Consider the following 53,954-nt stretch of genomic DNA (forward strand, 5'->3'; position numbering starts at 1 on the left):
TTTGCTCTGGTTTTTTACTGTTAAATATCGTGCTATTTACAGCGTTATTTCTGCTGCTAATTGGTGTGTGATTTAAGGTTTTCCCTCCCTCAACGGAATCCGTTAGTAATTTTACTGCAGGTTCTTCTGAACGGGTATTTCGTTTATGGTAAAATAAGGATAGTGGATGGTTGTCGATTTTCGGGTGAAGGTGCATGATGCTTTGTCTGGAAGAAGGGGGTTAAAGCGTTTGGGATATCAACATTATAAAGAAATTTTGAGAACGACTGTTGGACAAGAATGTTCCCTTATTTACTGCAATACCCTTAGTTATAATATTTCTACTGGAATTTTTGAATTATACGAACCTGCAATCTTACGGATAGGAAGGAAGTATATTCGTTTCGAGTTTATTTTAGAGAATGCAGGCGCAGACGAAAAAGAACAACACATTTTGGACATTCAAGTGCAAGACAGACCTTTTCCTTTGCCGCACACTCAATCAGAGTTTGGTTCAATAATGTTTAAGGAGCCGATATCCTCTATTGGAGTTTGGGCTGTGATATCTGAAGTGATCATTCACTCGGACAGTATTCTTGAATCTGTTACTGGAGTGGAGATGATTCTGGGCAATTCAGGTTCGATAATGTTTACACCCAATAACTCATATAGCGGGTGCAGTATATTATTTAAAGACTCTGTTAGTTAATATTGTTGGAGATGAATTCCAATTAATGGCCTGAAGATCCTGGCTAATCAATCTTCGTGCCTTTTAACTACAGTATAAATCTCTCCAAATTATCGTGAGAAAAGTAGTTTCGTCTAGTTTGCAATGGATACTCATTTGCTTAGTCTATGTTGACTGGAGCGGAAGGTGTGAGATCTCCTGCGGGACTAGCGGGACAGGTGAGACCCCGGAAGCGAAGCTGAGGAGGCTCAACGCCCGCCCCGCGGAGTCCCACGCCTGGAGTGGAAGTCAACGTCCCTTTTTAAAACAACAATACTCTTTAAAAGAGCCTATTTGAAAAATATAATTTATGTAGGAACTATCAATTGGTGCACTTCAATTTCGCCAGCAGGCGATAGTTTCATAGAAAATCTCCAAGAGATACGGACTTTCTGGAATACTAGCCATTCAAACCGGAACATTAAGTACAGATTAATCTTCAGTCTCGTCAGTCTTTATTAATGATTGATTTTTAACAACCTGAAACCTTAACGAACTTTTTTCGTATATCTATAAAAGAAGTATTCTTAGATATGGGGAGGAAGGGCCATGGGAGCGGGAAGGATCATTATATTAGCCATAATGGCAGGGGTATACTCTGGTATTTTAGATGGGATCGAGGCTGAAACAGGGATGAATAGTATTGGAAGCGCACTTATATTAGTTTTAGTAACATTCCTGACAGGTTATCTTCTGTTTAAGTTTAAAAGGAAAGATGTAAGCACAAAGCATTAATAGTTTTATGAAAATAGAGAAAAGACCCGTCACCATGAGCGACGAGTCTTTTTTTACATTAAGCGTTCTTCACAACATCTTGTCCGCGGACATTCCATGTCACAGCGAATAGGATTGTAGCGAGTACACATGAGATAGTCAGCAGAATGAAACCTGCATCCCAGCTTACGCGTTCTACGATGAGTCCTAATAAGGCATTGGCCATTACGGCACCGCCTAAATAACCGAACAGGCCAGTCAAGCCTGCTGCAGTACCGGCAGCCTTTTTCGGAACAAAGTCAAGAGCTTGCAGTCCGATTAACATAACCGGCCCGTAGATCAGGAATCCAATCGCGATCAGTGCGAAGTTATCAATGAGTGGATTTCCTGCAGGGTTTAACCAGTAAACGACAACTGCTATCAATACACCAAGCATGAAGACGAATCCGGCAGGTCCGCGTCTTCCTTTGAACACCTTATCCGAGATATATCCGCATAGAAGAGTTCCTGGGATACCGGCCCATTCGTATAGGAAGTAGGCAACACTTGAAGACTCCATATCAAAGCCTTTTTCTTCGTTTAAGTATGTCGGTGCCCAGTCAAGTACACCGTATCTTACGAAATAGACAAATACATTCGCAATGGCAATTGCCCATACCCATTTATTATTTAGTACATATTTAAATAGAATTTCTTTTGTTGTCAGTTCTGTTTCATACATCTTTCTGGATTTGCTTGGATAATCATCACGGTACTCTTCAATCGGAGGAAGTCCGACTGATTGAGGTGTATCCCTCATAAGGAAGTAGGATATGACCGCTATGATGATAGCTACGATGGCCGGTAAGATGAAGACACCTTGATAGCTTGTGTACGCTTCTCCGAACCAGGCACCCATGATGGCGACACCGCCGATTGCCAATGGAGCCATCAAGCCGCCGCCGACATTATGGGCGACATTCCAGATGGCGGTCTTTCCACCGCGTTCACTGACACTGAACCAATGGACGAGGGTACGCCCGGAAGGTGGCCAGCCCATTCCCTGGAACCATCCGTTTAGAAATAACATGACAAACATAATAGCTACTGATGAAGTGAAAACCGGGATTGTACCGATTAACAAACTGATGATGGCAGATAAGATCAAACCTAAAGGTAAAAATATCCTGGCATTACTCCGGTCCGAGACCGTCCCCATGACAAATTTACTTATCCCATAAGAGATGGAGATGGCGGAAAGAGCCAATCCGAGTTCCGTTTTTGTGAACCCTTCTTCCTGCAAGTAAGGCATGGCAAGGGAGAAGTTCTTACGGATAAGGTAGTATGCAGCATACCCGATGAAGATTCCCATGAATACTTGAAAGCGGAGCTTCTTGTATTCAGGATCAATGCGATCCTCGGGCAGTCTTTCGACAGGGGGAGCTGGTTTTAGAAAGTTAAGCATATCAACATTCCTCCTCTGAAAATTTTTTGATGAACATGGTGATGATGGGATGTTGATTGATTGTTAATTCAATAGGATTACACGTCCAAAGCCTCCTTGATTGGGAATTCAGGAATTAAACAATTAATCACAAAACAGAAAAGAGACCCACACTGAATGGACAACTCCTTAGGGAAGTTGTCTGTCATGTGTAAGTCTCTTTTCTCCAACACCTTCTTAACTTGTACAATTAACTTACAATATTTTGATAGTTGTGTCAACGCTTTCAATCTATTTTTTTCTTCGAACGGCCTTCCACTAATTACCTATAAGGGGTAATCGCAGTAAACGTCAATCTTCCTGTATAATCTATCTGTCGAAATATGATGGAATTAGTACTTTTATAGTACGATCCTTCTTGATGATGGTATAATATTGGTAGATTACTTTATAAGAGGTGGAATTAAATGAATGAGTTGAAAAATCCCGAAGAGGAAATCCTTCAACTTAAAGAAAGAATCGAAGAATGCGAGAGATTGATCGATGAGCTTTCCGCACCGATCATTCCGTCCATCATTCCGGATACAATGCTTGTGCCTTTAACTGGGACGTTAAATGAAAAGCGTATAGATAATATCAAGAACAAGGTGTTGTTCAGCATCCAGAAACAAAAAGCCGATACGGTTGTGGTCGACTTTACTGGGATCAGCCAGCTGGAGGTTGAGGAACTGGGTATGCAGAACTTGATCTACCAAATCACTGAAATACAAACAGGGTTGAGGATGATGGGAGTCGAAACAATCTTTGTCGGCTTCTCGCCGAACTTCGCCCATGAAATCGTGATTTCAGGAGTGGATACCAGTCAATTCATCACCCATGCGACTTTCAGGGACGGCCTCAAATATCTGATGGGCAAAAAAGGACTGGAATTCAAGATAGTGGAAATCTAAAAAAGGGCCAGCTCCCCCGGTACACTAACGTGTCAGCGTACCGGGGGAGCTGGCTTTTGTTTTTGTGTTTACTGAAGAGTTTATTTTGCAAGGCGGAATAATGGTTATTTTACTTTTCTCCAAAGTGTACTCCGGCTGATTCCAAGCCTTTTGGCTGCTTTGCTGTGATTGTAGCCTTCCTCAGAGAGTACCAGCTCAATGATATCCTTATTGATTTCGTCCAATGTTTTGTTCAGATCGATGAAATTCGTCTCAATCTTTGCCTTTGGAAGGCTTTCATTAGCAAGAACTCTCTTCACGCTTTCAGGTTCAATATAATAGTCGTCCGTGAGTATGATCAATTCTTCAATCACTCTTCTCAGCTGGTCGATATTATAAGTCCAGTTAAATTCCTGCAGCAGATCCAATGCTTCTTTCTTCAATCCGAGAACCTGTTTGCCGTATTTCGGGATGAGGTCGCTTAGAAAAATACTGGCCAAGCTTGCGATATCCTCTTTTCGGTGGTTCAAATTCGGCAGGACCAATGGAAAGGCACCCATTTCGTTATTAATGAAATCAACAAGTGTACCATTATCGAACATGTTGGAATAGCCGCTGATGCAAGAGAATATAAAGCGGTTGCGTTTATGGACATAAGTATTTGATAAATACGATTCCAACAGGTTCTGGCTTTCTTCATTCAAAAAATGAATGTTCCGGATATAAATGGTGTAATCACTATTTAAAAAAGGAGAGTTTTCAGATTTGAAAATGGACGTCCAGCTTTTTTCGTTCATATACTTTGCATTGATGAGGATCATGGGATTCTTTCTGCTCTGACTATTTTGATAGATAGCATGGGCCAGAATGTTTTTTCCGCTTCCTTTTTCCCCGTATATCATAATAGGCGTATTCAATTTAGAATAGGCTTTGGCTTCGGTGATGATTTTGCTGTAAGTCGGGTTTGAGGTGGGGAACGCCTCAAAATTGATTTGGGGCCGGTCGGTAACATTTTTATAGGTAATGGATTTATCAAAGGGCTTGAGCGGCGGCCTTTGTTTTTCCAGGTAAAAAGTGGGATAGCACGACTTCTGGAAAGAAAGGATTTTTCCTTCTATCTTGTAGTGATCATCTCCTATGGTCTTGACCACGCGTATTTCGCTCTCTTTATTTAATACATCCAATAATTCTTCTGCCGCAATTGAGAGTGCCGTTTCATCTGTATTTGAATAGACAGGATTTGAAGCTTCATCAAAAGAGATAACGGTTACATTTAACTGTTGATTGATTTCATTGAAGAAAGCATTCTTCCGCTTTGCAGCTGACAAATATTCGAATAACTGTATCCCTTCAGAAAAAGCGTTGTTGACACTTTCCCTTCCGGAGGTAACCAATATAGTATTGAGGCCGAGCAGTTTAGCGTGGCTGGTAGTGATCACATCCCCGACAATCAAACTTACCCCTTGTTCTTTTAACTCTTGTAAAGAGTCGTCAATTTCCGAAATATGAGATAACGTACGGATAGTAAAGTCATATTCGTTCAGCTGGGAAATGATGGCCGCTGGCTCGGTGATGCTTTTGAACCCGACAATGGCAAATTTCCCAGTATAATTTTGAGTCAGTTTTATTGCACGCATCATATCAACGATGGAAAGTTTAATATCAATTACAGGAAGGTCGGTTACCTCTTTAATCATATCTGCAGTACCGGCCCTTGATATAATAAGGTCGAATTGTTCGCTGCTCTTCTCTTTCACGATCTCTAATCCCTCTAACATATTTCCTATGACGGTTTGGATTTCCAACTCGCTTCTTTCCTTTGCGACGTTATTTATCAGGTCTTTCAATCCTTCATAGGGTGCTATTGCAAGAGTTTTGATCTTTTTCTGCATTTTAAAAAACACCTCTTGTCATATATTCAAACATATATTACCACATCCTGCAGTTATAACAATAATTTGTTTTAAAATGACACATTAAGTTTCTGATTTTTTGAAGTTTGTTTTTAAAAAATTCTAAAAGTGTTTCAAAATAAAACATATTTGAGTATTGTGTTTATTGAAAGCGTTTTTATGTGTGCTAAAATGAAATTACACAAAACATAAAGACACACGCAATATGGAGGGGTAAAGTGAAATCAGCAGTTGTAGTTGAACCTAATAAAGTAGAAATACAAAATATCGATATTCCCAAAACAGGGGATAACGAAGTCTTGATTAAAGTTAAAACCGTTGGTGTATGTGGATCAGATCTTCACCTTTTTCACGGCACGCACGCATTCCGGAATCCTCCGGCCATCCTGGGCCATGAAATAGCCGGGGAGATCGTCGAAGTTGGCGAAGGAGTAACAAAATTCAAAGTCGGCGACCGTGTGACGGTCGAGCCTCATATCGGCTGCGGCGAATGTGAGTATTGTAAAAAGGATCTTTTGAACTTGTGTACCGGCAAGAAAGCTCCGGGTACTCCTGGCTGGATCGGAACGTTCAGTGAATATTTTAACGCTCCTGAACAAACAGTATATAAATTAGAAGATAATGTCCCTTATGAAATTGGTACATTGATCGAACCGCTCGCAGTGGGCATCCATGCGATCAGCAGAATTGCGGTACAAGAGAGAGATACTATCGCTATATTGGGATCGGGGACGATCGGCCTTCTGACGTTAGTTGCTGCAAGAGAAGCGGGCTTTAAGAATATCATTTGTACCGATACTCAACAATTTAACTTGGATATGGCTGAGAAGCAAGGCGCAACCCTTGTGCTGAATCCAATAAAAGATAATATCGAAGAAAAGGTTAAGGAATTCACGAACGGCAGAGGTGTTGACGTCGCAATTGTGGCAGCGGATGCACCAGTCATCGTTGACCAGGCTTCTTCTATAGTAAGAAAACGAGGCGAAGTAGGGATTGTGGCGATGATCACTGAACAAATTCCTGTAAACACTTATAATTTCGTCTTTAACGAAATTAACCTCTTCGGGGCAATGACTTACGAGACAAAGGACTTTGCGAAGGCGGCAGAATTGGTGAACAATGGCTTGGATTTGAGTGATTTCATTACACAAAGGCTTCCTTTGGAAGAGTCACAGGAAGCTTTGGATATATTGAGCAAGAAGAAAGAAAATGTTGTAAAAGTACTAGTTGAAGTTGAAAAATAAACAAACAAAGGGTGGGTAATATGAAGAAAATAATCAGCTTACTAACGTTTATGCTTTTGATCGGTACAGTGCTTGCCGGTTGTTCGGGTGATGACAGTGCATCAGGTGATGGAGGCAGTGATGATAAACTGGTCCTGAAACTGGGACATATCCAATCTGAAAATGACCTGTGGCATGATGGGGCATTGAAGTTCAAAGAAGAAGTTGAAAAGCTTTCCGATGGCAGTATTGAAGTTGAAATCCATCCGAACTCTACCCTTGGCGGAGATCGTGACATGGCGGAAGGAATGCAGATTGGCACAGTTGACTTTGCTCTGATTGCAGGCGTATTAGGGAACTTTGAAAAATCCATTCAACTATTGGAATTGCCTTATCTATTCAACAGCCAAGAAGAATACGACAAAGTCGTTCATGGCGAAGTTGGGCAGGAAATAGCAGATAAAGTGCTGGATGCTTCTGATATCCGCATTCTTAACTGGTGGGATCGTGGACCGAGACATGTAACTTCCAATAAACCGATCAATAGCTTAGAAGATATCCAAGGGTTGAAAATCAGGCTACCGGAAATCAAAGCGATGGAAGTGACTTGGAGTGAAATGGGCGCAGCACCTACCACAATGGCATGGAATGAAGTCTATACCGGCCTTGAGCAAAATGTTATTGAAGCTCAAGAAAATCCAATTCCATTCATCTATGGCGGAAGGATCCATGAAGTTCAAGATTACTTGGCATTGACGGCTCATAAATATGAGTATGTAACACTGGCAATGAGTGATATGACATGGTCGAAACTAAATGATGAACAGAAAGAAATCATTCAAAAAGCAGCAGATACTGCGACTGAATATGAAAACGGTTTAGTGGCAGAGCAGACAGATGAAATTCTGGAAAAAATGAAATCTGAAGGCCTGCAAGTTACAGAACCGGATACAACTGAGTTTGCTGAAGCGGCAAGAAAAGCTCATAAAGATTTTGCTGAGACAGTAGACATCGATCTTTATAACAAAATCATTCAAGAGCTTGAATAGCAATCTTGAATGACACAAGGAGAGGGAGTGGAGTCTTGATAGCTCTGCTTCCCTTTAATTTATTATGAGGTTGGGGGATACAAATGGAAAAGCTGGATAACATTCTGGTTAAGATTCTCTATTACATTTGCGCTTTTCTCATGTTACAAATGGCGGTGGTTGTAACGGCCCAGGTTATCTCTAGATACGTTTTCGGAAGTCCCTTCACCTGGACAGAAGAACTCGGCAGATACACATTCGTGTGGGTCTCATTCCTTGGTATGGCAGTTGCAATCAAGCATGGTTCACACATCGCTTTGGATATCCTGGTGAAAAAGTTAAATGGAGTAAGCAAAAAAGCTTTGATGCTTCTTAATAATGCATTGATCTTAGTGTTCGCGGGAGTATTGACTTTCAGCGGCTGGAAACTCGTGGAATTAGGTTCAAGGCAGGACAGTCCGTCATTGGGGCTGCCGATGGAATATGTTTATCTTGTCATGCCTGTTTCCGGGATACTCTTATTCTATTTCATGATAAGTGAAACCGTTCTATTATTTAAAGGAAAGGGGGAGAATGTGTAATGGGTGCCGTATTATTTGGTTTGTTTGCCATTCTATTGATATTAGGTATTCCGGTTGCGTTTGTGCTGGCATTATCCTCGATCGGTGCACTTGTTTTTGCAGATTATCCTCTGGTTGTCTTAGGCCAGCGTTTTTTTACAGCCCTGGATTCTTTCCCTTTCATGGCCATTCCATTATTCATGTTAGCTGGATCGATCATGGGCCATGGCGGTATTACCAGAAGAATTATAGATTTCGCCCTTTCCATCGTAGGTAACATCAGAGGGGCACTTTCTCATGTTGTTGCAACGAGTGGGATAATGATGGGTGGTATTTCAGGTTCCGGTGTAGCGGATACCGCCGCACTTGGTTCCATCATGGTACCGGAAATGAAAAGGAGAAAATATGACCCTGGTTTTTCTGCGGCATTAGTTGCTGCGTCAGGAAGCATCGGGTTGATCATTCCGCCTAGTATTGCCTTGATCATTTATGGAGTGGCGACACAATCCTCTATCGGGGACTTATTTATTGCAGGAATCATCCCTGGTGTATTAATTGGGTTGGGCTTCTTCATTTACTCTTACTTTGTTGCTAGAAAGAATAATTACCCTAAAGAAGGAAAAGTAAGCTTTCACGGAATTTGGACCAGCTTTAAAAAGGCGATTTGGGCTTTGTTGATGCCGATCATCATCATCTTCGGTATCCGGGGCGGTGTATTTACTGCGACAGAAGGCGGAGCGATCATCTCGGTCTATGCTTTCCTTATCAGCGCGTTTGTTTACAAGGAAATTAAGTTCAAGGATATTCCGAAGATTTTCTTTGATGCAGCGATAAGCACTGCGGTCATATCCACGATCATTGCCGCAACCACTCTATTCAGCTGGTTGTTATCAAGCGAACAGATACCGCAGCAGATCACAGCATCATTACTGGGAATCACAGAGAATCCGATTATTCTGCTGCTGCTGATCAACGTCATACTCCTTATTTGTGGAATGTTCTTGGACAGCGGACCTGCGATCTTGCTTTTGGCGCCAATTCTTGCACCGGTTTCAGCGAGTTTAGGGCTGGATCCAGTTCAATTTGGATTGATCATGGTCATCAACTTAACAATCGGATTATTGACACCGCCGGTTGGAACCTCCATGTATGTCGCGAGTAACATTTCCGGAGTTCCGGTTATGCAGTTATCAAAGAAGCTGATGCCATTCTGGTTCATCATGATAGCGGTCTTGCTCTTAGTGACCTTCATTCCGGGAATTACTACCTTCTTCATTGAAAACTAAGACCAACTATAACGTTCATCATTCTTATATAGAAAGGGTTTAATTATGGGACAGATAGTACTGGGCATTGTAGCAGATGACTTTTCAGGCGCAAGCGATGCCGCATCCTTTTTAGTGCAGCAAGGAATCAAGACGGTCTTGTTTAATGGCGTACCACAAGAACCGCTGCAAGATACAGAGGAAAAGATTGCGGTAGTAGTGGCTTTGAAAACACGGACGGAAGAAACGAATACAGCCGTTAAAGAATCGCTGAAGGCGTTCGGATGGCTGAAGGATAATGGTGCTGAACAACTATATAGTAAATACTGTTCAACGTTTGATTCCAGAAAGGAAGGCAATATCGGCCCCATCATTGATAGCGTGCTGGAAAAGTATAATATCAAATACACTGTGATTGCACCAGCTCTCCCTGTCAATGGCCGGGTGGTGAAAGAAGGACGTTTGATTGTGAACGGGGTCCCTCTGGATGAAACACATATGAAGCATCATCCGTTGACTCCTATGTGGGATTCGGACCTGGCTGAGTTGATGCGTCCGCAAGGCAAATATGAAAGCTTGAAGCTTACACATGAAATACTTGAACTCAGCAAGGAAGAAATTCTGAAGATGGTCGAGGAGTTCGGTGCGGATAAGGAGCATTTCTATGTAATCCCTGACTATGCTGAAGAAAAGCACGCTTTGAAAATTGTGGATCTGTTTGGAGATCTGGACCTGCTGACCGGCGGATCAGGCCTGATGACTTACCTTGGCCAAAAATATCGGAAGGAAAATGCTGCCTCGGAAATCAGTGACAGTTCAACTTCCGGTAAAGCGATTGTTTTGGCGGGCAGCTGCTCTGCAGCAACTCTTCAGCAGATTGAAGAATTCCAGAACAGCGGCGGTAAATCGATTAAAATCGACCCGGTCGATTTGGTTGAAGGAAAGCAGACAAAAGAAGAAATCTGGGAACAAATCGAATCAATGGATGAAGATGCTGTGCTGGTTTACAGCTCGGATAAGCCGGAGAATGTCAGGAAAGCACAACAGGCAGGAAGAGATAAAGTATCCGGGATGCTTGAAAGCACCACTGCCTTTATTGCGAAAAATGCAGAGAAGAGCGGTGTGAACCGGATTATCGTAGCGGGCGGTGAAACATCAGGCGCTGTTACACAAGTGCTTGGTTATGACTCCTATTTAGTGGGGGAGAGCATTGCACCTGGAGTGCCGGTCATGGTACCCCTGGAAAATAAAAATTTACGACTAGTATTGAAATCGGGAAATTTTGGTCAAAAGGATTTCTTCCTAAGATCCATTGACATCACAAAGGGTGATGTCAATGGCTAGCCTTGAACAAAAATTTCAAGAAGCGATTTGGATTGGGAAAGCTTTGTTTGACAGAGATAAAGCCACTGGATCATCAGCCAATATGAGTTTCCTTCATGAAGGGAAATTATATATTACGGGGAGTGGCACTTGTTTTGGGAACTTAACGAGAGAAGACTTTTCTGTAACGGATATGAAGGGAGAGCACCTCGGGGGGATCAAGCCGAGTAAGGAACTTCCCCTCCATAAGACGCTTTATGATAAAACCTCTTCCATTCAAGCGGTGATTCATACGCACAGCTTCTATTCGACATTATGGTCGTGCATGAATCATGAAAATGAACAGGATATCATACCGGAATATACTCCATATCTGAAGATGAAGATTGGAACCATCGGCTTGGTCCCATATGGAAAACCAGGTTCCCGGAAGCTGTTTGACTTTTTTGCTGAAAAGGTCAATGACAGTGATGGATATATTCTTAAAAACCATGGGCCGGTTGTCGGGGATAAAGATTTGATGTCTGCGTTTTATGCTTTGGAAGAGCTTGAAGAAAGCGCCAGGATTGCTTGGGAGCTGCGGAATGAGAATGCGAATTTAATAGAAGAATAATCATGATTCAAAAGCAAGTGGAGGGGTGCATTTCCACTTGCTTTTGTTTTGGGTGAACCAGCCGGAGAGAGCAGGATTTAGGAAGATATAACCTCCAGCCTTCTATTCTCATAATCAATGATCAGGCGCCCGTCTTTTGCTATATCGCTTCCGAAGACACCATCAGGCGTAAAGAAGGTGCCGAAGTCGGACAGCATCATCCGTACATTTTGAAGAGAGAGGGTCTGGCTGTCATTAAATTGGATGCTCAGGCTTTCTATGCTTTTGGTCTCTCTTTCTTTTATATCTCCAAGTCCTCCGCCGTGCAGGATCCTGGATTTGACAGTAAGGCCGTCCAGTTTTGTCAGGAGCGGCTGCCCGAAGTGGGTTTTGTTCGCGCCGGTGTCCAGGCCGAAATATAAACGGCGGCCATATGGTCCTTGGGCTTTTACAAAGGGTGCACCGCAGAAGAACAAGTTCTGCTCTTTCGCTTCCTTTTGTACAGGTTTTTGTATCATCACTTGGTTCTGCTTGTAGTCTATCTCTATATGCATGTGCTGGATAATGTCCCACCCAATGATCCCGTCAATGATCATCGTTTCGTTGAGGTGGGGGATCTCGATCTCTAACAGGTTATCTGCAAGGACCAGGGAAGGGTGTTTCGTAATCAGCACGCCTTCTATTTCAATAGACTCAATGAATGTGAGGCCTGTCTCCAGATCCTGATTTGTGGAGTTGCCCACCACCATTTCCTTCTCTTTTAAAAGGGTCATCCCGCATTCGTGGGCCAATGAATTCGATACCACGGTCATGCCTGCTCCAGTGTCCAGCCAGAAGAATTTCTTTTTTCCGTTAACTGTGATTTCGATGGTTGGACACCCTGAAAGGCTGGGTTTCATTGGGATATGTACAGGTGATTCCGGAAGTGAGTAAATGGCCGTTTCGGATTTGTGGCAGGCTTTAGCTATTAATCGGTTGCTGGTCTCGATACCAGGCTCATCTAGTAGTCCCAATGTTTCCATGTGCCCCCATGCCGAATTCGCAAAGTAGAGATCGAACAATAGTTTGGCTGCCTGTTGTTTTAAGGTGGAATCCCCGCCAGCGGTATAAAGCTGCTTTAATTGCTCTGCGGCAGTAAGGTCTTCACCTTTTGTAATAGAAACTAATGCTGCGGCAAATCCGTTGTAGCCAGGTTCATGTTCACTAAATTCGAACGTCTTCAATTCTTCCATACCCTTCAAAAAAATCCACCTCTCTGAAAATGGTCAATACCTATCCTGATTATAGCAATAAATGGGTGTATAACCTTGGGTTTCCTCTGATAAAATTTTCTTTTTTCCCAATAAACAGAAAAGGGCGGCTGACCTGACATCGCTGTTTTCTTAGGCTATAATTGTATGCGTCGTATTTTTACCCTTCATTAAAGAAAGGGGTTTATTTATGCTCTCGTTACAAGGTGTGACGAAAAGTTTTTCAGGATCTAAAGTCATTAAATCGGTTTCCTTGGATATAGATAAAGGCGAGATTCATGGGATCATCGGAGCCAGCGGTGCCGGGAAGTCGACACTGCTGAGGCTGATGAACTTGCTGGAGGTGCCGGATAAGGGTGCCGTCATGGTGAACGGGGAAGTTCTGACAGAGATGAACAGCCGGGGGCTTCGGGAAGCAAGAAAATCAATCGGGATGATTTTTCAGCATTTCAATCTGGCAGCCAATAAGACGGTTTATGAGAATGTCATGGTTTCGCTGGAGCTGGCGAATTTCCCAAAGAGAGAGCGCAAGAATCGTGTGTTGGAATGCCTGCGGTTTGTTGGTCTTGAGACGTTCAAGGAGAAATATCCTGCGCAGTTGAGCGGCGGACAGAAGCAGCGGGTGGCGATTGCCAGGGCGCTTGCGAATAAGCCTGGAGTGCTGTTGTGTGATGAACCGACCTCCTCCCTTGACCCCAACACAACCTCTGATATTCTCGGCGTTTTGGAAAATATCAATAGAAGCTTCGGTGTGACGATTGTCATTGTCAGCCATGAGATGGACGTGATCAAGAGCATTTGCAATCGGGTGACGGTCATGGCGGATGGAGAAATCTATGATACGGTGGATTCCACACCAAGAGGAATCCAAGCGAGAGATGACAGCCCGGATTATTTTGTAGAACAGCTGACGAAGGATGTGTGATGGACGATGCTGGATGTTTTAGTTCAATATGAAGCTGAAATTTGGCGGTCTATCGGGCAGACATTTGTGATGGTCGGGATTTCCATCCTGGCTGCCGTACTGGTCGGGCTTCCGGTCGGAACGCTGCTTTTTCTTTGCCGGAAGGGGAATCTGCTCCAAAATCAGGCTGTATTCTCGATCGTTAATTTATTGGTGAATATCATCCGCTCATTCCCGTTTTTGCTGCTCGTCGTATTCCTGATCCCTTTTACAAGGCTGATTGTCGGGACGGCGATTGGAACAGCAGCTGCGACGGTTCCGTTAGCGATCATCGCGATAGCCCATTACTCGCGGCTGGTCGAGCAGTCTTTGCTTGATGTGCCCAGAGGCGTGATGGAAGCAGCCATCTCGATGGGAGCTTCTGTGAAGGAAGTCGTTTTTATGTTTGTGTATGTCGAGGCGCGCTCAGGTCTTGTCCTTGGGCTGACAACATCGATCATCAGCTTCATCTCGTACTCCACGATCATGGGTGTCGTCGGGGGCGGAGGGATCGGTGACTTTGCCATCAGGTATGGATATCAGCAGTTCAAGACAGATTTAATGCTTTACATGATCGTCATCATGATCATCTTCGTGCAGCTCATCCAATTTCTTGGAACAACAGTTGCTCGGATAATCGATAAAAGATAAACCACAGGAGGAAATCATAATGAAAAAGATACTTTTACTTATGGCTGCGCTTTTGCTTATATTAGCGGGCTGCGGTCAGAATAATGAAGGAAATAATTCCGAAAAGGCTTCAGAGCCAAAGGATGAGAAACAGGAAGAAGTGACATTGAAGGTTGCTTCTTTAATCCCGCCAATGACTGAAATTCTTGAGTTGGTGAAGCCGAAGCTTGCTGAAGAAAACATCAATCTTGAAATGGTTGTCCTTGGAGATAATGTTCAGCCAAACACCGCTCTTGCCGCAAAAGAAGTGGACGCGAACTTCTTCCAGCATGTACCTTACATGGAGGAATTCAATAGAAGCAACGATGCGGATCTTGTCCCTGTAACACCGATCTATTTTGCCAATTATGGTGTGTATTCAAAGGAGTACGCGTCAATGGACGAGCTGCCTGAAGGTTCCGTGATCGCCATTGCCAATGATGTTTCCAACATCGACCGTTCTCTTTCTTTGCTTGCGCAGCATGGAGTGATCACATTGAAGGAAAAAGAAGATGTGTACTACACGCAGGCAGATATCGTGGAAAACCCTAAGAACTATGAATTTAAAGAAGTAGACCTGCTGATGCTGGCGAGGATGTACGATGACGCGGATGCCGTCGTCATGACACCGGCTTATGCAGCACCGCTTGGCTTGACGCCAAAGAGTGACGGCCTTTTAACAGAAGGTGTTGAAAATGACTTTGCCATCACACTGGTAGCCCGCGAAGACAATGCAGATTCCGAGCCGATCCAGAAACTGGCTGAAGCGATGACAAGCCCTGAAGTCCGTGCGTTTCTAGAAGAGAATTATGATGAAACGGCGATTCCGGCGTTTGAATAAGAATTGATGAGGACCCTTCTCTTTGTTTAGAGAGGGGTCTTTCGTATCTCATTGGATCATACAGCCTTTTTCCTCTCATTCCTCTGCTTTCTCATGTCCCGCCATACTTTCCGTACTCTGTATCCGTCTGTCGGGGTCCCGCCAAGGCCCTTTCTCCATTTAGGATATATATAAGGCAGGCTTGTCGAGAGGAAGGTAAAGACGTTGATGACGGTGAATGCCCTCATTAGAACAAATAATTCCCCAGAGAAATGAGGTGCAGCAGTCTGCGCAGCGACGGCAGCAATAAGCGACAGGGCTGGTCCTCCTGCATAGAAGGCCATACGCTGCTTATTGGACATTCTTTCGGTATACGGTTTTCCCTCCTTGTCCACTGAGGAACAGTATCCGAAGGTGGCGAAACGTAGATAAAAATTGATCCTGCCAATCTTGAATTTCGTTGAATTCTCAGTGTTGCTTGGACCGAGGAATACATTTGCACGGCTTTGTTTTGTGAACAGAATGGAACCCGCGGCGTGTCCGAGCTCATGGATCAAAACGGCCAGAGGCACCAGGAAGAGGTAGATGATCAACGCATTTACAAAAACCAATTTATCTACTCCTTTCGCTTTCCAAGTTCTAATTTTTAGATTATTCCACTTTATTTGGTATAATTTTACCATAGAATAGACCGGTACACTTAAGGGAGATGGACGTGCTGAAACGAAAATACGGAAATCGGCAGGGATGGAAGAGGATCATAGATAGCAGGTATGCTCAGTCTTTTTTGAAGAATGATGAGTTTAAGGGTTTCATCACCTTATTGCATACAGTGAAGGTCGCCCACCCATTGATGGTCAGGTATGCAGGTCACTCTTTCTGCATCGCGGATGATGGATATATGTGGCTTCACCAATTTCCTGAAGGGAAAAATCACTGTGTAACGACGATGTATAATGAAAAGGGCGAGATTGTTCAGTGGTATATCGATATCTGTGTGAAAAACCATCTGGAGGATGAGGTCCCCTGGATGGAGGACTTGTATCTGGACCTGGTCATACTGCCGACAGGCGAAATAATAGAAAAAGATGTGGATGAATTGGAAGAGGCGCTTTCGCTGGGAAAGGTTGATCGAAAACTGTATGATTTGGCGTGGAAGGAGCAGAGGGAAATCCTGCATCTGATAAAAGCGGGTGAGTTCCAGCTGCTGGAGGCCGCCTCTGCACATAAGGAACTTCTTATTAAAAAGCTCTTTTCGTAAACTTTGTTGCTTTTCAATACAAAATTTAAATAATATCCTGGTAAATCCCCGTAAAAACCCTGGTGAACAGGAAAGAAAAGAGCTGCTCGTTCTTTTCGAGAGTAAAACCTTTGAATACAGGGGGAAAATCCGGCACCCGGGATTTTTCCGAAAGCAACAATATATGCAAAAACAGCCTATTAAAAAGCTAAGCGAAGAAAGCCGGAGGTGATATCAATGAAAGAATTCACAGATCAAGAGGTGAATGAAATCCGTTCTTGCGAAATGCAGATGGATTCGAATGGAGATTTTCCTGGCGAGCTGCTTCACATCATTTATGAAAAACAGTTGTTCAAGTTGTTTGTGCCGGAAAATCTAGGCGGGAGGATGGTCTCCCTTCCCGAGAGTGTCCGGATTTTCGAAGAAGCCTCAGCTATAAACGGAAGCTTTGGGTGGCTTGTCACGATCGGATCCGGCGGTGGATTTTTTGCCGGGAATATGAAGGAAGAAGTTGTGGCTGATGTCTTCCAAGAACGGGAGGCAGTGATTGCCGGTAGCGGTGCTCCGACTGGAACTGCCGAAAAATGCGAAGGCGGGTACCGTGTCACCGGAGAGTGGAAATATTGTTCAGGTGCTGAGTTTGCAACCACTTTTACGGCAAGTGCCCTGATTTCAGGAGCGGGTGAGGAGCCTGAGATGAGAGCTTTTGCTTTTACACCGGAACAGGCAGAAGTGATTGAGGATTGGAACGCTTTCGGCTTAAAAGCTACCGGAAGCCATACGTTTCGGGTGAAGGATGTTTTCGTACCCGTAGAGCGGACATTTTCAGTGTTTGAATCCAATGGGCTTTTAGAGGCACCTGTTTTCACTTATCCATTCGAACCTTTCGCACAGGCTTCGTTTACGGCTGTTGTCCTTGGGCTGGGACGCCGTTTGATGGAAGAAGCCCGGTATTATGATGGCCTGCTTAATCCAGATTCTCCTAAAAAGTCAGTGCTGGCAGGCGTGCTGGAGGAACAGGAAGCCAGGATGGAAGAGCTGAGCAGTACTTTCTATAGCACAATTGAAGGAAATTGGGATCTTCATTTAAGGGGAGAGTCGGCTGATGACCAGTACAATGAAGTTGGTACAGTGTGTGCCCGGACAGCGCAGGGAGTCCGGGAAGCGGCTTTTTCCCTGTATCCTTACCTTGGGATGTATGCCTCAGATCAGGACACCCCATTTAACAGGGTGTGGCGGGATTTGCTGACGGCTTCGCAGCATGCGTTGATTTCGCCTTATAGATGAGGGAGAAAGTACCTCTGTCCAAATTCCTGAAAAAATAGTTGCATAGAGAATGAGTATATTGTAATATAATGAGTAAGCGCATACAGAACGGATTGTTACTGTTGAATCAGGCAAAACCGAGTCCCTTTATACAGGGGAAGGTTTTGCCTTTTTTGTTAATCAGGAGGTGGACGAAGTGAAGATTAATAAAATACTGAACAACAATGTGATTGTCTCCTTGAAGGATAAGCAGGAAGTCATCGTTATGGGGCGGGGAATCGCTTTTAATAAACGGGTTGGAGAAGACATTGATGAAGAAAAGGCAGAAAAAATCTTCACTTTGGAAGACCAGGACATTACAAAGAAGTTCAAGACCCTGATTGCGGATATTCCGATGGAGTATATGGAGTTGTCGGAGGAAATCATTCATTATGCGAAGCAAAAGCTTGGAAAGAAGCTGAATGACAGTATCTACATTTCATTGACGGATCACATCCATTTCGCGATTGAGCGTTTCCATAATAATCTCCCAATCAAGAATGGACTGCTTTGGGAAACGAAGAACCTCTATAAAGAGGAGTTTGAAATCGGTCTTGAAGCCTTGGACAAAATATGTGATCGTTTCGGGGTTCTTTTACCGGAAGATGAGGCGGGGTTCATCGCGCTGCATCTGGTGAATGCCCAGCTGAATGAGGATATGACGAACACGGTCGACATGACTAAGGTGATTCAGGATATCTTGACCATAGTAAAGTACAGCTTCAAGATCGAATTTGATGAAAGTGCCTTGAACTATCACCGCTTCATTACGCATCTGAAGTTCTTTGCCCACCGGTTGGTCAAAGGCGAGCACTATAAGGATGGAAAAGATGATCTTTTGAACGTCATCATCAATAAGTATCCAGAAGCCTATCAGTGTTCTTTGAAGATCAAAAAGTTCGTTGAAAAGCAATACCGATATGAATTGACAGAAGAAGAGATCCTCTATCTGACAATTCATATTGAAAGGGTAGTCAAAAAGTAAATAACGATTCCACATTAGGATTGTTACTCTGTGAGGCAAAACCTAAATTACGGGAATGACAGGTATTCTATGTCCGGTCATCACGTAGTTTAGGTTTTTTTCTTTATCAAAATCGAGTTGAAATTATTGGGGGTGCATGGTGATGAGCCATAAGGAGTTAGGTATAAAGATTTTAGAGCTTGTAGGCGGAGAGGATAATGTTCAAAGTGTTATCCATTGTATGACAAGGCTGCGATTCAACCTTCGTGATAATAAAAAGGTGAAAAGAAGCGAATTGGAAAACTTGGACGGCGTGATGGGGACGAACATAAGCGGTTCGCAATTCCAGATTATCATCGGGAATGATGTGCCGAAGGTTTATAAAGAAATCATTCATAATAGTAAATTAAGTGAAGATAGCAACGGTGAGAAAACAGGAAGCAAAAATGTGATCAGTGCCATCTTTGACGTTATTTCCGGAGTGTTCACTCCGATTCTTCCAGCTATTGCCGGTGCCGGTATGATCAAAGGGATACTGGCCATTTTATCAACTTTCGGATGGCTGGATGCAGCTTCACAGACATATATCATTTTAAATGCGATTGGTGACGGTGCGTTTTATTTCCTTCCGATCCTTTTAGCTGTCAGTGCAGCACGTAAGTTTGGGAGCAACCCTTACATTGCAGCAACGATAGCCGCGGCTATCCTGCATCCGACACTGACAGAATTATTTAATGCAGGTGAGCCGGTCAGTTTCATTGGGCTGCCAGTTATAGCGGCAGTATATTCTTCAACCGTTATTCCGATCATCCTGGCTATTTGGATTGCATCCTATGTTGAAACGTTCGTTGATAAATTCACACATAGTTCTTTGAAACTGATTGTTGTTCCAACATTGACTATTTTGTTTGTCGTCCCTGTCACATTAATGACAGTTGGTCCGCTTGGGGTTATTTTAGGTGACTATCTATCCAGCGGTCTAGGTTTCTTATTCGAAGATTATGGTTTTATAGCAATGGTCCTGCTGGCGGGTACCTTCTCGCTGATCATCATGACAGGTATGCATTATGCTTTAGTGCCAATCATGATCAACAATCTTACAGTCAAAGGCATTGATTACTTAATGCCGGCAATGTTCCTGGCGAATATGGGGCAAGCGGGGGCTGCATTTGCCGTATTCCTGAAGTCCCGAAATAAAAAGTTCAAATCCCTTTCATTGACTGTTTCCATAACAGCATTAATGGGGATCACAGAGCCCGCTATGTACGGGGTGAATGTCCGGCTTAAGAAACCATTTGTTGGAGCCTTATTAGGGGCTGCTGTCGGAGGCTTATATTATGCCATCACAGGAGTGGCTGCTTATATCTTGGGTGGAAGTGCAGGTCTGCCGGGTGTTACCTCATTTATCGGACCGACGTTTGTTCACGCATTAATCGGCCTTGCCGTTGCATTCATTGCAGCCACGATCATTTCATATTTATTGGGATTTGAAGATGTCCCTAGCGAGAATCAAGACGAAACAACACCTGAAGAGACTGTGGAAAAAACGGTGGCTGCCACGATAACAGACACTCAATTAGACACGGATTGCGTTTTAGTAAGCCCATTGAAAGGAGAAGTTGTAGAGCTTTCTGAAGTAAGCGACCCAACTTTCTCTTCCGAAGTGATGGGGGAAGGGATTGCGGTTAGGCCTGTGGATGGAAAGGTTGTGTCACCTGTAAATGGTGTAGTAACGACGCTTTTCAGAACCAAGCACGCAATTGGCATCACATCTGAGGAAGGCGCAGAAATCTTGATTCATGTAGGAATTGATACTGTGCAGCTTGATGGTAAATACTTCGAGGCTTTGATTGAGCAAGGTGACCGTGTGACGGCTGGTCAGCCGTTATTGGAAGTAGATCTTGAAGGCATCAAGAAAGAAGGCTTTGATACAGTCACACCTGTCATCATCACTAACACGACATCTTTCTCGAAGGTCAACCAAACGGATAAAACATCCGTTTCACACGGTGATGTTCTACTGAAGCTTGAAGCTTAAGGTTTGTTAAACGGAGTGTGATTCCTGAAGAAGCAATCACACTCCTCACTAAAATACAGGAGGTAATTATAATGAAATTTCCAGAAAACTTTTTATGGGGCGGCGCTACAGCAGCGAATCAGTTAGAAGGCGGATATCATGAAGGCGGGAAAGGGCCGAACCTGGCAGATGTTTTACCAGGCGGAAAAGTCCGTATGAAGCTTTTGTCCCAGTCAGGGTTTGACTATGAAATGGATACAGAAAAATACACGTATCCTAATCATGAAGCGATAGATTTTTACCACCGTTATAAAGAAGATATTGCCCTGTTTGCAGAAATGGGCTTCAAGGTATTCCGTATGAGTATTGCATGGAGCCGTATTTTCCCTAAGGGTGACGAGCTTGAACCAAACGAAGAAGGACTGGCTTTCTATGACCGGGTGTTCGATGAACTCCATAAACATGGAATCGAACCATTGGTGACCATCGCTCACTATGAAACTCCGTTACATTTGATCAAAGAATATGGCGGCTGGAAGAATCGTAAATTAGTAGAATTCTTCGAGCGCTATGTGACTGTCCTTTTCAACCGATACAAAGACAAAGTGAAATACTGGCTGACATTCAATGAAATCAATGGTGCCACTCACTTCCCGTTATTTGGCCTCGGCTTCTCAGCTACTAGTGATGAAACCCGTCTGCAGGAAAGCTTCCAAGGACTTCACCATCAATTTGTGGCGAGTGCCATTGCAGTGAAACTTGGACACCAGATCATCCCTGGATCCCAGATCGGCAATATGCTGATCTACGCACCAACGTATTCCTATGATTCAAACCCGGAAAACGTTATGCATGCATTAGAAGATGGAAGAATCTTTAACTTCTTTTGTGGTGACGTTCAGGTTCGCGGAGAATATCCGACATTCATTAATCGTTATTTCAAAGAAAACGATATCCAGATTGAAATGGAAGAAGGCGACTTGGACACAATCAAAGAAGGAACAGTCGACTTCATTTCATTCAGCTACTACATGTCCAGAACGGAGAAAAAGGAAAAGACTCCAGAAGAAGTCGGTGAAGGGAACCTTATCGGGGGAGTGAAAAATCCATTTTTGAAAGCGAGTGACTGGGGCTGGGAAATCGACCCGACCGGCCTTCGTATAGCTTTGAATGAGCTGTATGACCGTTACCAAAAACCGCTGATGGTTGTTGAAAATGGTCTTGGTGCTTACGATAAAGTCGAGGAAGACGGCACCATCAATGATGACTACCGTATCGACTATCTCCGTGATCATATTAAAGCAATGGGTGAAGCGGTTGAAGATGGTGTTGATCTCATCGGTTATACATCTTGGGGCTGCATCGACTTGGTCAGTGCATCTTCAGGAGAATACTCCAAACGCTATGGTTTCATCTATGTCGATAAGCATGATGATGGCAGCGGTACGTTGGAGAGAAGCAGGAAGAAATCTTTCTTCTGGTATAAGGATGTTATATCCAGTAATGGGGAGAAGCTGTAATTTTTTTGGGTGGAGGGTGTTCCTTCCATCTTTTTTGGTTTTCAATAGCAGCTTGAGTCGTATTTTACCAGAACTCAAGCATCACTTGATAGGAAAATCAGTCCCAGGCACCTACACTTGATTTATATTTGGAAAGAGGTGATTGGTTTGTTTGATATGAAGAAAGTTGGGAAGGTAATTGCGGGGTTAAGGAAGAAAAAGAAGATTACCCAGATGGCGCTTGCGGATCAAATGGGAGTCAGTTTTCAGGCGGTGAGTAATTGGGAGCGGGGAGAAACGATGCCGGATATCTCCAAGCTGCCTGACCTTGCCAGGATATTAAATGTGAGCATTGATGAGATTTTATCTAATGAAACAGGGACACAGCTGGTTAAAAACCTGGTGGAAGATGAAGAAAAAATGTCGTTCACATCTGTGGATAAAGATGAACTTTTACAAGCTGCTCCGATCATTACCCAGGATCAAGCCGATATGGTGTACCGGAATATGGATGGAGAACTGTCTTCGAAAGAGCTTACATTGATTATCCCATATATAGGGCAAGAGCTGATTGACCGTTTGGCAGAGAAGGAGTTTGATAAGTCCGGTTTGAAAGGACTGGCGGCTATTGCGCCTTATATTGGCCAGGAGAAAATCGATTCGCTGGCAGAACTGGAAGCGGGAAGGAATACGTTTTCAGCTCTGGCTGTCATTGCTCCTTTCATCAGTCAGGGGGTCATCGATAAATGTGCTGAGCGGGAATTTGACTCTAACGGGTTAAAAGGGTTAGCTGCATTGGCCCCGTTTATCAGCCAGGAAATTGTGGATGGATGCGCGAGGAAGGAATTTGAGCAATCTGGTGGAGAAGGTTTGTCTCCATTAGTTCCCTTCATCACCCAAGAGGTTATCGAGGAGATTGCGGTTGAGGAATTTGAAGGGAAAGGATTGGGGGCTTTGGCAGCCATGTCCCATTCGATAAGCGGGGAAATACTGTCTGATTGTGCGCGGAAAAGCTATGAAGAAAAGGGAATCCAATCACTTTTACCAGTGGCCCCTTTCATTGATGAAACGCTTTTGAATGAACTGGCTGTGGATGCTTTAAATAAGAAGGGTTTCACTGAGGTCAGCCCTGTCATGCCGTTTCTTGATTCGAAACTGCTTCAGGGGTCTTTAGGTAAATGATAAAGTCTATTGGAGCTTTCTCTTTTTAATGAGGAAGCTTCTTTTTTAGGTTCTTTTCGGAAATTTGATAGCTATTTTATATGAATCTGAAAAGCCCTGTTGAGGAAGAAAGAATTGTTCACAATGTCCAGGGAGAAAACGGCTGGCAGCAAGGGGATGGGGATTTTTTAATGAAAATCAGTCTATTGTTGAGAGGTTTTAGGAGAGGAGCATCCCCCTAAAACCTATGGATATTCGTAATCTGCGTGATCGGCACACCGGCCATTGGAAGCAGCTGCTGCAGCTCGTCCCCTATGACACTGATGTAATCGGCGCCTTCACGGAATCCGTACCGTTCCTTAATATTGATATCGAAGTTGCATTTGACCTGCAGGGCAATATCTCCTTCCCGGTCGAACGGTGGAGAGACGGTTTGGACGTCGAAACGATTGCCGTTTTTGCTGAAGGCATTGATGGTTTTGATCGCTTTGGGTTTATAGTTTTTGACGGCTTTTGGGGTATACGAAAAGGTCACCCAGCCGGTTGCGTTGATCATAGTAAGAACACCTCGGATTTTAGTGAAAGGTATTCTAGAAGTATAGCAGAAGAGAGGAAATGTGAATAGGGAGGGGAATGGTTGGATCCTTTAACGCATTAACGCAGCCGGGGACTGTCCCCGGCTGCGTTAATGCGTTAAAGCGTTTCTTATAGTATTCCTCTGTTATCTGCAGGTTCCGGTGATGGTTCTCTCTTTTTTATGGATTGGAACTTGCCATAGGTGAAGGATCTCCATAGCCATTCGAACGGACCGAACTGGAATTTTTTCAGCCAGAAATAGCTGAACAGGATCTGGGCGGCAAAGATGGCCAGTGCCAGTAGTGTACCTGCCCAGAGACTTACTTGTTCGTATAGGCCGAATCCGACGAAGATGGCAACGCAGATGATGGTCTGCGATAGGTAGTTGGTCAGCGCCATTTGCCCGGCGAAGCCCAGCGGCCGCAAACGCTTTTGCCACTGATTTTTTTTCAAGAGCAGGGTCAAACCCGAGATATAGAAGAAGCAAAGAGACACACCGCTGAGACTGGTAAAAAGCTGTACGTATGTTGAATTTTTGATTCCGGCACCCAGGATTTCCAGTTTATATAGGGCGAGCAGTGTGACAAGCGGAATGCTGATCAACAGGGTGATGTTCCTGATTTTGCGGATGAGCCCCAGGTGCGGGGTATCGGGCTTGAAAATTCCAGCTTTTCCTGCCGCAAGTCCGAAAAGGAACATGGCCAGTACGGGAATCATAGCCGGAATGGCGTTCAGAATGAGCGGAACTACCTCTGCATCAAGGCGGTAGGATATCAATTCACCGTAACTTGCCGTTGTGTAGGCATCGACATAGCCGCCGATCAGGTCATTGTACATGGAAACGTTCATTCCTTGCAATTCTTCAAGCAGGCCGCTTGGCAGCAGCAGTGACAGGGCGAATAGGACATTGATGGCAAACAGCAGGCTGAATGCCCAGATGATCATCGTCTTGATTTTTCTTTTATAGAAAGCTAACAGTAATAATCCGGTGAGGGCATAGGTGTGGAGGATGTCTCCGAACCAAAGCAGGATGATATGGGCGGCGCCGAACAGGAACAGGCCGAGGATCCTCCTTAGGTATAAGCTTTTTACTTTCAATCCTTTCTGCTCTGCGCGGCTCATGAATATATAGAATCCGAGCCCGAACAGGAAAGAGAAAATTGTGAAGAACTTCATATCGATGAACAGCGCGAAAAACAGGTCAATCCAATAGTCGGCTCCGGACCTCTCAACCTCGATTCCGTAATAGGAGGTTAAAAACTCCGCAGAATGAAATGCCGGCATGTTGACAAGGAATATGCCGAACAGTGCAAACCCCCGGATGATATCGATTGTCACGATACGATCCTTCCCTAAAACAGGTAATGAATTCATAGCTTCTCTCCTTTTCAAGTATGTACATTATCATTATATATGATAGGAGTTGGAAATAATGTAAATATTTTGGTGGAAGGTGCTTTAACGCATTAACGCGTCCGGGGACAGTCCCCGGACGCGTTAATGCGTTAAAGGATTTAGAGAGTTAATCAAACGTTTGATTAATAAGGAAAACGCCCACGGTTGAGGCTTTTGCTCAACTGTGGGCGTTTGTATGGTTACTCTACGACTTCCAATTCTACTTCGATATTTCCACGTGTTGCTTTGGAGTATGGGCAGAAGTCGTGGGCTTTGTGGACAAGGTCCTCAAGTGTGCCGCGCTCGACGCCTGTTCCTTTTACCTGCAGCTTAACCGCTAGCTTAAACCCTTGGTCTTCTTCATCTTTCAGGAGACTCACATTGGCTGTCACCTCGGAATCGAAGTTCACTTTTGCTTTTTTGGCGATCAATTGAAGAGCACCATCGAAACACGCGGCATATCCGGCAGCGAATAGCTGTTCAGGATTGGTTGCCTCAGGAAGCTCTTTTTTTCTTGGCGTTCCAGGCATCGCTAATTGAAGGTTGATGTTTCCTTCAGAGGATTCCACGCGTCCTTCACGGCCGCCTACTGCTGAAACGGATGTAGTGAATACTTTCTCTGACATATAAACATTCTCCTTTATAAGTGGTTTTTTGATGTTGTGACTTTAGTGCATTAACGCAGCGGGGGACTGTCCCCACTTGCGTTAGTGTGGTAAAGGTTCTCTTGGTTAGTTTAGACTCCTTTGGGAACTTTAAACCTTTTTGAGCATATTGGGGAGTCAGTTTGATAGTTATCAGTGAGTTCCGACTATTTTTTTCTGAGGGAAATCCATTGAAATATATCTGAGAGGTTATATAATTGTTTTTACTAGAAATACAATTGTGCGTGTGAAAAGGAATATCTGTGTGTAAAGAAAAAACAAATCTATTTTTTTAAATTGAAGGAGGGCTGTGAAATGAGTAGTATTCTGAAAATGTGGGGGAAGTTAAGCCTTGTGAAGCAGATTGTCATAGGCTTGATTGTTGGTATCCTCCTTGCTGTGACGATACCTGAGGCGGCAGAGCCGCTCTCGATTCTTGGTACGTTGTTTGTAGGTGCGTTGAAAGCCATCGCTCCTGTGCTGGTCCTTTTTTTAGTAATGTCAGCCATTGTTCAGCATAAAAGAGGCAGTCAGACGAATATGAAATCTATCATTCTTTTATACTTGCTGGGGACTTTCCTGGCAGGGGTGACAGCTGTCTTTGTCAGCTTCATTTTTCCTGTGAGTTTGACGCTGACTGAAGGGGCGGAAGACATGACGGCTCCAGGCGGTGTCGCCGAGGTCCTGGAATCGCTGCTGTTGAATATTGTTGATAATCCTTTTAATGCTGTGGCCGATGCAAACTATATCGGGATTCTGGCGTGGGCAGTCCTTCTTGGCCTGGTGTTGAAAAATGCAGCGGATTCCACTAAGGGAGTTATTGCTGACTTCTCAGAGGCGGTTTCCAAAATTGTGGATTGGATCATTAGGTTTGCTCCGCTGGGAATCATGGGACTGGTCATCGAGTCGGTTACTTCGACAGGGATCGAAGGGCTGTTAAGCTATGGAAAGCTGCTTGCTGTCTTGATCGGCTGCATGGTGCTGGTTGCCTTGGTGGTCAATCCGGTGATTGTGTTCTTGCTTATGAGAAAAAATCCATATCCGCTTGTGTTTAAATGTTTGAAGGAAAGCGGGATCACAGCCTTTTTCACACGGAGTTCAGCGGCCAATATCCCGGTCAACATGAGGGTATGTGAGGATTTGGGATTGAATAAGGACAGTTATTCCGTATCGATTCCTTTGGGGGCGACCATCAATATGACGGGTGCTGCTGTCACAATTACTGTGCTGACGCTTGCCGCTGTAAATACACTTGGTATCGCTGTAGATATTCCCACGGCAATCATCCTCAGTGTGGTGGCAGCCCTTTCTGCTTGCGGTGCTTCAGGGGTCGCGGGCGGTTCGTTGTTATTGATCCCGCTGGCGTGCAGCTTATTCGGGATACCAGGTGATGTGGCCATGCAGGTAGTCGGCGTGGGCTTTATCATCGGCGTACTTCAGGATTCTTTTGAAACAGCGCTCAATTCATCAACGGATGTGCTGTTCACTGCTGCCGGTGAATTCAGGGAGTGGAAGAAGGAAGGAAAAGCGATCAAGATTAATAATGAAGTAGCATAAAATCAGAAATACGAAATGAGAAGAAAGAAATGAGGATTGAGGGACAACGGCAGCCGCCGTTGTCTCTTTTTTGTGTAGCAGGAGCGAATGCTTTAGCACATTAACGCAAGTGGGGACTGTCCCCACTTGCGTTAATGCGCTAAAGCGTGGATTTAAGATTTATTTAAGAATTTCATAATAGTTCGTTTAGAAGTCCTTTGTAAGATGGCTTTAGAGTTTGAAACAAAGGAGGAAGCAAGGTGAAAGATAATAGATTGAGGTTTCGTGCTGGCAGGGGTGTTTTTCTTGGTTCATCGATATTGTTTGCTGCTTGTGTGCTGGCGCAGGTTTTTATTGCCGGGGCGGCGACTTTTGTAAATCCGGTGAATTGGGCGAAGCATACGCAGTTTGTGCACTATTTCGGGTTTTCCCTGCCGCTGTTGATGTTGTTATCAGCCTTTATCGGGAGGCTGCCAAGGAAAATCCTGATGCAGGTACTCATATTAATGGTGTTCATTTTCCTGATGTATTTTACAGCAAATATCACCAGGACACTGCCGTGGGCAGGTGCTATGCATCCGGTTTTCGCAATGGTGATACTGGGCCAGTCGGTCTGGCTTGTCACGCAGTCATGGAATTTAGGATTCAAAATGAAAAGAGGGGAGAAATCAAAATGAGATTATTTTTATCTATTCTTGTCGGTCTGTTTGGAGGGTTTGTCCTTGGAATTGCGTTATCCAGCGTGATTGGTATCATCAGTATGACGGTCTTTGGAGAACCGTTTGGCATTAAGTATCTGTCCTACTTTATGGCAGGAATCTGTGCCGTTGCGGTGCCGATTATGGATCAAAAGAGCATGGATAGAGGGGTGAAGTAAATGTTTTTAGCATTCAAGGAATTGGGACAATCGAAATTAAGATATACATTGATCAGTTTGATCATGATTGCGGTTTTATTTTTGGTGTTTTTTATAAGCGGCCTGGCGAATGGGCTTGGATTCGGGGATAGTGCAGCTGTAAGGAACCTTGCGGCAGATCATGTGGTCTTGAATGAAGAAGCAGAAGGGGCAATCATTGGTTCAAATCTGAGTGAAGATCAGTTTGACGAAATCGAGGCAAAATTGGACCGCGATTTTTCGCCGTTATCTGTTACGATGATGACGAGTTTTTCTAGCAATGAAGAAGAAGTGGATGTAACCTACTTTTCGGTTGATACTGAAAGTTATCCAGACATCGAAATAGCAGAAGGAAAAAACATCAACGAGTTAACTGGAAATGAAGTGATCATCGATGAAAGCATCAAGAATGATGGCTTTAGCTTGAAGGATACTGTCACGGATAAAAACACCGGGAAGGAATTGATCATTGCCGGTTTTTCCAAAGATCAGCTGTATTCCAATATCCCGGTTGCCTATGCCAGTCTGGAAGCGGGGCTGTCTATGAATCCAAATCAGGGAACGAGCTATAATGCCGTCCTGTATTCAGGGGAGAAAGTGGATGTTGATGGATTCGAAACCCTGACAATCGGTGAAGCGGTGAAGAGCATCCCAGGTTACACAGAAACCCAGGGATCACTGAAGATGATCGTGGTGTTCCTGTTCATCATCTCCGCATTCGTTTCGACTGTTTTCTTCTATGTGATCACGATTCATAAATTGAACCAGCTTGGCGTTTTGAAAGCTATCGGAGCGACAACAGGCTATATTGCCAGAAGTATCATGATCCAGGTTGGCCTCTTGACTATGATTGGACTTGTTTTCAGCGGTTCGCTCGTTTACGGAATGACACGGTTAATCCCGGAAGACATGCCGTTTCGGCTGACGCCGGAATTGATGCTTGGTACTGCCGGTTTGTTTTTGGCATTGAATTTACTAGGCGCACTCCTTTCTGTTTACCAGGTTGCCAAAACGGATGCGCTTGAAGCGATTGGGAGGGCTGAATGATGACTGACGCGATTTTAAAAATGGAAAATATCACGAAGTCTTTCGGAGATGGCGATACCACTGTGCAGGTGCTGAAGGATATTTCATTTAGTGTGAAAAGAGGGGAATTCGTAGCAGTCGTCGGTCCGTCGGGTTCAGGGAAGAGCACTTTGTTATCGATTATTGGTGCGCTGCTGACACCGAGTACAGGGAAGGTTACAATTGATGAAGAAATGATCTCGGAATATAAGTCTTCAAGGCTGACCTCAGTACGTCTTGAAAAAATTGGCTTTATCTTTCAATCAGCCAACCTGATTCCTTATCTGTCCGTGAGGGACCAGCTGCTCCTTGTGGGTGATATTGCAGGAGGGGGCAGGAATAAGAAGAGTGCGGTGGAAATGCTGGAACAACTGGGGCTCGGCAGCCGTTTGAAGAATTACCCGAAAGAGCTGTCCGGCGGTGAAAAGCAGAGGGTGGCCATCGCAAGGGCCTTCATGAATGATCCGGAGCTTATCCTGGCTGACGAACCGACGGCTAGCCTTGATTCCGACAGGGGGAAGCAGGTCGTCGAGATGATTGCCCGCGAGGTGAAGTCCCGGAATAAAGCGGCACTGATGGTTACGCATGATGAACGGGTGCTTCATCTGTGTGACAGGGTATTATATATAGAAGATGGACGAATAATGGAAAGATAGTGTTGCAGGCTGTCAGGAAAACTTGGCAGTCTATACCTTTTTTGAGAAATATTTCTTTTAGCTTTGATGTGATTTTTAAAAATTCTCCAGCAATCCGCTTGGTAAATCCGACTAACAAGATGAAACGCTTGGGACCCGGTTTTTTGGGGTTTTACCTAAAGCAGCAGTTGGAAAAAGAGAGAGGGGTGGAAGGATGTCCATAAAGAAAAAGTTGATTCTATCGAATATCGGAATGATCGTTATCCCGATTGCCTGTTTGCTGATAGTGGAAATCATTGCGGGTTACTTATTGTTCTATGTTTTTGGAGGAGAAGCAGAAGGAGAGAATCTAAAGTTCTTCCTCACTCTCCGATTTGCTGCAATGATCATCATCCTGCTGCTGACCAATGGCCTGCTGACTTACTTTGTTTCTAGAAGCATCCTGGTGCCGATTAAGAATTTGTCAGTGGCTGCCCGGAAAATCAGTGACGGTGATCTAGATTATAGTGTGAGAACGGAGAAGAAGGATGAATTAGGAGACTTATCCAACACTTTTGAAGATATGCGCCTGAAGCTGAAGGAAGCAGGTGCAGTCCAAAAGCAGTACGAACGAAATCGGCAGGAACTGGTGGCGAGTATTTCTCATGATCTGAAAACACCATTGACCTCCATTAAGGGGTATGTGAGCGGGGTACAGGATGGAGTGGCGAATACGCCTGATAAACTTCACCGTTATATGGAAAAGATTAAAAAGAATGCGCATGAGATGGACAGTATGATTGATGAATTGTTCCTGTACTCCAAGCTTGATTTAGAAGAGCTGGAGTTTCGGTTCGAAGAGGTCAATCTGGAAACTTTCTTTGCTGATTATATAGAAGAGCTTTCTTTTCAGCTTGAAAAAGGAAAGGGAAAGGCTGAATTGATTTTGGAAGGTGAAGGATTTTTAGTTGAAGGTGATCGGGAAAAACTTCACAGAGTCGTGATGAATATCACCCAGAACAGTCTGAAATATATGGATAAAACGCTGAAGGAGATCCGCATTACCCTGGTTTCCTCTGAGGATGAGGTGCAGGTGGAGATAAGGGATAATGGGTGCGGAGTTTCAGAGGGTGACCTTTCGCACATTTTTGAACGTTTTTACCGGACAGACGCGTCAAGGAATTCTGCCACGGGCGGGAGCGGGCTTGGCTTATCGATTGCAAAAAAGATCATTGAAGGTCATGGCGGCTGGATTTGGGCAGAAAGTGCTCCAGGGACGGGGACAAGTATTTATTTTGCATTGAAGAAGGTGAAATGATTGCAGAAGATATTGATCATTGAAGATGAAGTGGATATTGCCGAGCTTGAGAGGGACTATCTTGAGGTCAGCGGGTTTGAAAGCGAAATTGCCTTGACGGGTGATGAAGGGATGAGGCTTGCCAGGGAGAAATCGTACGATCTCATCCTGCTGGATTTGATGCTGCCGGGCATGGATGGCTTTCAGCTGTGCCGCGAGCTGAGAGAGTTCCTTGATATCCCGATTTTGATGGTGACTGCGAAGAAGGAAGACATTGATAAAATCAGGGGATTTGACCGCGGTGCCGATGATTATATCGTCAAGCCGTTTAATCCGAATGAACTAGTGGCAAGGGTGAAGGCGCATATGGCGAGATATCAACGGCTGGTCAATCGGGAAGCGGGCAGGAGCGAAATTGTTGTCAACGACCTCCTGATTGATACGGATTCGCGTCGTGTGCTTGTCGAGGAAGAAGAAAAAGTCTTTACAGCTAAGGAGTTTGACCTGCTTGTATTTCTGGCCTCCAATCCGAACCGGGTTTTCAGCAAAGAACACCTCTTTGAACGGATTTGGGGATACGATTCACTTGGGGATATCACAACCGTTACAGTGCATATCCGAAAGATCAGGGAGAAAATAGAAAGAGACCCTTCCAACCCGGAAATGATTGAAACCATTTGGGGAGTCGGGTATCGATTCAAGAAGTAAGAGAAGCGCTTTAACACATTAACGCAAGTGGGGACTGTCCCCACTTGCGTTAATGCGTTAAAGCGTGACTGCATCTTCCGCCTCATGGTGACAGGACCGGGAGGTATGGTAGTATAATGCAAAGAGTATTCAGAATTGAATAATAATATACGGATATATCTTAGGTTCCAGGATTTTTTCAATCATTATTCAAAAATGAATAAAGGGGCTGTGGATTTGATTATGGCAGAGTGGGATGAATATAAGAAGATTTTACATTCGCTGCAGGAAGATATATTAGTAACAAGAGTCGACGGGACCATTGTGAAGGTCAGTGAAGCAACCGGCGCTGTCTATGGTGTGGATGCCGAGGGGTTGATGGGAAGGTCGGTTTATGACCTGGAGAAGGAAGGGCTGTTCACGCCGCTTGCGACTCCTATGGTAGTAGAGAGCCGGGAGAGGGTCACGTTTGTCCAGACTCTTTCGGGCGGAAAGAAGCTGCTGGTGACGGGGCTGCCCGTTTTTGATGAAGAAGGGGTGCTGACCCGGGTGGTCAGTTATTCACATGACGTGACGGAACTGATGGAAATCAAGGCTGGCATGGAAGAGATGACAGCGGAGATTGAAAGGGTGCGGCAGGAGCTCAACCTTTTGAAAAAGCAGAATCAGAGAGAAGAAAAGATGGTGGCCAAGAGCGAGTCGATGCGCAAGGTCCTGGCAGCTGCGAACCAGGTTGCAGGGGTGGATGCGAATGTTCTTCTTCTCGGGGAATCGGGTGTGGGAAAGACAGAACTGGCAAAGATGATCCATGAGAAGAGCGAGCGTGCCGGGGGGCCATTTATAGAGGTGAACTGCGGGGCAATACCGGAGAGTTTGTTCGAAGCAGAGCTGTTCGGCTATGAAGGGGGTTCTTTTACAGGAGCCATCAAAGGCGGGAAGAAGGGATTTGCGGAGCTTGCAAGCGGAGGAACTCTTTTCCTTGATGAAGTCGGGGAGCTTTCCCTGCAGAATCAGGTGAAGGTGCTGAAATTGATCCAGAGTAAATCGTTCTACAGAATCGGGGGGAGGAAGGAAACCACCTCTGATTTCCGTCTGATCAGCGCCACAAACAGGAAGCTGAGCAGGTCGGTTGAGGATAAGCAGTTCAGGAGTGATCTATACTTCCGCCTTAACGTAGTCCCTATCACGATTCCTCCCCTGAGGGAAAGAAGGGATGATATTATTCCTCTGGTCCATCGCTTTCTCGAGCACTTTACCGCCTTCTATAACCGGAAAAGGATCTTCCACAACGAAGTGCTCAACAGGATGCACGAGCTGGAATGGAAGGGGAATGTGCGTGAGCTTCTGAATCTTGTTGAACGGCTGGTCGTCATCTCCCAGAAATCGGTCATCCCTCCTGAAGACCTGCCGGAGCCTTACCGGAAAGAGGAGGGCTCCTATTCAAAAATGAATAATAAATGGGATGAGCCGCTCGCAGTATCACTTGAGAGGGTGGAAAAAGAAAGGCTGATACAAGCGAGGAGAAAATATAAAACAACGACTAAGATGGCGTCTGTCCTGGGAATCAGCCAGCCTAGTGTAGTCAGAAAACTCAAAAAATATCAAATAGATTAATAACTTGGCATGGTTCTTGCGTGTGGATAGGTAAGAGATGAGAAAATCTTTTACCTTTTTATTTTACAAAATAATAGAAGGAGTGAGGAAAATGGTCGTTAAACAAGATGCCGCAATACGTGAAAGGCAATGGCAGGATCAGTCGGAGGCCAGCAGGTCGCTAAGCAATTATCTATGGTTCATCATCCCGTCATTGCTGGGGGTTCTATTGTTTTTGGTCCCGATCAGTTATGGAGGGAAAATCACCATTGGAGTCGGAGTGATGGCGGAGTCTGTACAAGCCTTCCTTGAACCGGTGCTTCCGTGGCTCATGACGGGGATCCTGGTCATTTCCGCAGTGCTCCCGCTGGTGGCAAAGGCTTTTCAGCCAGGCATGATAATGAAGTCTCCTTTTATGAAACAGCTATTCTATGTCAACACTTTTTGGATGATTACCAGAATAGCAGGGGCTGTGTTTGCCCTTATGACAATTTTGGGAATCGGCCCTTCGATTGTGACTTCTGAGGTTACCGGCGGAACCATGCTGTTTTCACTGGTGCCGGTTCTGGCTGCATGGTTTTTATTTGCTGGACTCTTGATGCCGCTTCTGATGGAGTTTGGATTGATGGACTTTATCGGAACAATGCTGAGGAATGTGATGAGGCCGCTTTTCAAACTGCCTGGAAGGTCTTCCGTGGATGCGCTGGCTTCCTGGATGGGAGCAGGCACGGTAGGCGTTCTGATTACAACCAAGCAGTATGAAGAAGGGTATTACACGAAACGTGAAGCGGCAATTATCGCTACGAACTTTTCTATCAATTCGATCGCATTCAGTCTGGTGGTTGTCAGTTTCATCGGGCTTGAAGAGTATTTTGTTCCGTTTTACGCCACGGTCGTCCTTGCCGGTCTGACTGCTGCCTTCATTTGTCCAAGGATTCCGCCTCTATCTAAAAAAGAAGATACATATGACGAAGAGGCGGGGATGAAAATTTCAGAAGAGACCCCCGAAGGAATCTCTAATATGAAGTGGGGATTGGAAAAAGCGTTGGCGAAGTCTTCCGAGGTAAAAGGGGTAAGGAATGTAGCAAAGCAAGGGGTCCATACAGTCCTTGATATCTACTTTGCTTTGATTCCGCTTGTTATGGCGCTTGGGACGCTGGCTTTGATCGTGGCGGAATTCACTCCGTTCTTCGAATACTTATCCATGCCGATCGTTCCTCTCCTGCAATTGATGCAGATTCCTGAAGCAGCACAGGCTGCACCGGCTATGCTGGTAGGATTTGCGGATATGTTTCTGCCTGCGGTGATCGGGGCCGGGATTGAAAGCGAGTTGACCCGCTTTGTCATTGCGGCTGTTTCTCTTACACAGCTGATTTATATGTCTGAAATTGGGATACTTTTAGTGAAATCAAAGATTCCGGTTACGGTTTGGGAGCTTGCTGTCATCTTTCTTCAAAGAACAGTGATCACCCTGCCGATCATCGTTATCATTGCGCATATCATTTTTTAGGAGGAGTAAATGTGACATCTTTTGAGAATTTATATAACCGTATGCCTGAACTTCTGGCTCCAAGTATGGCGAAGGATCATCCGAATCTTCCGGTGGTAAAAGAAGAGGGCTGTTACTATTACGGGGTGAAAGGTGAAAAGTACCTGGATTTCACCTCGGGAATAGCCGTGGCCAATACCGGGCACCGGCATCCAAAGGTTGTCCAAGCGATAAAAGACGGTGTCGATCAGTTGATGCACGGCCCTTCAGGAGTCATCATGTATGATTCGATTCTAAGGCTGGCTGACAAGCTTCAAGGGATCATGCCCGGGGGACTCGACTGCTTCTTCTTTGCTAACAGCGGAACGGAAGCTATAGAGGGCGCGCTTAAGCTTGCGAAGTATGTGACCGAGAGGCCGTATGTCATCTCGTTCACAGGGTGTTTCCACGGCCGGTCATTGGGAGCACTTGGCGTCAGTACTTCCAAAAGCAAATACCGTAAGTTCCTGCAGCCGAATGGCCTGACGTATCAGCTGCCTTATGCAGATATAGAAGGGTGTCCGGATGGGAAGGATCTAGCCGGGCATTGTGCGGAAAAATTGGAAAAGGATGTTGAATCGCTGTTCGACCACCAGGTGAGCCCGGAAGAAGTGGCGTGTATGATTGTCGAACCGGTTCTCGGGGAAGGAGGCTATATCATTCCGCCGAAAGCCTGGCTCCAGAAGGTCAGGGAAATTTGCGACCGCCATGACATCCTGTTGATATTCGATGAAGTGCAAACAGGATTTGGAAGGACAGGTGATTGGTTCGCTGCGCAGACTTTCGGCGTAACCCCGGATATTATGGCGGTTGCCAAGGGGATTGCATCGGGGATGCCCCTCAGCGCCACAGTGGCATCGAAGGAACTGATGAGTAAATGGCCGATGGGGACTCATGGAACGACATTTGGAGGAAACCCGATTTCGTGCTCGGCTGCCCTGGCAACGCTGGATGTCATCAAGGAAGAAAATTTGCTCCAGAACGCGAAGGTCCTGGGAGAGTATGCGATAAAGAGGCTGAAGGAAATCAAAGCAAGGCACAGGGTCATTGGTGATGTGCGCGGTGTCGGCCTGATGATCGGAATCGAAATAATAGATTCCGAAACAGGGGCTGCAGATGGAAAGGGGATGATGAGGGTCCTCGACCTGTCCCTCGAAAAAGGTGTACTGTTCTATCTATGCGGCAAGCACCAGGAAGTAATCCGGATGATCCCGCCTCTGATTGTTACCAAAGAGCAGATCGACGAGGGACTGGCTGTGTTTGAAGAGGCTGTCCGGGATTTTGAAAAGGAACTGGAGAAACGAAAAGAAGCATCTTAATGGTGGTGAGCCTTCCTGCAGTAGGTTTTCATGAAAGTGATTCGCTTGAATGCGCTTTATCAGTGGGTGCTGAAAAAAATATAGAGTGCTGAATAGAAACCGCTTGATGGCTTCATATCAGGCGGTTTCTATTTTGGGCGGAAGTAAATGGGAGTAGGGGCACTTTATCGCATTAACGCATGTGGGGACAGTCCCCACATGCGTTAATGTGGTAAAGTGTTTTATACTATTAAGAGAGAAAGCAGGTGATAAGGTGAAACCGGAACTGAAGGATATTGTATCGAAGACGATTTTGACACCGGGAAAGGGTGCCATCGACAATTTTACCCATTCGCTGAATCCGTATGCGGGCTGCGTGTTCGGCTGCAAGTATTGCTATGTAAGGCAGATGCCGATCTCGCTTTTCCGTGAACAGGAGTGGGGATCATGGGTCGATATCAAAACCAATGCGGCAGAAATTCTGCGCAAAGACCTCATCAAGGCGAAGAAAAAAGGACCGGTGACATTATTCATGTCTTCCTCCACCGATCCTTATCAGCCTATTGAACATGAAACAGGATTAACCCGGAGCCTTCTGGAAGTGATGCTGGAGATCCAGCCGGATTTCATTCATTTGCAGACGAGGTCTCCTTTGGTGAAGAGGGACATCGGCCTTTTTAAACAGTTTAAAGAAAAAATCCGGGTATCCATGACGATCGAAACGGATAAAGAAGAGGTAAGGAAGGCATTTTCCCCCGCTGCCCCGCCGATTCCGGCGAGGATGAAGGCATTAAAGGAAATCACGGAAGCGGGCATCACGACACAGGCGACCATCGCGCCGCTGCTGCCCTGCACAAGGGAGTTTCCGGCCAGGCTGAAAGAGATTGCGAACCGGATCACCATCGATGATTTCTGGATGGGCGATGGAACCGGCGGCAGAAGGACCAGCAAGCTTGGCGTGGAAGAAATCTACAAGCAGCTCGGCCTTGAAAAATGGTACAATCCAACAGCCTACAAGGTTGTCTTGAAAATGCTGAGGGAGGAGCTTGAAGGAAGCGGAATTCCTGTCGGTGTTTCTAAAAATGGATTCAGCCCAAGCTGAGGACAAGGAAGGAATATTCTATGCTGTATGAATTTATGATAAAGATCGACCAGAACCGGGTTAGTGAACTCGTTGAAAAATTGAGCGCCAAGGGGCTGTACAATTTCTACTATGAACAGCCGATCGACGTCATCACTTTTTCAAACGGATATGAATACAAGGAAGCGAAAGAAGAGCTCATTGAGTTTAAGATATATTTTGAAGATGGGGAAATGGCAAGCTTCCCTGAGGATGGACTTGCGGCTATCCACGAGGCTGCTGGCATACCGATGGAGATGATTACCTATTCCCCGGTAAAAGAAAATCTGCCGGAAGCGGTGTTTACAGATATTGCGCTGAATGATGAGTGGGTGATCGGGTATTCCGGAAATATGGAAGCCCATGACGGAAAAAAAGTGTTGAGGTTTGAGCCGCAGGCAGCATTTGGCACTGGACTGCATGAAACGACGCAGGACTGCCTGCGGATCATCCTTAAGCAAGATTTCACAGGTGAGAGGGTGCTTGATCTCGGAACAGGGTCCGGGATCCTGGCGATCGGGACTCTCTTGAAGGGAGCCTCCCGCGTAACGGCGGTCGATTTCGAGCCGGTGGCGAGAGAAGTCCTATACAACGCGGGATTGAATGGTGTTGAAGAAAAAGTGGAAGTGCTGCAGCAGGACTTGATTGATGGAGATGCCCGGATTCAAGGAGAATATGACTGGATTTTCATTAATATAGGTGGAGATGAAGCCCGGCAGATTCTCGAAAGACACGAGCTTTTGAACAAAAGCAGCCGATTCTTAGTGTCCGGGCTCGTTGAATGGCACACAGCTGGAGTAGAAAAAGCATTCGAGCAGGCTGGATTTGAAAAAGTGAACACCCTTCAGTCTAACGAATGGGTGACGATGGCATATAGGAAAAAATGAAGTGACGAAGGATATCAGGGGATGCTGTATTGGAGTTTCCGCGTTAATTTGAAAAAGCGGGTAATGGACGCATGTTCAAAGAAGTGCCGAAGCCGCGGTCTGGGTATTAATGGTCCGTTGAGATGGGCATTTCGTGAGGATGTTGGGCTGAAAAACAGTTAAATGGGCCGTTGAGATTTTCGTTTCGTGAGGATGTTGGGCTGAAAAGCGGTTAAATGGTCCGTTGAGTTGGGCATTTCGTGAGGATGTTGGGCTGAAAAGCGGTTAAATGGGCCGTTGAGATTGCCGTTTCGTGAGGATGTTGGGCCAAAAAGCAGTTAAATGGGCCGTTGAGATTTTCATTTCGTGAGGATGTTGGGCTGAAAAGCGGTTAAATGGGCCGTTGAGATTTTCGTTTCGTGAGGATGTTGGGCTGAAAAGCGGTTAAATGGGCCGTTGAGATTTTCATTTCGTGAGGATGTTGGGCTGAAAAGCGGTTAAATGGGCCGTTGAGATTTTCGTTTCGTGAGGATGATGGACCAAAAAGCAGTTAAATGGGCCGTTGAGCTTGACTTTCAGGAAGTTATTGGGTCGAATAGCAGTTTAATAAGCCGTTAAGAAACAAGATTCGTAAAGACAGTCCCCTGGAAAGAAGTTCACCACCGCCGAAGCCAGTTGAAACATACAAAATTTCATGCAGCACTGTCCGAATATAAGGTACCCTACATACATCAACACGTTAAAGCGCTGAGAGGGACAGTCCCTTTTAGTACTTTACCGCATTAACGCAGCCGGGGACTGTCCCTCACTGCGTTAATGCGGTAAAGTTTGACTGATCCACCTTTCTGGTAAAAAGTGAAAAGGTAATTGCTTTCGTGAAGATATTTATAGAAAAGGAGGAGCATAAGCCAATGTATGAACATTTTACTGTTGCCATGACGCCCTTGAACAGGGAGAGGATGATCCGTGTCTACCTTCCAAATGGTTATGAAGAGAATGGAGACAAGCATTATCCTGTTTTGTATATGCATGATGGCCAGAATCTGTATCGTGATGAAGATGCAGGCTATGGGATGGCTTGGAGAATAGGAGATTACTTGGACGGCAGTGAACTGGAGATGATTGTGGTCGGGGTCGACTGCAATGAAGGATTGAAGCGGCTTGATGAGTATGGCCCGTGGGAGAGCTCCAAGATGCCTGAGGTCTTTGATGCCAGCCGGAGCACTATCGGAGGAGAAGGGAAGGAATACATAGAGTATATGGTCCATGAACTGAAGCCCCTGATTGATGAGAAGTACAGGACCATTCCAGAAGAAACGAGCATGGCGGGAAGCTCGATGGGCGGCTTGATCTCCACTTATGCTGCCTGCAAATATCCTCATATCTTTAAAAGGATTGCTTCTCTGTCCACCGCTTATTGGTTTAATCAAGAAGAGATTGAAGACCTGATCCGAAAAAGTGATTTGTCTGCGATTGAGCGTTTCTATCTGGATGTCGGAACAGCGGAAGTAACGGAAACGATCGATGGAGAGACATACGAGCGGACGAGTGAGCGGGTCTACGAGATTTTAAAAGATAAGGTCCGGAATGTCCGTTTTGAAATCATTGAAGGCGGTGTCCATAATGAGATTGCCTGGAGAGAAAGAATGCCGCAGGTGTTGAAGTTTTTATTTGAATGAGCAAAAGGGACGGGCCTGGCAGCCTGTCCCTCTAAATGTTATGCAAAAATCGACCAGCTGTTCTTCTCTGCAACTTTCACCATTTCCTGCTTTGGATTGACCAGGATAGGATGGGTCACATATTGAAGCAATGGGATGTCGGCTTCGCTATCCGCATATGCCCAAATTTCCTTTGCCTGTTCGTCTGTCAAATGTTCCTGCTGCCCCATCCATTTCTGCAGGATTTTCACTTTGGCATCGCCGTTGATGATTTCCCCGATTTCCCCTGTGCAATGGCCTTTCTGATCAAATAGTAGATCTGTGCTGAGTACATGCACGTCCAGTGCAAGGTCATTGATAAAAGCCTTCAAAAATGGCTGGAGTGCACCGGACAATACGACGACCGTATCTCCGTTATTTTGGTGTTCCTGAATTTTGAGAACCAGGTCACGATGTACTTCGGCTTTTCCAAATTCAACAAGCTCCTGGAAGAAGAGGTCTAATTCTTCAGAGGTTTTTCCTCGGAACGTCTTCGCAAACGCCTTGAAAAATTCATGCTTGAATTTCGTTTTCCCTTTGAGTGCGCCGGCAGCTGAAGCTTTTCCCAAACCTGCAGCCACTGTGGCCCATTGCTTCGCAGTGAAGCGCCTTTGCCCCATTTGGAACATCGCTTTAAAGGAGTTTCCCTGATAGAGAGTCCCATCAAAATCTACCGTGACAATTGCCAAAACAGAACACCTCGCTTTTTTAGTAAGTATAGGACAGTTGGGATGAATTGTAAATGAACAGGAAGGATCAAATGGATGAGGGCAGGTTATGTATTCTGCAGAAAATCAGGTTCATATCTTCTAAGCTAGTATTTTATCATCAAGGGACTGTCCCATTAAACGAGCTGCTGCAGGAAAGTGAAAAAGAACCCATGTAAGGTGCTCATGGATTCTTTATCTTAAGGGTACTACAGGAAATGAGAGAGGTTTTGGAAAAGTATTACATATCAGCTAGCTTGGCGGCTGCAAACGAAGTAGTATTGCTGCCTGCCTCATTAGCAACTATAGTGCCTGGAACACTGCTTTCCATTAAGATCTCCACTTCGTCCCCGGCTTCAAGCTGCAGGATGGCAGATACCTGGACCACGTTCTCGATCTCTACATCCGTTCCCCAAAAATCATTATCAGCAGCCTCATAAGGGTTGCCGTTCACGCGGATTTCCACCCTCGCCCGGTAGTTCTCCTCAAAGCTGTCTGGAGCAAACGAAATGGTCCCTTGAATCAGGTAGACACCATCTCTCCTTGGAGTGAAAATGGATTGTCTGCGCTGATATTCACGTCCTAAATCAAACTCTTCCCTTTGGAAAAATACTTTAGTCTCCTCAGCAGCTTCCACTTCCTGATCCCTTAAAGAAACAGCACGGAATGCAGATGGCCTCCTTAGCAAATCCGAAATAAAACTTTCATGAATTGTCATCAAATCACCTTTCTTTCAGAAATATTGGAAGACTAGCAGAACCACTACAAAAGTATGCTGCCAGTTCAATCTATTCTATGTCTGCAAAGTAGAAAGGATAGGGGGGCTGTCCTCTATCAGCTGAAAATGAACAAAATGCGGAAGGGAAATGCTTTACCGCATCACCGCAAGCGGGGACAGTCCCCACTTGCGGTAAAGTGCTAAAGCGTCGGGGCATTTGTTTTTATATAGCAAATAAAGGGGTACCCCCCCTTAATCTGGAATAGTAATCAAAAAGGGAGAATTGATAGAGACAAGGGGGATAAATATGACGAGTAAAGAAAATAAAATCGCCGCTGCCCTGTATGTGGTTGGAGCTTTATCTATCATAGTCGGGGCCATCTCCGGGCTGTATTATGGATCGCAGGGTGATGCCGGAGGCTTTGGTGAATCGAATGCCAGAATTGCCTGGGGAGTTTTTATTGATGGACTGGTATGGGGGATTGTTTTCTTCGGCTTTGCTGAAGTGATCAAACTCCTTCAGGGGATTTATAACCAGGGGGAACAAGGGAGGGGGAAGCCGGCTGCCGGCGTTCCTTCTGATTCAGATCCTGACTCCAAAACGGGTGGCGGGGCTTATTCGGAATCGGTAAAAGAGGGGCCACAAAAAGAAATCTCTGAAATTGAGAGAGGACAGATAGAGGGATTTTACGCTGGCAAAGGGTTTACCGTAGAAAACATTGCCGTGACTGAGCGGGAAGACTGCTTCGTGGTAACCGTGAATGGGAAGAAAGAGGTCGTGGAACTGGGAGGCTTCAAACCAATTGTTCACCCATATAAAGTAAACTAAAGGGAAAGGGACAAACCGAGCGCCTTGCCCCTTTTAGCCTATTAACGCATTAACGCGGCCGGGGACTGTCCCCGGCCGCGTTAATGCGTTAAAGTATCTATGCTTCGTATTGGATCAGGAATTTGCAGTGATGGTTGCCTTCTGTCCTGCAGCTGACGCGTTTGACTTGCTCCGTTCCGAGGACACTTTTGAACATCTCGGTTTCACACGTGCAGGCTGTTTTGAAATTGTTGGCGATGGCCATGATCGGACAGTTGTATTCAATCAACTCAAAGGTATTGTCATCGATTTGATTGGCCTGGGCCATATAGCCTTTTTCATTTTGGATTTTCTCGATCTCTTGTATTTTCTCAAGCTTGCTGCATTTTTTCTCCACTTGTTCTTTATACTGTGAGGTCAGTCGCTGTTCCCTCTTTTTAAACAGTGCATCCACCGATTCCTCTCCGAAGGATTCTTTGATATCCTGCAGGAATTCCACGCTGATCCCCTCATAATTTTTCGGAAACAGACGGTCGCCTTTTTCGGTCAATGCATAGCGGTATAAGGGTCTGCCCTTGGACTGTTTGAACTCCACAGAATGGATGAGCCCGTCTTTTTCCATGACATTCAGATGCTTCCGGACCGCCATATGGGTGATTCCCAGCTCCTGTATCAAGTCATTGACACTCAGGGAGACTTCCTTTTTCAGCAAATCGAGTATTTTGTCTTTTGTTGTTTTCATTGCGGCAGTCAAAGCTGAACACCTCAATTCTATTAGAAAGTTCGATTCCGGTGTAAAGAGATTATTATACTATGAAGTATATTAAATAGAAAGGTATTGCAGAATCACTGAAACTTTTGAGCAGATAAATTGCTTTCAGCAGGACCATGGATTACTCTTGTATTATATTAATTATACTTTTTGGTATAAAAAGTTTCAAAACATACTTAGGAGGAATTTATTATGTCTACATTTACACTGCCTGAACTGCCTTATGGCTTTGGTGCACTGGAGCCTCATATCGATCAAAGAACGATGGAAATCCATCATGGGAAGCACCATCAAGCTTATGTCGACAAGCTGAATGCCGCTTTGGAAGGCAATGAGGACCTGCAGTCAAAATCCTTGGAAGAGCTTCTAAGCAATCTGGAAAGCGTACCGGAAAACATTCGTGCCGCAGTAAGAAATAATGGAGGCGGACACCTGAATCACAGCCTGTTCTGGAATGTGATTGCCCCTGCAAAAGAAAGCAATGAACCTGCCGGAAATTTGAAGGAAGCAATTGAGAAAGCCTTTGGCAGCCTTGATTCTTTCAAAAAAGAATTCGCTCAAGCAGCTGCAACCCGCTTCGGTTCCGGATGGGCTTGGCTGGTCGTCAATGCAAATGGAGAGCTTAAAGTGACAAGCACCTTGAATCAGGATAACCCGGTAATGGACGGCGGGACAGCGATCCTTGGCCTTGATGTCTGGGAACACGCTTACTATTTGAACTACCAAAACAGAAGACCGGATTATATCGAAAGCTTCTTTAACATCATCAACTGGGACGCGGTGGCGAAAAATTATGAAGCTGCTCAATCCAACTAAATAAGGCTGACGAATAAGGTGCCTTTTCATGGGTGCCTTATTCTATGGAGAAATTTAATGAGTCTTATTGTAAAAGGAATAAGGGGTTCTATAAGAATACATGAAGTCCCCGGAGACGAAAATGCCGTTAAAAAGCGGGTTTGGGTACATGGAACCCAGTGCCCCCCCCCCGTGATTGTCCGTCCGGACTGGACATTAGACCTGCATAAAACAAATAACAGACTTAAAAAAATGGAGACAGCAAAGATGGCCAGTTTTACAGGAAAAATGATATTAGTTGAAGAAAAAGGATCCACTGTTTTGACTATGGACCAAATCCCTGTTGCAAAATTGTTTTCCCGTTTCAATGGCAGGCAGATGTCCCTTTCCATTTATAAGCTGAATACTCAGGCAGGGAAGGAGCTCATAGGGAAATACGAAGGCTCTGCCGATGTATTTTACTTTGAAGGCGGGCAGCAGTTTTATGCAGGGACCAAGTATGTGAACGACTTTTATATAGATGATGAGGATATCATTGAAAAGTTGGAGAGCCTATTGGATGAAGATGTTAGGCTGACGGTTAATGAGGAATAAAGAAAGAAGGAGGGATCTTAGTGGAAAAATACCGTATTGATCAAAGTAAAGGTTTGGAATTCGGCATCTATACGCTCGGCGATCATCTCCCGGATCCGAATACAGGAGAAAGGATCCCTGTGCAGCAGCGTTTAAAGGAAATAATTGAATATGCAAAACTTGCCGACCAGGCGGGACTTGACTTCTTCAGTGTCGGGGAAAGCCATCAGGATTATTTCGCCACTCAGGCACACACGGTCGTTTTGTCTGCCATCGCACAGGCAACGAAGAATATTAAAATCGGGAGTTCTTCGACGATTATCAGTACATCCGATCCGGTAAGGGTCTACGAAGATTTTGCAACGATTGATCTCATTTCGGGAGGGCGTGCTGAAATAATCGCAGGACGCGCGTCCAGAGTGGGCCTCTTCGAATTGCTCGGATATGATTTGAGAAACTATGAGGAATTATATGAGGAGAAATTTGACCTTCTGATGAAAATCAATCAGGAAGAAGTGGTGAACTGGAGCGGGGAGTTCCGGGCGCCGCTGCGAAACGCAAAAGTGCTTCCGCGTCCGCAAGGCGGGTCCATGCCGGTTTGGCGGGCAGTCGGGGGAACACCTGCGAGCGCCATCAAGGCTGGATATGCAGGGGCACCGATGTTCATGGCTCACTTGGGGGGACCGGCTTCTGTCTTTAAACGGACGGTCGATGCCTATCGTGAGGCTGCACGCAGCAAAGGGTTCGACCCGGCTGAACTGCCGGTTGCCACAGCAGGGTTCTTCTATGCGGCTGAGACATCCCAGCAGGCTTTGAAGGATCTTTATCCTCATATTAATGAGGGCATGAAGAAGACAAATGGGGGCGGGTTCCCGAAACAGCATTTTGCGCAGGGGGTCGACCCTCACAACATCATGAATATCGGAAGCCCGCAGGAAATCATCGAAAAGATCCTTTATCAGCATGAAACGTTCAATCATCAACGGTATATTGCCCAAATTGATTTTGGCGGCATGCCTTTTGATAAGTTAATGAAAAACATCGAGATTATCGGTACAGAGATATTGCCGGCAATCCGAAAATATACAGCGAAAAAGTAGGAGGGAAGCCATATGAAGGTGGTTGGATTATCAGGATCGAAAGTCGGTTCGAAAACGAGGACGGCGATGAACTATACTGTGAAGTCTCTTAAAGAACAATACCCAGACACAGAGGTGGAATTGCTCGATCTTGCTGATTATGACATTCAATTCAGTGACGGCCGGAACTATCTGGAATATGCCGGTGACACAGGGTATGTGACCAAAACCCTGATGGAAGCAGATGCCATTATCATCGGGACGCCGGTGTTCCAGGCATCCATCCCGGCAACTCTGAAGAACATCTTTGACCTGCTTCCGCAGAATGCATTTCGGGATAAGGTCGTCAGCATGCTGGTGACCGCAGGTTCTTCTAAGCACTACCTGATTGCGGAACAGCAGATCAAGCCGATATTGGCGTATATGAAAGCGCAGATTGTCCAGACCTATGTATTTATAGAAGAAGCCGACTTCCATCTCAAAGAAATTACCAGTGATGATGTCAGGTTCAGGATTGACCGGCTGGTGGAAGATACCGTCATGTTAACGGAAACCTTCGCGGCAATCCGGGAGAAGAAAGAAGAGGAATACGATTTCTAAAATTATAAGAGTCAAAAAGGAAGCCGGGTGGCTTCCTTTTTTCTTTAGCGCTTTAAAGCAGCCGGGGACTGTCCCCGGCTGCTTTAAAGCGCTAAAGCGACCTGAATAATATTTCCTTTTTATCCATTTGTTTAAGTTAATATTATAAATTTTCAGTATATTTATACATTTTTGTCTTATTTGTAAAGATTCGCACATAGAGTAGTACTAATTATTTTGTCTCAAAAGAAAATATCAAAGCTGAGGTGACGCAGTTGGCTCAAAATGAATTACTGGATGTAAAAGGGTTGAAGACGTATTTTTACCTGGAGGATAAGAAGGTTGCTAAGGCTGTGGACGGTGTTGATCTTTCTATAAAGCCTGGAGAAACACTGGCGCTGGTGGGGGAATCCGGCAGCGGGAAAAGCATCACTTCTCTATCGATCATGAAGCTGGTCGGAAAGCCTGGGAAAATCCAGGAAGGGGAGATTGTCTTCGATGGCAGGAACCTCGTCCAATTGAATGATAAGCAGATGTCCAAAGTCCGGGGCAGGGAGATCGCCATGATATTCCAGGAGCCTATGACTGCTTTGAATCCTGTTTTCACTATTGGGAATCAGATAGTAGAAACACTTGTCAGGCATAAGAAGATCACAAAGGAACAGGCTCACCGGCATGCCGTTGAACTGCTGAGGGTGTGCGGGTTCCCGAGGGCAGAGGATACGATGCGAGAGTATCCCCATCAGCTTTCAGGCGGCATGCGCCAGAGAGCGATGATCGCGATAGCAATTTCCTGCGATCCGAAGCTTTTGATAGCGGATGAGCCTACGACCGCTTTGGATGTGACCATACAGGCACAGGTCCTCGATTTGCTTGATGAAATGAAAAAAAAGTTCAATATGGCGGTCCTCTTGATCACTCATGACTTGGGAGTTGTGGCGGAATATGCTGATAGAGTCATGGTCATGTACGGCGGCCAGATTGTGGAGGAAGCAGACGCGGAGACGATTTTCGAGGATCCGAAGCATCCTTATACGAGCGGCTTACTCGAAAGTCTGCCAAGCCTGGATAAAGAAGTTGACCGGCTCGGTGCGATAAAAGGCACGGTTCCCCCTGCGCATCTTTTCCCGGATGGCTGCCGATTTGCCGACCGCTGCCCGTTTGCAATGGATAAGTGCCGAATGGCGAATCCCGAACTGCGGCAGACGGAGCCTGGCCGTATGGTTCGCTGTTACTTATATGAATAAGGGGGGAAATGTGTGAATACCGATCAGGAATATATCTTGGAAGCTAAAAGAATCAAAAAATACTTTCCTATTAAAGGCGGCGTCCTCAAAAAAACGGTAGGGCAGGTCAAGGCGGTTGATGATGTCTCCCTATCTATTATCAAAGGTGAAACCCTGGGAGTGGTGGGAGAGTCCGGATCAGGCAAGTCGACTCTCGGACGTGTGATCCTCCGGCTGCTCCAGCCGACAGAGGGCAGGATCCTGTTCGAAGAAAACGACATCACCGGGCTTGGGCCCCGAAAACTGCGTCCGTATAGAAGGGATATGCAGATCGTCTTTCAGGACCCATTCGCCTCTCTCAATCCGAAGATGAGCGTGGAGGAGCTAATAGAGGAACCCCTGATTGTACAAACCTCATTGAAAAAGCCAGAGAGAAAAGAACGGATCATTTCGCTTCTTCAAAAAGTAGGGCTCCGTCCCGACGACAGATTGAAATATCCTCATGAATTCTCAGGAGGACAAAGACAGCGTATCAGCATCGCAAGGGCACTCGCCCTCAATCCAAAGTTCATCATCTGCGATGAGCCTGTATCCGCCCTTGATGTATCGATCCAGGCCCAGGTGCTGAATCTTATGGCGGACCTGCAGGAAGAGCTCGGTCTCACCTACCTGTTCATTGCCCATGACCTCAGCGTGGTGAAGCATATCAGCGACCGTGTTGCCGTCATGTACCTTGGACGGATCGCTGAAATTGCCCCTAAGAAAAACCTCTATGACACACCGCTGCATCCTTATACGCAGGCATTATTATCTTCGGTTCCTTCCGTTGAAAAGAGGAAGGACCGTGAAAAGATCATCTTGAAAGGGGATTTGCCGAGCCCGTCCGACCCGCCGTCCGGCTGCGCCTTCCGGACGAGATGCCCCAAAGCACACGAGAGGTGTTCAATTGACAGGCCGGAACTGATCCATGCCGGGGACGGCCATTACGTTGCCTGCCATTTGTATGACAAGAAGGGCTGATACAGCAGATTGAAAGGAGGTGATGCCCCTCTGATCTGGTTGGCCGAAGGTTCTTTTTCTAAAAAATACAAGGGGTGAAGAGATTGGTAAAAAAGAAAAGCTGGCTGCTTATGCTTGTGACTGTATTGATTATTGGAATGCTTGCTGCCTGCAGCGATTCATCGAATAATGAGGAAACCGATAATGAAGGCGAGGGAGATGCGAAGTCCGGCGGTACTGTCACAGGTGCAATGGATACTGCACCTACTGGCCTGTTTAACCCGATCTTCTATACAGAGGCATATGAATCGAATATTTTGTCTTTTACTCATGAAGGATTGGTGAGCCAGAATTCAGAACTCGAATTCATTCCCAATCTTGCCACTGAATGGGAGCCGAATGACGATAACACTGAATATACCTTTAAGTTAAAAGAGGGTGTAAAGTGGCATGACGGCGAAGACTTCACTGCGGATGACGTTGTGTTCACTTACAAAACCCTTTCAAGCCCGGGTTATATAGAGGCAGGCGGAGTACGTACAAACTACGTCGAAAGACTGGCAGGATATGAGGAGTTCTCCACTGGAAAGACGAAGGACTTCCAAGGCGTTGTCAAGGTAGATGATCATACAGTCAAGTTTGTTTTTGCCCAGCCGAACGTTCTTGCTTTACCTGACGCAAGTTTCTCCATAATCCCTGAACATAAATTTGCGGATGTTCCTGTTGCTGAAATCCCTGAACATGCCGCTTCCCGCGATCCTAATGAAGTGGTCGGAACCGGCCCATTCAAATTCACCGAGATGGTGGAAGGGGAGCAGTATATCCTGACAAAGAATGCCGATTACTGGCAAGGCGAGCCGAAGCTTGAGAGAGTTGTCTGGAAAGTGGTCGACCAGTCCATCATCCTTGGTCTGCTTGAAAAGGGCGAGATCGACTTTGTTGCCGATCCAAATGGTTTCCAGGCAGCCGATTATGAAACAGTCGATGCAATGGAACATGTGGAAATCATTGAACAGCCTGATTTCGGTTATCAAATCATGGGAATGATGCATAACCATCGGGCAAAAGGCGACACCACCATTTCACCTGACAAATGGACGGAAAATGAAAAGCTTTCTGACCCGAAAGTACGCCAGGCCATTGCCTATGCGATTAACCGCCAGGCGATCATTGACGGATTGCTGTTCGGGCGCGGAGCCATTCAAAACTCTCCAATTGCAACCCAATTCTGGGCGTACGATGACACGAATCCGAACCAGTATGAATTTGATGCGGAAAAAGCCAAGTCCCTTCTGGATGAGGCCGGATATGTAGATAAAGACGGTGATGGATTCCGTGAAGATCCACAGGGTAACGAATGGGTGCTCAACCTGAATTATCCTACAGGAAACCAAATCCGTGAGCGTTCAGCCCCGATCATCGAAGAGTTCCTTGAAGCGGTGGGCATCAACATCGACCTGCGCCAGCCGAAGGAAGCTGCCGCATACTTTGAAGACTTGGAATTGAACAGCCAGGATTGGGACCTGTACCTTCTCGGCTGGAGCCTGGGCAGTACCGATCCGGACCCAAGCGGATTATGGAATGCAATGGCAGGCTATAACTATTCACGCTGGAACAACCCTGAAGCTGACCAATTGCTGAAGGATGCCTTCACGCCGCCGGATGCCTTCGACCAGGAATACCGCAAGAAAGTGTACAGCGACTGGCAGGTTAAGTTCGCGGAAGATCTTCCGGCTGTCATCCTTTACGCGCAGAACAGCCTATGGGCACATAATAAACGTTTGCAGGGTATCGAAGTGCTTCCATACTCCTTCTTGAGCAATTCTCACAACTGGCAGGTAACCGAGTAAGAAGACATAAGGAAAGAGCGTTCGGTATGGCGCCGCGCTCTTTTCTTTTATTAAACCAGGCATGTGGCAGAAACCTGCTATATATCCTTCATGAGCGGACTCATTCTTCTTTTACTATAAGGCTGCTGCCTCATGAAATATTGCTTTCAGTCAATCCGAAAAGCAAGCTCAAGGGGATTTCACGGGAACAGCAGAAAATTCTACGAGAAGAGCCTGGTATAAAAAAAGCTTCAATGGATAAAAATGGCCAGCTGCCTAAATTGAAAGAATGGAGGGGGAACTATGTACCAGTACATCTTGCGGCGAATTCTTATTTTCATCCCGATGCTTATTGCCCTGACAATGATCGTGTTTCTCATGCTCAAAATGGCGCCCGGCGATCCGATTGCCGGCCGTTTGATGGATCCTAATATTGATCCCAAGGTCTTGGAACAGCAGCGGGAGGCACTGGGATTGAATGATCCGGTTCACATTCAATACTGGAATTGGGTAACGAAGGTTGCCCAGGGTGACTTCGGGGAGTCATTCATTTATAAAGGGCGGGAAGTCAGCGACCTGATTTCAGCACGTGTTGCCAATACGCTTCAGCTCGGGCTGTTTTCGTTATTCATCACCATTGCAGTGGGTATTCCGATCGGCATCTATTCTGCCAGAAATCCTTATTCTGTGCTGGATTATGGAGCCACCACCTTCGGCTTCCTGGGGCTTGCGATCCCAAACTTTTTCTTCGGGCTCGTAGCGATTTATATATTTTCAATCACGCTTGGCTGGTTTCCCTCGCAGGGGTCTGTCTCAACCCCCGGGATAACGGGGCTTGAGCTCTGGATCAACAAGCTGCATCATCTCGTGCTTCCGGGCATCACCCTCGGTCTGGCTGGAACGGCGACGTATATGAGGTACATGAGGTCGGAAGTGCTCGATGTCCTAGGCAGCGACTACATCAGGACGGCTAAAGCAAAAGGTATGACCGAAAACAGCGTGCTGTATAAGCATACATTGCGGAATGCGATGATTCCGATAATTACGCTTCTTGGGTTTGAGATCGGTGCGCTTCTGAGCGGCGCCATCATCACGGAGGGAGTATTCCAGTATCCTGGATTGGGGACGCTGTTCATCAATTCCATCAGCAACCGCGACTATCCTGTCATTATGGCCATCAACCTGATGCTCGGTGTGTTCATTTTGATAGGGAATCTCCTTGCAGACATATTCTACAGTATTGTTGACCCAAGAATCCGTTATGAATGAGGTGATGAAATGCAGATCAACCCGCAAGATGCAAGCATAGGAGCCGGCTCGGAAATGCAGCCGCAGAATAAACCGGCAAAAGGGAAGACGCCTTTCCAGATCGCCCTTGGCCGTTTCATGAAAAATAAACTGGCAGTAAGCGGTGTGGTCATCCTTGCTTTGATCGTATTAATGGTCGTGTTTGCCCCTTTATTCACGGACCACAGTCCGACAAAGTCCAATCTGATGCTGGTTGAACGTCCGCCGAGTGCAGAGAATCCGTTTGGAACCGACAGCTCCGGACGTGATGTACTTTCCCGCTTTTTGTATGGAGGAAGGATCTCGCTCATCGTCGGGTTCAGTGCGATGGTGTTCACCCTGCTGATCGGAGTGACGCTGGGATCGATCGCCGGATACTACGGAGGTAAAATCGATAATTTCATCATGCGTGCGACAGATATGATGCTTGTTCTGCCTTTTCTCGTCATCATATTGACGGTAATGGCGATTCTGGACAAAGTCACCATTGGAATCTTTGTCGCGATCATTGCTTTGACGTCCTGGCCCAACTTGACCAGGATCATAAGGGGGGCCTACCTTTCGCTGCGTGAACAGGAATTCATACAGGGAGCAAAGGCCATAGGGGCAAGTGATCTCAGGATCATCTTCAAACACTTCATCCCGAACGCCATCGGTCCGATCGTGGTGAATGCCTCGCTGATGATGGCCACCTATATCATTGTGGAATCCGCTTTGAGTTTCATCGGATTCGGGATTCCGCAGCCGACGCCGACATGGGGCAATATGATTTCCGAAGCACAGAGCCTGCGCATCCTGCGCAACAGCCCGGCTGCCTGGATCCCGCCCGGACTCGCAATCCTGACAACCGTCCTATGCATCAACTTCATAGGAGACGGCCTGCGTGACGCGTTCGACCCGAAAAGCAACAGACGCTAGAAAAGAACCTGCCCACCCGGCAGGTTCTTTTCTTTACCGCACTAACGCAGTGGGGGACAGTCCCCTGATGCGTTAACGCGGTGAAGTAACAGGGGACAGTCCCCTGGTACGCTGACGCGGTGAAGCGGTAAGGCAATTTTGTTCTGTGCCACTGTTTCCGTTTGTTATGCTATTATGAGAAATATACATAATCCCGACCCAACCGGATCCAACTAACAGCAACAGAAATTGCTTGAAATAATAACGAACCAGAGGTGGAAATATGGCAAAGCTTCTCTCGATAGGTGAAGTGTTGATTGACTTTATACCCCAGGAAAAGGGAGTCGCATTGAAAGATGTGGTATCCTTCGAAAGAGCTCCCGGCGGCGCACCGGCTAATGTGGCAGCCGCTGTGGCAAAGTACGGCCAGGAATCTGTGATGATTTCCAAACTTGGACAGGATGCATTCGGGGACTTCCTCATCGAAAAACTGGCTGATGCGGGGGTCAACACAGATTATATCCTCAGAACGAAGGAAGCCAACACGGCACTGGCTTTCGTTTCATTGAAAGAAAACGGCGAGCGGGATTTCTCTTTCTACCGAAACCCATCGGCCGACTTGCTGCTGCAAGCAGATGAACTGGACGAGAATATCTTTGGAGAAGGAGATTTCCTTCATTTCTGCTCCGTCGACCTGGTGGAATCTCCGATGAAATATGCTCATGAACAAGCCATCGACATAGTGAAATCGCAAAAAGGAATCATCAGCTTCGATCCCAATGTGCGTTTACCCTTATGGGATGATGAAGAGGACTGCCGAAGAACGATCCTCGAATTCCTGCCGAAAGCCAATATTGTAAAGGTCTCGGATGAAGAGCTGGAATTCATCACAGGCATTTCTGATGAAAAAGAAGCCTTAAGCTCGCTGTTCAGCGGCGATGTCGAAGTAGTGATCTATACACAGGGAGCTAAGGGAGCGATGGTTTTGACACATGAAACCTCTCTGTTCAAACAGGGATTTGCGGTCGATGCCGTCGATACAACAGGAGCTGGTGATGCCTTCATCGGCGGATTCCTGTCTGTCCTTCTGAAAAATCATGTACGAAGAGAAAAACTGAAAGAATTCGTTGAAGCAAAAGGTGATGAACTCCTGACGTTCGCGAATGCCAGCGGTGCTTTGACGACAACGAATAAAGGCGGGATCAGCGCACTGCCGACCCTTCAGGAAATAGAAGAGATAGGTGAATAAAGCGAGAACACCGGATGTCAGTATCATCCGGTGTTTTTTTTAAATGGTTTAGAAAACCCCTGGCTATGCCGGGGGTTCCAA

At 45.7% G+C, this 53,954-nt stretch carries 53 protein-coding genes; 43 read left to right on the plus strand and 10 right to left on the minus strand.

The features are described from left to right. Positions 1-166 precede the first annotated feature (166 nt). On the plus strand, positions 167-688 hold the full coding sequence (locus D3H55_RS19465; protein ID WP_136035748.1) for a hypothetical protein: 522 nt from the start codon (positions 167-169) through the stop codon (positions 686-688). 567 nt (positions 689-1,255) lie between these two features. Then, entirely contained in the window at positions 1,256-1,441 is a 186-nt protein-coding gene (locus tag D3H55_RS19475; protein WP_119548972.1) for a hypothetical protein, read from the plus strand. A gap of 58 nt (positions 1,442-1,499) precedes the next feature. Here D3H55_RS19475 and glpT read toward each other — a convergent pair whose 3' ends face one another. Continuing rightward, a complete protein-coding gene (gene glpT / locus D3H55_RS19480; RefSeq protein WP_119548973.1) occupies positions 1,500-2,864 on the minus strand; it encodes a glycerol-3-phosphate transporter in 1,365 nt (454 codons plus the stop codon). Between the two features lie 446 nt (positions 2,865-3,310). On the opposite strand from glpT, the gene D3H55_RS19485 reads away from it, so the two are divergent. Continuing rightward, entirely contained in the window at positions 3,311-3,793 is a 483-nt protein-coding gene (locus tag D3H55_RS19485; protein ID WP_119548974.1) for an STAS domain-containing protein, read from the plus strand. A 104-nt stretch (positions 3,794-3,897) separates the two neighbouring features. On the opposite strand, the gene D3H55_RS19490 is transcribed toward D3H55_RS19485, so the two are convergent. Further along, positions 3,898-5,664, minus strand: a complete 1,767-nt coding sequence (locus tag D3H55_RS19490) for a sigma-54-dependent Fis family transcriptional regulator (RefSeq protein WP_119548975.1) — start codon at positions 5,662-5,664, stop codon at positions 3,898-3,900. Between the two features lie 239 nt (positions 5,665-5,903). Here D3H55_RS19490 and D3H55_RS19495 point away from each other — a divergent pair, with 239 nt between their 5' ends. The 6 genes from D3H55_RS19495 (at position 5,904) to D3H55_RS19520 (ending at position 11,697) form a co-directional block, all read left to right on the plus strand. Then, positions 5,904-6,929, plus strand: a complete 1,026-nt coding sequence (locus D3H55_RS19495; RefSeq protein WP_119548976.1) for a zinc-dependent alcohol dehydrogenase — start codon at positions 5,904-5,906, stop codon at positions 6,927-6,929. A 20-nt stretch (positions 6,930-6,949) separates the two neighbouring features. Continuing rightward, complete coding sequence (locus D3H55_RS19500) at positions 6,950-7,957, plus strand: TRAP transporter substrate-binding protein (RefSeq protein WP_119548977.1); 1,008 nt, start codon at positions 6,950-6,952, stop codon at positions 7,955-7,957. 83 nt (positions 7,958-8,040) lie between these two features. Then, positions 8,041-8,517 (plus strand): TRAP transporter small permease, encoded by a 477-nt coding sequence (locus D3H55_RS19505; protein ID WP_119548978.1) that lies wholly within the window; start codon positions 8,041-8,043, stop codon positions 8,515-8,517. Beyond that, positions 8,517-9,782 carry a TRAP transporter large permease gene (locus tag D3H55_RS19510; RefSeq protein ID WP_119548979.1) on the plus strand — a complete coding sequence of 422 codons (1,266 nt, stop codon included), beginning with the start codon at positions 8,517-8,519 and terminating at the stop codon, positions 9,780-9,782. The genes D3H55_RS19505 and D3H55_RS19510 overlap by 1 nt, the downstream gene beginning before the upstream one ends. A 45-nt stretch (positions 9,783-9,827) precedes the next feature. After that, a complete protein-coding gene (gene otnK, locus D3H55_RS19515) occupies positions 9,828-11,105 on the plus strand; it encodes a 3-oxo-tetronate kinase (protein WP_119548980.1) in 1,278 nt (425 codons plus the stop codon). Then, positions 11,098-11,697 (plus strand): class II aldolase/adducin family protein, encoded by a 600-nt coding sequence (locus tag D3H55_RS19520; RefSeq protein WP_205685511.1) that lies wholly within the window; start codon positions 11,098-11,100, stop codon positions 11,695-11,697. The genes otnK and D3H55_RS19520 overlap by 8 nt, the downstream gene beginning before the upstream one ends. A 77-nt stretch (positions 11,698-11,774) precedes the next feature. Here D3H55_RS19520 and D3H55_RS19525 read toward each other — a convergent pair whose 3' ends face one another. Next, positions 11,775-12,908, minus strand: a complete 1,134-nt coding sequence (locus D3H55_RS19525) for a retropepsin-like aspartic protease (RefSeq protein WP_240628686.1) — start codon at positions 12,906-12,908, stop codon at positions 11,775-11,777. Between the two features lie 208 nt (positions 12,909-13,116). Here D3H55_RS19525 and D3H55_RS19530 point away from each other — a divergent pair, with 208 nt between their 5' ends. The 3 genes from D3H55_RS19530 to D3H55_RS19540 are packed head-to-tail and all read left to right on the plus strand — an operon-like array spanning position 13,117 to position 15,379. Beyond that, positions 13,117-13,851, plus strand: coding sequence for a methionine ABC transporter ATP-binding protein (locus tag D3H55_RS19530; RefSeq protein WP_119548983.1), 735 nt, complete (start codon positions 13,117-13,119; stop codon positions 13,849-13,851). Between the two features lie 6 nt (positions 13,852-13,857). After that, positions 13,858-14,520, plus strand: coding sequence for a methionine ABC transporter permease (locus D3H55_RS19535; protein WP_119548984.1), 663 nt, complete (start codon positions 13,858-13,860; stop codon positions 14,518-14,520). Between the two features lie 19 nt (positions 14,521-14,539). Then, positions 14,540-15,379 (plus strand): MetQ/NlpA family ABC transporter substrate-binding protein, encoded by an 840-nt coding sequence (locus D3H55_RS19540; RefSeq protein WP_119548985.1) that lies wholly within the window; start codon positions 14,540-14,542, stop codon positions 15,377-15,379. A 56-nt stretch (positions 15,380-15,435) separates the two neighbouring features. Here D3H55_RS19540 and D3H55_RS19545 read toward each other — a convergent pair whose 3' ends face one another. Next, entirely contained in the window at positions 15,436-15,969 is a 534-nt protein-coding gene (locus tag D3H55_RS19545) for a hypothetical protein (protein ID WP_119548986.1), read from the minus strand. A 98-nt stretch (positions 15,970-16,067) separates the two neighbouring features. On the opposite strand from D3H55_RS19545, the gene D3H55_RS19550 reads away from it, so the two are divergent. The 6 genes from D3H55_RS19550 (at position 16,068) to D3H55_RS19575 (ending at position 23,565) form a co-directional block, all read left to right on the plus strand. Beyond that, a complete protein-coding gene (locus D3H55_RS19550; RefSeq protein ID WP_119548987.1) occupies positions 16,068-16,619 on the plus strand; it encodes a ribonuclease FAU-1 family protein in 552 nt (183 codons plus the stop codon). Between the two features lie 216 nt (positions 16,620-16,835). Continuing rightward, positions 16,836-17,885 (plus strand): acyl-CoA dehydrogenase family protein, encoded by a 1,050-nt coding sequence (locus D3H55_RS19555; RefSeq protein ID WP_119548988.1) that lies wholly within the window; start codon positions 16,836-16,838, stop codon positions 17,883-17,885. Between the two features lie 175 nt (positions 17,886-18,060). Further along, positions 18,061-18,888 carry a BglG family transcription antiterminator LicT gene (gene licT / locus D3H55_RS19560; protein ID WP_119548989.1) on the plus strand — a complete coding sequence of 276 codons (828 nt, stop codon included), beginning with the start codon at positions 18,061-18,063 and terminating at the stop codon, positions 18,886-18,888. Between the two features lie 142 nt (positions 18,889-19,030). Next, positions 19,031-20,905 carry a beta-glucoside-specific PTS transporter subunit IIABC gene (locus tag D3H55_RS19565; RefSeq protein ID WP_119548990.1) on the plus strand — a complete coding sequence of 625 codons (1,875 nt, stop codon included), beginning with the start codon at positions 19,031-19,033 and terminating at the stop codon, positions 20,903-20,905. 71 nt (positions 20,906-20,976) lie between these two features. Continuing rightward, positions 20,977-22,404: a glycoside hydrolase family 1 protein gene (locus D3H55_RS19570; protein WP_119548991.1), complete on the plus strand. Its 1,428-nt coding sequence runs from the start codon at positions 20,977-20,979 to the stop codon at positions 22,402-22,404. Positions 22,405-22,560: 156 nt separating this feature from the next. Next, complete coding sequence (locus D3H55_RS19575; RefSeq protein WP_168413179.1) at positions 22,561-23,565, plus strand: helix-turn-helix domain-containing protein; 1,005 nt, start codon at positions 22,561-22,563, stop codon at positions 23,563-23,565. Between the two features lie 217 nt (positions 23,566-23,782). Here D3H55_RS19575 and D3H55_RS19580 read toward each other — a convergent pair whose 3' ends face one another. The 3 genes from D3H55_RS19580 to D3H55_RS19590 form a co-directional block, all read right to left on the minus strand. Then, a complete protein-coding gene (locus D3H55_RS19580; protein WP_119548993.1) occupies positions 23,783-24,100 on the minus strand; it encodes a hypothetical protein in 318 nt (105 codons plus the stop codon). Between the two features lie 149 nt (positions 24,101-24,249). Continuing rightward, on the minus strand, positions 24,250-25,494 hold the full coding sequence (locus tag D3H55_RS19585) for a DUF418 domain-containing protein (protein ID WP_119548994.1): 1,245 nt from the start codon (positions 25,492-25,494) through the stop codon (positions 24,250-24,252). A 221-nt stretch (positions 25,495-25,715) separates the two neighbouring features. Further along, on the minus strand, positions 25,716-26,141 hold the full coding sequence (locus tag D3H55_RS19590; protein ID WP_119548995.1) for an organic hydroperoxide resistance protein: 426 nt from the start codon (positions 26,139-26,141) through the stop codon (positions 25,716-25,718). Positions 26,142-26,474: 333 nt separating this feature from the next. Here D3H55_RS19590 and sstT point away from each other — a divergent pair, with 333 nt between their 5' ends. From sstT to D3H55_RS19660, 13 genes are all read left to right on the plus strand, one after another. After that, on the plus strand, positions 26,475-27,716 hold the full coding sequence (gene sstT / locus D3H55_RS19595) for a serine/threonine transporter SstT (RefSeq protein ID WP_119548996.1): 1,242 nt from the start codon (positions 26,475-26,477) through the stop codon (positions 27,714-27,716). Positions 27,717-27,955: 239 nt separating this feature from the next. Beyond that, positions 27,956-28,372, plus strand: coding sequence for a DUF6220 domain-containing protein (locus D3H55_RS19600; RefSeq protein WP_119548997.1), 417 nt, complete (start codon positions 27,956-27,958; stop codon positions 28,370-28,372). Beyond that, on the plus strand, positions 28,369-28,572 hold the full coding sequence (locus D3H55_RS19605; protein ID WP_119548998.1) for a DUF5957 family protein: 204 nt from the start codon (positions 28,369-28,371) through the stop codon (positions 28,570-28,572). The genes D3H55_RS19600 and D3H55_RS19605 overlap by 4 nt, the downstream gene beginning before the upstream one ends. Further along, positions 28,573-29,637: an ABC transporter permease gene (locus D3H55_RS19610; RefSeq protein WP_119548999.1), complete on the plus strand. Its 1,065-nt coding sequence runs from the start codon at positions 28,573-28,575 to the stop codon at positions 29,635-29,637. Continuing rightward, complete coding sequence (locus D3H55_RS19615; RefSeq protein ID WP_119549000.1) at positions 29,637-30,311, plus strand: ABC transporter ATP-binding protein; 675 nt, start codon at positions 29,637-29,639, stop codon at positions 30,309-30,311. Before D3H55_RS19610 ends, D3H55_RS19615 begins: the two co-directional genes overlap by 1 nt. Positions 30,312-30,504: 193 nt before the next feature. Further along, a complete protein-coding gene (locus D3H55_RS19625; protein WP_119549002.1) occupies positions 30,505-31,587 on the plus strand; it encodes a sensor histidine kinase in 1,083 nt (360 codons plus the stop codon). Further along, complete coding sequence (locus D3H55_RS19630; RefSeq protein ID WP_119549003.1) at positions 31,588-32,274, plus strand: response regulator transcription factor; 687 nt, start codon at positions 31,588-31,590, stop codon at positions 32,272-32,274. 222 nt (positions 32,275-32,496) lie between these two features. After that, positions 32,497-33,867 (plus strand): sigma-54 interaction domain-containing protein, encoded by a 1,371-nt coding sequence (locus D3H55_RS19635; protein WP_205685512.1) that lies wholly within the window; start codon positions 32,497-32,499, stop codon positions 33,865-33,867. A 91-nt stretch (positions 33,868-33,958) separates the two neighbouring features. Next, positions 33,959-35,356: a YjiH family protein gene (locus D3H55_RS19640; protein ID WP_119549004.1), complete on the plus strand. Its 1,398-nt coding sequence runs from the start codon at positions 33,959-33,961 to the stop codon at positions 35,354-35,356. 11 nt (positions 35,357-35,367) lie between these two features. Beyond that, the gene (locus D3H55_RS19645; RefSeq protein WP_276310256.1) at positions 35,368-36,693 is read left to right on the plus strand and encodes an aspartate aminotransferase family protein; all 1,326 of its coding nucleotides are present in this window, start codon (positions 35,368-35,370) and stop codon (positions 36,691-36,693) included. A gap of 253 nt (positions 36,694-36,946) precedes the next feature. Continuing rightward, positions 36,947-37,774: an SPL family radical SAM protein gene (locus tag D3H55_RS19650; protein ID WP_119549005.1), complete on the plus strand. Its 828-nt coding sequence runs from the start codon at positions 36,947-36,949 to the stop codon at positions 37,772-37,774. A gap of 20 nt (positions 37,775-37,794) precedes the next feature. After that, positions 37,795-38,679 carry a 50S ribosomal protein L11 methyltransferase gene (locus D3H55_RS19655; protein WP_119549006.1) on the plus strand — a complete coding sequence of 295 codons (885 nt, stop codon included), beginning with the start codon at positions 37,795-37,797 and terminating at the stop codon, positions 38,677-38,679. An 890-nt stretch (positions 38,680-39,569) separates the two neighbouring features. Beyond that, complete coding sequence (locus tag D3H55_RS19660) at positions 39,570-40,337, plus strand: alpha/beta hydrolase (RefSeq protein WP_119549007.1); 768 nt, start codon at positions 39,570-39,572, stop codon at positions 40,335-40,337. Positions 40,338-40,375: 38 nt separating this feature from the next. On the opposite strand, the gene D3H55_RS19665 is transcribed toward D3H55_RS19660, so the two are convergent. After that, positions 40,376-41,044 (minus strand): HAD family hydrolase, encoded by a 669-nt coding sequence (locus D3H55_RS19665; protein WP_119549008.1) that lies wholly within the window; start codon positions 41,042-41,044, stop codon positions 40,376-40,378. Positions 41,045-41,097: 53 nt separating this feature from the next. On the opposite strand from D3H55_RS19665, the gene D3H55_RS24525 reads away from it, so the two are divergent. Further along, positions 41,098-41,241 carry a hypothetical protein gene (locus tag D3H55_RS24525; protein WP_168413180.1) on the plus strand — a complete coding sequence of 48 codons (144 nt, stop codon included), beginning with the start codon at positions 41,098-41,100 and terminating at the stop codon, positions 41,239-41,241. 62 nt (positions 41,242-41,303) lie between these two features. On the opposite strand, the gene D3H55_RS19670 is transcribed toward D3H55_RS24525, so the two are convergent. Further along, positions 41,304-41,780: a C1q-like domain-containing protein gene (locus D3H55_RS19670; protein ID WP_119549009.1), complete on the minus strand. Its 477-nt coding sequence runs from the start codon at positions 41,778-41,780 to the stop codon at positions 41,304-41,306. 307 nt (positions 41,781-42,087) lie between these two features. Between D3H55_RS19670 and D3H55_RS19675 the strand changes: the two genes are divergently transcribed. Continuing rightward, entirely contained in the window at positions 42,088-42,609 is a 522-nt protein-coding gene (locus D3H55_RS19675) for a hypothetical protein (RefSeq protein WP_119549010.1), read from the plus strand. 97 nt (positions 42,610-42,706) lie between these two features. Here D3H55_RS19675 and D3H55_RS19680 read toward each other — a convergent pair whose 3' ends face one another. Beyond that, entirely contained in the window at positions 42,707-43,330 is a 624-nt protein-coding gene (locus tag D3H55_RS19680) for a helix-turn-helix transcriptional regulator (RefSeq protein WP_119549022.1), read from the minus strand. Between the two features lie 222 nt (positions 43,331-43,552). Between D3H55_RS19680 and D3H55_RS19685 the strand changes: the two genes are divergently transcribed. From D3H55_RS19685 to D3H55_RS19730, 10 genes are all read left to right on the plus strand, one after another. Next, the gene (locus D3H55_RS19685) at positions 43,553-44,176 is read left to right on the plus strand and encodes a superoxide dismutase (protein WP_119549011.1); all 624 of its coding nucleotides are present in this window, start codon (positions 43,553-43,555) and stop codon (positions 44,174-44,176) included. 246 nt (positions 44,177-44,422) lie between these two features. Then, positions 44,423-44,749, plus strand: coding sequence for a hypothetical protein (locus D3H55_RS23875; RefSeq protein ID WP_136035750.1), 327 nt, complete (start codon positions 44,423-44,425; stop codon positions 44,747-44,749). Between the two features lie 20 nt (positions 44,750-44,769). Continuing rightward, positions 44,770-45,828: an LLM class flavin-dependent oxidoreductase gene (locus tag D3H55_RS19695; protein WP_119549013.1), complete on the plus strand. Its 1,059-nt coding sequence runs from the start codon at positions 44,770-44,772 to the stop codon at positions 45,826-45,828. A gap of 12 nt (positions 45,829-45,840) precedes the next feature. Continuing rightward, positions 45,841-46,407, plus strand: coding sequence for an NADPH-dependent FMN reductase (locus D3H55_RS19700; protein ID WP_119549014.1), 567 nt, complete (start codon positions 45,841-45,843; stop codon positions 46,405-46,407). 254 nt (positions 46,408-46,661) lie between these two features. Beyond that, positions 46,662-47,633, plus strand: a complete 972-nt coding sequence (locus tag D3H55_RS19705) for an ABC transporter ATP-binding protein (RefSeq protein ID WP_119549015.1) — start codon at positions 46,662-46,664, stop codon at positions 47,631-47,633. A gap of 12 nt (positions 47,634-47,645) precedes the next feature. After that, positions 47,646-48,632, plus strand: coding sequence for an ABC transporter ATP-binding protein (locus D3H55_RS19710; RefSeq protein ID WP_119549016.1), 987 nt, complete (start codon positions 47,646-47,648; stop codon positions 48,630-48,632). A gap of 74 nt (positions 48,633-48,706) precedes the next feature. After that, on the plus strand, positions 48,707-50,461 hold the full coding sequence (locus D3H55_RS19715; RefSeq protein WP_338067964.1) for a peptide-binding protein: 1,755 nt from the start codon (positions 48,707-48,709) through the stop codon (positions 50,459-50,461). 282 nt (positions 50,462-50,743) lie between these two features. Continuing rightward, a complete protein-coding gene (locus D3H55_RS19720; RefSeq protein WP_119549017.1) occupies positions 50,744-51,709 on the plus strand; it encodes an ABC transporter permease in 966 nt (321 codons plus the stop codon). 9 nt (positions 51,710-51,718) lie between these two features. Next, the gene (opp4C, locus tag D3H55_RS19725) at positions 51,719-52,645 is read left to right on the plus strand and encodes an oligopeptide ABC transporter permease (protein ID WP_119549018.1); all 927 of its coding nucleotides are present in this window, start codon (positions 51,719-51,721) and stop codon (positions 52,643-52,645) included. Positions 52,646-52,907: 262 nt separating this feature from the next. Then, positions 52,908-53,873: a carbohydrate kinase family protein gene (locus D3H55_RS19730; protein WP_119549019.1), complete on the plus strand. Its 966-nt coding sequence runs from the start codon at positions 52,908-52,910 to the stop codon at positions 53,871-53,873. The last annotated feature ends 81 nt before the right edge of the window (positions 53,874-53,954 follow it).

Origin of the sequence: Bacillus salacetis, from assembly GCF_003581585.1 — a bacterium.
Classification (GTDB): Bacteria; Bacillota; Bacilli; order Bacillales; family Bacillaceae_B; genus Rossellomorea; species Rossellomorea salacetis.

What these genes read in the sequence shown, in the direction of transcription:
- D3H55_RS19465 (WP_136035748.1), top strand. Translation starts at nt 167, where the DNA reads ATGGTTGTCGATTTTCGGGTGAAGGTGCATGATGCTTTGTCTGGAAGA.
- D3H55_RS19475 (WP_119548972.1), top strand. Translation starts at nt 1,256, where the DNA reads ATGGGAGCGGGAAGGATCATTATATTAGCCATAATGGCAGGGGTATAC.
- glpT (WP_119548973.1), bottom strand. Translation starts at nt 2,864, where the DNA reads ATGCTTAACTTTCTAAAACCAGCTCCCCCTGTCGAAAGACTGCCCGAG.
- D3H55_RS19485 (WP_119548974.1), top strand. Translation starts at nt 3,311, where the DNA reads ATGAATGAGTTGAAAAATCCCGAAGAGGAAATCCTTCAACTTAAAGAA.
- D3H55_RS19490 (WP_119548975.1), bottom strand. Translation starts at nt 5,664, where the DNA reads ATGCAGAAAAAGATCAAAACTCTTGCAATAGCACCCTATGAAGGATTG.
- D3H55_RS19500 (WP_119548977.1), top strand. Translation starts at nt 6,950, where the DNA reads ATGAAGAAAATAATCAGCTTACTAACGTTTATGCTTTTGATCGGTACA.
- D3H55_RS19505 (WP_119548978.1), top strand. Translation starts at nt 8,041, where the DNA reads ATGGAAAAGCTGGATAACATTCTGGTTAAGATTCTCTATTACATTTGC.
- D3H55_RS19510 (WP_119548979.1), top strand. Translation starts at nt 8,517, where the DNA reads ATGGGTGCCGTATTATTTGGTTTGTTTGCCATTCTATTGATATTAGGT.
- otnK (WP_119548980.1), top strand. Translation starts at nt 9,828, where the DNA reads ATGGGACAGATAGTACTGGGCATTGTAGCAGATGACTTTTCAGGCGCA.
- D3H55_RS19520 (WP_205685511.1), top strand. Translation starts at nt 11,098, where the DNA reads ATGGCTAGCCTTGAACAAAAATTTCAAGAAGCGATTTGGATTGGGAAA.
- D3H55_RS19525 (WP_240628686.1), bottom strand. Translation starts at nt 12,908, where the DNA reads ATGGAAGAATTGAAGACGTTCGAATTTAGTGAACATGAACCTGGCTAC.
- D3H55_RS19530 (WP_119548983.1), top strand. Translation starts at nt 13,117, where the DNA reads ATGCTCTCGTTACAAGGTGTGACGAAAAGTTTTTCAGGATCTAAAGTC.
- D3H55_RS19535 (WP_119548984.1), top strand. Translation starts at nt 13,858, where the DNA reads ATGCTGGATGTTTTAGTTCAATATGAAGCTGAAATTTGGCGGTCTATC.
- D3H55_RS19540 (WP_119548985.1), top strand. Translation starts at nt 14,540, where the DNA reads ATGAAAAAGATACTTTTACTTATGGCTGCGCTTTTGCTTATATTAGCG.
- D3H55_RS19550 (WP_119548987.1), top strand. Translation starts at nt 16,068, where the DNA reads ATGGACGTGCTGAAACGAAAATACGGAAATCGGCAGGGATGGAAGAGG.
- D3H55_RS19555 (WP_119548988.1), top strand. Translation starts at nt 16,836, where the DNA reads ATGAAAGAATTCACAGATCAAGAGGTGAATGAAATCCGTTCTTGCGAA.
- D3H55_RS19565 (WP_119548990.1), top strand. Translation starts at nt 19,031, where the DNA reads ATGAGCCATAAGGAGTTAGGTATAAAGATTTTAGAGCTTGTAGGCGGA.
- D3H55_RS19570 (WP_119548991.1), top strand. Translation starts at nt 20,977, where the DNA reads ATGAAATTTCCAGAAAACTTTTTATGGGGCGGCGCTACAGCAGCGAAT.
- D3H55_RS19575 (WP_168413179.1), top strand. Translation starts at nt 22,561, where the DNA reads ATGAAGAAAGTTGGGAAGGTAATTGCGGGGTTAAGGAAGAAAAAGAAG.
- D3H55_RS19580 (WP_119548993.1), bottom strand. Translation starts at nt 24,100, where the DNA reads ATGATCAACGCAACCGGCTGGGTGACCTTTTCGTATACCCCAAAAGCC.
- D3H55_RS19585 (WP_119548994.1), bottom strand. Translation starts at nt 25,494, where the DNA reads ATGAATTCATTACCTGTTTTAGGGAAGGATCGTATCGTGACAATCGAT.
- D3H55_RS19590 (WP_119548995.1), bottom strand. Translation starts at nt 26,141, where the DNA reads ATGTCAGAGAAAGTATTCACTACATCCGTTTCAGCAGTAGGCGGCCGT.
- sstT (WP_119548996.1), top strand. Translation starts at nt 26,475, where the DNA reads ATGAGTAGTATTCTGAAAATGTGGGGGAAGTTAAGCCTTGTGAAGCAG.
- D3H55_RS19605 (WP_119548998.1), top strand. Translation starts at nt 28,369, where the DNA reads ATGAGATTATTTTTATCTATTCTTGTCGGTCTGTTTGGAGGGTTTGTC.
- D3H55_RS19610 (WP_119548999.1), top strand. Translation starts at nt 28,573, where the DNA reads ATGTTTTTAGCATTCAAGGAATTGGGACAATCGAAATTAAGATATACA.
- D3H55_RS19615 (WP_119549000.1), top strand. Translation starts at nt 29,637, where the DNA reads ATGACTGACGCGATTTTAAAAATGGAAAATATCACGAAGTCTTTCGGA.
- D3H55_RS19625 (WP_119549002.1), top strand. Translation starts at nt 30,505, where the DNA reads ATGTCCATAAAGAAAAAGTTGATTCTATCGAATATCGGAATGATCGTT.
- D3H55_RS19635 (WP_205685512.1), top strand. Translation starts at nt 32,497, where the DNA reads ATGGCAGAGTGGGATGAATATAAGAAGATTTTACATTCGCTGCAGGAA.
- D3H55_RS19640 (WP_119549004.1), top strand. Translation starts at nt 33,959, where the DNA reads ATGGTCGTTAAACAAGATGCCGCAATACGTGAAAGGCAATGGCAGGAT.
- D3H55_RS19655 (WP_119549006.1), top strand. Translation starts at nt 37,795, where the DNA reads ATGCTGTATGAATTTATGATAAAGATCGACCAGAACCGGGTTAGTGAA.
- D3H55_RS19660 (WP_119549007.1), top strand. Translation starts at nt 39,570, where the DNA reads ATGTATGAACATTTTACTGTTGCCATGACGCCCTTGAACAGGGAGAGG.
- D3H55_RS24525 (WP_168413180.1), top strand. Translation starts at nt 41,098, where the DNA reads ATGAACAGGAAGGATCAAATGGATGAGGGCAGGTTATGTATTCTGCAG.
- D3H55_RS19670 (WP_119549009.1), bottom strand. Translation starts at nt 41,780, where the DNA reads ATGACAATTCATGAAAGTTTTATTTCGGATTTGCTAAGGAGGCCATCT.
- D3H55_RS19675 (WP_119549010.1), top strand. Translation starts at nt 42,088, where the DNA reads ATGACGAGTAAAGAAAATAAAATCGCCGCTGCCCTGTATGTGGTTGGA.
- D3H55_RS19680 (WP_119549022.1), bottom strand. Translation starts at nt 43,330, where the DNA reads ATGAAAACAACAAAAGACAAAATACTCGATTTGCTGAAAAAGGAAGTC.
- D3H55_RS19685 (WP_119549011.1), top strand. Translation starts at nt 43,553, where the DNA reads ATGTCTACATTTACACTGCCTGAACTGCCTTATGGCTTTGGTGCACTG.
- D3H55_RS23875 (WP_136035750.1), top strand. Translation starts at nt 44,423, where the DNA reads ATGGCCAGTTTTACAGGAAAAATGATATTAGTTGAAGAAAAAGGATCC.
- D3H55_RS19700 (WP_119549014.1), top strand. Translation starts at nt 45,841, where the DNA reads ATGAAGGTGGTTGGATTATCAGGATCGAAAGTCGGTTCGAAAACGAGG.
- D3H55_RS19720 (WP_119549017.1), top strand. Translation starts at nt 50,744, where the DNA reads ATGTACCAGTACATCTTGCGGCGAATTCTTATTTTCATCCCGATGCTT.
- opp4C (WP_119549018.1), top strand. Translation starts at nt 51,719, where the DNA reads ATGCAGATCAACCCGCAAGATGCAAGCATAGGAGCCGGCTCGGAAATG.
- D3H55_RS19730 (WP_119549019.1), top strand. Translation starts at nt 52,908, where the DNA reads ATGGCAAAGCTTCTCTCGATAGGTGAAGTGTTGATTGACTTTATACCC.